This is a genomic window from Prosthecobacter fusiformis (genome assembly GCF_004364345.1).
GTDB lineage: Bacteria > Verrucomicrobiota > Verrucomicrobiia > Verrucomicrobiales > Verrucomicrobiaceae > Prosthecobacter > Prosthecobacter fusiformis.
The window spans coordinates 115,344-172,272 of sequence record NZ_SOCA01000008.1; the positions used below are offsets into that span (position 1 = coordinate 115,344).

Annotated in this window: 52 protein-coding genes (2 of these 52 only partly in view); 24 read left to right on the top strand and 28 right to left on the bottom strand. The window is 58.2% G+C overall.

The features are described from left to right. The 3 genes from EI77_RS17760 to hisG all read right to left on the bottom strand — a co-directional run. Positions 1-1,543, bottom strand: the 5' portion of a protein-coding gene (locus EI77_RS17760; protein ID WP_166647340.1) for a tetratricopeptide repeat protein. Its footprint begins 194 nt before the window's first position; 1,543 of the gene's 1,737 nt are visible here — the first part of the coding sequence; its start codon is at positions 1,541-1,543; its stop codon lies off the left edge, out of view. A gap of 70 nt (positions 1,544-1,613) precedes the next feature. After that, a complete protein-coding gene (locus tag EI77_RS24120) occupies positions 1,614-1,718 on the bottom strand; it encodes an AURKAIP1/COX24 domain-containing protein (RefSeq protein WP_133796641.1) in 105 nt (34 codons plus the stop codon). A 30-nt stretch (positions 1,719-1,748) separates the two neighbouring features. Continuing rightward, positions 1,749-2,633: an ATP phosphoribosyltransferase gene (gene hisG, locus EI77_RS17770; RefSeq protein ID WP_133796642.1), complete on the bottom strand. Its 885-nt coding sequence runs from the start codon at positions 2,631-2,633 to the stop codon at positions 1,749-1,751. A gap of 320 nt (positions 2,634-2,953) precedes the next feature. Here hisG and EI77_RS17775 point away from each other — a divergent pair, with 320 nt between their 5' ends. The 5 genes from EI77_RS17775 to EI77_RS17795 all read left to right on the top strand — a co-directional run bounded on the left by EI77_RS17775 (position 2,954) and on the right by EI77_RS17795 (position 9,763). Further along, positions 2,954-6,643 (top strand): beta strand repeat-containing protein, encoded by a 3,690-nt coding sequence (locus EI77_RS17775; protein WP_133796643.1) that lies wholly within the window; start codon positions 2,954-2,956, stop codon positions 6,641-6,643. Positions 6,644-6,939: 296 nt separating this feature from the next. Continuing rightward, positions 6,940-7,473 (top strand): hypothetical protein, encoded by a 534-nt coding sequence (locus EI77_RS17780; protein WP_133796644.1) that lies wholly within the window; start codon positions 6,940-6,942, stop codon positions 7,471-7,473. A 19-nt stretch (positions 7,474-7,492) separates the two neighbouring features. Next, complete coding sequence (locus EI77_RS17785; RefSeq protein ID WP_133796645.1) at positions 7,493-8,425, top strand: LysM peptidoglycan-binding domain-containing protein; 933 nt, start codon at positions 7,493-7,495, stop codon at positions 8,423-8,425. Positions 8,426-8,440: 15 nt separating this feature from the next. After that, complete coding sequence (locus EI77_RS17790; RefSeq protein WP_133796646.1) at positions 8,441-9,400, top strand: acetyl-CoA carboxylase carboxyltransferase subunit alpha; 960 nt, start codon at positions 8,441-8,443, stop codon at positions 9,398-9,400. Between the two features lie 144 nt (positions 9,401-9,544). After that, a complete protein-coding gene (locus tag EI77_RS17795) occupies positions 9,545-9,763 on the top strand; it encodes a hypothetical protein (RefSeq protein WP_208300401.1) in 219 nt (72 codons plus the stop codon). A gap of 500 nt (positions 9,764-10,263) precedes the next feature. Here the strand turns inward: EI77_RS17795 and rho are convergent, their stop codons facing one another. Together rho and EI77_RS17810 are read right to left on the bottom strand one after the other, a co-directional pair. Next, positions 10,264-12,267, bottom strand: a complete 2,004-nt coding sequence (gene rho, locus EI77_RS23850) for a transcription termination factor Rho (protein ID WP_133796647.1) — start codon at positions 12,265-12,267, stop codon at positions 10,264-10,266. Positions 12,268-12,285: 18 nt separating this feature from the next. Then, complete coding sequence (locus EI77_RS17810) at positions 12,286-13,035, bottom strand: YebC/PmpR family DNA-binding transcriptional regulator (RefSeq protein ID WP_133796648.1); 750 nt, start codon at positions 13,033-13,035, stop codon at positions 12,286-12,288. Positions 13,036-13,358: 323 nt separating this feature from the next. Here EI77_RS17810 and EI77_RS17815 point away from each other — a divergent pair, with 323 nt between their 5' ends. The 6 genes from EI77_RS17815 to EI77_RS17840 all read left to right on the top strand — a co-directional run bounded on the left by EI77_RS17815 (position 13,359) and on the right by EI77_RS17840 (position 20,806). Then, positions 13,359-15,302, top strand: coding sequence for an NAD(+) synthase (locus EI77_RS17815; RefSeq protein WP_133796649.1), 1,944 nt, complete (start codon positions 13,359-13,361; stop codon positions 15,300-15,302). Positions 15,303-15,354: 52 nt separating this feature from the next. Next, a complete protein-coding gene (locus EI77_RS17820) occupies positions 15,355-16,788 on the top strand; it encodes a glycoside hydrolase family protein (RefSeq protein ID WP_133796650.1) in 1,434 nt (477 codons plus the stop codon). A 105-nt stretch (positions 16,789-16,893) separates the two neighbouring features. Further along, a complete protein-coding gene (locus EI77_RS17825) occupies positions 16,894-18,396 on the top strand; it encodes a peptidylprolyl isomerase (RefSeq protein WP_133796651.1) in 1,503 nt (500 codons plus the stop codon). 31 nt (positions 18,397-18,427) lie between these two features. After that, positions 18,428-18,769 (top strand): tetratricopeptide repeat protein, encoded by a 342-nt coding sequence (locus EI77_RS17830; RefSeq protein WP_133796652.1) that lies wholly within the window; start codon positions 18,428-18,430, stop codon positions 18,767-18,769. A gap of 386 nt (positions 18,770-19,155) precedes the next feature. Next, entirely contained in the window at positions 19,156-19,635 is a 480-nt protein-coding gene (locus EI77_RS17835; protein ID WP_133796653.1) for a TPR end-of-group domain-containing protein, read from the top strand. A 1-nt stretch (position 19,636) separates the two neighbouring features. Continuing rightward, entirely contained in the window at positions 19,637-20,806 is a 1,170-nt protein-coding gene (locus EI77_RS17840) for a serine hydrolase domain-containing protein (protein ID WP_133796654.1), read from the top strand. A gap of 47 nt (positions 20,807-20,853) precedes the next feature. Here the strand turns inward: EI77_RS17840 and EI77_RS17845 are convergent, their stop codons facing one another. The 11 genes from EI77_RS17845 to EI77_RS17895 all read right to left on the bottom strand — a co-directional run bounded on the left by EI77_RS17845 (position 20,854) and on the right by EI77_RS17895 (position 30,411). Next, positions 20,854-22,203, bottom strand: coding sequence for a sigma-54-dependent transcriptional regulator (locus EI77_RS17845; RefSeq protein ID WP_133796655.1), 1,350 nt, complete (start codon positions 22,201-22,203; stop codon positions 20,854-20,856). Positions 22,204-22,239: 36 nt separating this feature from the next. Next, entirely contained in the window at positions 22,240-23,373 is a 1,134-nt protein-coding gene (locus EI77_RS17850) for a hybrid sensor histidine kinase/response regulator (RefSeq protein WP_133796656.1), read from the bottom strand. Beyond that, complete coding sequence (locus EI77_RS17855) at positions 23,370-25,523, bottom strand: ATP-binding protein (protein ID WP_133796657.1); 2,154 nt, start codon at positions 25,521-25,523, stop codon at positions 23,370-23,372. Before EI77_RS17855 ends, EI77_RS17850 begins: the two co-directional genes overlap by 4 nt. Positions 25,524-25,630: 107 nt before the next feature. Continuing rightward, positions 25,631-25,891, bottom strand: a complete 261-nt coding sequence (locus EI77_RS17860; protein ID WP_133796658.1) for a hypothetical protein — start codon at positions 25,889-25,891, stop codon at positions 25,631-25,633. Positions 25,892-25,915: 24 nt separating this feature from the next. Continuing rightward, positions 25,916-26,044: a DUF3096 domain-containing protein gene (locus tag EI77_RS17865; protein WP_133796659.1), complete on the bottom strand. Its 129-nt coding sequence runs from the start codon at positions 26,042-26,044 to the stop codon at positions 25,916-25,918. A 41-nt stretch (positions 26,045-26,085) separates the two neighbouring features. Next, positions 26,086-26,301, bottom strand: coding sequence for an entericidin A/B family lipoprotein (locus EI77_RS23625; RefSeq protein ID WP_208300402.1), 216 nt, complete (start codon positions 26,299-26,301; stop codon positions 26,086-26,088). A 287-nt stretch (positions 26,302-26,588) separates the two neighbouring features. Further along, on the bottom strand, positions 26,589-27,695 hold the full coding sequence (locus EI77_RS17875) for a zinc-binding metallopeptidase family protein (protein ID WP_166647341.1): 1,107 nt from the start codon (positions 27,693-27,695) through the stop codon (positions 26,589-26,591). Positions 27,696-27,783: 88 nt separating this feature from the next. Continuing rightward, entirely contained in the window at positions 27,784-29,541 is a 1,758-nt protein-coding gene (locus EI77_RS17880; protein WP_133796661.1) for an AI-2E family transporter, read from the bottom strand. Positions 29,542-29,593: 52 nt separating this feature from the next. Continuing rightward, the gene (locus EI77_RS17885) at positions 29,594-29,911 is read right to left on the bottom strand and encodes an ElaB/YgaM/YqjD family protein (protein WP_133796662.1); all 318 of its coding nucleotides are present in this window, start codon (positions 29,909-29,911) and stop codon (positions 29,594-29,596) included. A 43-nt stretch (positions 29,912-29,954) separates the two neighbouring features. Then, positions 29,955-30,104, bottom strand: coding sequence for a lmo0937 family membrane protein (locus EI77_RS17890; RefSeq protein ID WP_133796663.1), 150 nt, complete (start codon positions 30,102-30,104; stop codon positions 29,955-29,957). Positions 30,105-30,150: 46 nt separating this feature from the next. After that, entirely contained in the window at positions 30,151-30,411 is a 261-nt protein-coding gene (locus EI77_RS17895) for a hypothetical protein (protein ID WP_133796664.1), read from the bottom strand. Positions 30,412-30,882: 471 nt separating this feature from the next. Between EI77_RS17895 and EI77_RS17900 the strand changes: the two genes are divergently transcribed. Next, positions 30,883-32,232: an MFS transporter gene (locus EI77_RS17900; protein ID WP_133796665.1), complete on the top strand. Its 1,350-nt coding sequence runs from the start codon at positions 30,883-30,885 to the stop codon at positions 32,230-32,232. 94 nt (positions 32,233-32,326) lie between these two features. Here EI77_RS17900 and EI77_RS17905 read toward each other — a convergent pair whose 3' ends face one another. Together EI77_RS17905 and EI77_RS17910 are read right to left on the bottom strand one after the other, a co-directional pair. Next, positions 32,327-33,064 (bottom strand): platelet-activating factor acetylhydrolase IB subunit, encoded by a 738-nt coding sequence (locus EI77_RS17905; RefSeq protein ID WP_133796666.1) that lies wholly within the window; start codon positions 33,062-33,064, stop codon positions 32,327-32,329. 44 nt (positions 33,065-33,108) lie between these two features. Beyond that, positions 33,109-33,900: a glycerophosphodiester phosphodiesterase family protein gene (locus EI77_RS17910; protein WP_133796667.1), complete on the bottom strand. Its 792-nt coding sequence runs from the start codon at positions 33,898-33,900 to the stop codon at positions 33,109-33,111. A 74-nt stretch (positions 33,901-33,974) separates the two neighbouring features. On the opposite strand from EI77_RS17910, the gene EI77_RS17915 reads away from it, so the two are divergent. Continuing rightward, the gene (locus EI77_RS17915) at positions 33,975-34,418 is read left to right on the top strand and encodes a DUF2721 domain-containing protein (protein ID WP_133796668.1); all 444 of its coding nucleotides are present in this window, start codon (positions 33,975-33,977) and stop codon (positions 34,416-34,418) included. On the opposite strand, the gene rarD is transcribed toward EI77_RS17915, so the two are convergent. Next, on the bottom strand, positions 34,409-35,296 hold the full coding sequence (gene rarD, locus EI77_RS17920) for an EamA family transporter RarD (protein ID WP_166647342.1): 888 nt from the start codon (positions 35,294-35,296) through the stop codon (positions 34,409-34,411). The genes EI77_RS17915 and rarD overlap by 10 nt on opposite strands. A 113-nt stretch (positions 35,297-35,409) precedes the next feature. Between rarD and EI77_RS17925 the strand changes: the two genes are divergently transcribed. Further along, the gene (locus tag EI77_RS17925) at positions 35,410-36,570 is read left to right on the top strand and encodes a pyridoxal phosphate-dependent aminotransferase (protein WP_133796670.1); all 1,161 of its coding nucleotides are present in this window, start codon (positions 35,410-35,412) and stop codon (positions 36,568-36,570) included. Between the two features lie 19 nt (positions 36,571-36,589). Here the strand turns inward: EI77_RS17925 and EI77_RS17930 are convergent, their stop codons facing one another. The 3 genes from EI77_RS17930 to nadA all read right to left on the bottom strand — a co-directional run bounded on the left by EI77_RS17930 (position 36,590) and on the right by nadA (position 39,417). Further along, entirely contained in the window at positions 36,590-37,423 is an 834-nt protein-coding gene (locus tag EI77_RS17930) for a metallophosphoesterase family protein (RefSeq protein ID WP_166647343.1), read from the bottom strand. Positions 37,424-37,425: 2 nt separating this feature from the next. Then, positions 37,426-38,364 (bottom strand): diacylglycerol/lipid kinase family protein, encoded by a 939-nt coding sequence (locus EI77_RS17935; protein WP_133796672.1) that lies wholly within the window; start codon positions 38,362-38,364, stop codon positions 37,426-37,428. Positions 38,365-38,475: 111 nt separating this feature from the next. Beyond that, positions 38,476-39,417, bottom strand: coding sequence for a quinolinate synthase NadA (nadA, locus tag EI77_RS17940; RefSeq protein ID WP_133796755.1), 942 nt, complete (start codon positions 39,415-39,417; stop codon positions 38,476-38,478). Between the two features lie 112 nt (positions 39,418-39,529). Between nadA and EI77_RS17945 the strand changes: the two genes are divergently transcribed. From EI77_RS17945 to EI77_RS17955, 3 genes are all read left to right on the top strand, one after another. After that, positions 39,530-40,015 (top strand): hypothetical protein, encoded by a 486-nt coding sequence (locus EI77_RS17945; protein WP_133796673.1) that lies wholly within the window; start codon positions 39,530-39,532, stop codon positions 40,013-40,015. Positions 40,016-40,110: 95 nt separating this feature from the next. Beyond that, positions 40,111-40,425 carry a hypothetical protein gene (locus EI77_RS17950; RefSeq protein ID WP_133796674.1) on the top strand — a complete coding sequence of 105 codons (315 nt, stop codon included), beginning with the start codon at positions 40,111-40,113 and terminating at the stop codon, positions 40,423-40,425. 3 nt (positions 40,426-40,428) lie between these two features. Next, the gene (locus tag EI77_RS17955) at positions 40,429-40,890 is read left to right on the top strand and encodes a hypothetical protein (protein ID WP_133796675.1); all 462 of its coding nucleotides are present in this window, start codon (positions 40,429-40,431) and stop codon (positions 40,888-40,890) included. Positions 40,891-40,911: 21 nt separating this feature from the next. On the opposite strand, the gene EI77_RS17960 is transcribed toward EI77_RS17955, so the two are convergent. Both EI77_RS17960 and EI77_RS17965 read right to left on the bottom strand, forming a co-directional pair. Continuing rightward, positions 40,912-43,473: an MFS transporter gene (locus EI77_RS17960; RefSeq protein WP_133796676.1), complete on the bottom strand. Its 2,562-nt coding sequence runs from the start codon at positions 43,471-43,473 to the stop codon at positions 40,912-40,914. A 107-nt stretch (positions 43,474-43,580) separates the two neighbouring features. After that, complete coding sequence (locus EI77_RS17965; protein ID WP_166647344.1) at positions 43,581-46,178, bottom strand: right-handed parallel beta-helix repeat-containing protein; 2,598 nt, start codon at positions 46,176-46,178, stop codon at positions 43,581-43,583. A 180-nt stretch (positions 46,179-46,358) separates the two neighbouring features. Here EI77_RS17965 and EI77_RS17970 point away from each other — a divergent pair, with 180 nt between their 5' ends. From EI77_RS17970 to EI77_RS17985, 4 genes are all read left to right on the top strand, one after another. Beyond that, positions 46,359-47,075, top strand: a complete 717-nt coding sequence (locus EI77_RS17970; RefSeq protein ID WP_133796678.1) for an ATP-binding cassette domain-containing protein — start codon at positions 46,359-46,361, stop codon at positions 47,073-47,075. Then, on the top strand, positions 47,072-48,958 hold the full coding sequence (locus EI77_RS17975) for a hypothetical protein (protein ID WP_133796679.1): 1,887 nt from the start codon (positions 47,072-47,074) through the stop codon (positions 48,956-48,958). The genes EI77_RS17970 and EI77_RS17975 overlap by 4 nt, the downstream gene beginning before the upstream one ends. Positions 48,959-49,021: 63 nt before the next feature. After that, the gene (locus EI77_RS17980; RefSeq protein WP_133796680.1) at positions 49,022-50,470 is read left to right on the top strand and encodes a DUF1501 domain-containing protein; all 1,449 of its coding nucleotides are present in this window, start codon (positions 49,022-49,024) and stop codon (positions 50,468-50,470) included. Between the two features lie 193 nt (positions 50,471-50,663). Next, entirely contained in the window at positions 50,664-51,950 is a 1,287-nt protein-coding gene (locus EI77_RS17985) for an aminopeptidase P N-terminal domain-containing protein (protein WP_133796681.1), read from the top strand. 116 nt (positions 51,951-52,066) lie between these two features. Here EI77_RS17985 and rpsF read toward each other — a convergent pair whose 3' ends face one another. From rpsF to EI77_RS18005, 4 genes are all read right to left on the bottom strand, one after another. Then, positions 52,067-52,351: a 30S ribosomal protein S6 gene (gene rpsF / locus EI77_RS17990; RefSeq protein ID WP_133796682.1), complete on the bottom strand. Its 285-nt coding sequence runs from the start codon at positions 52,349-52,351 to the stop codon at positions 52,067-52,069. Between the two features lie 22 nt (positions 52,352-52,373). Beyond that, positions 52,374-52,994: an aminoacyl-tRNA hydrolase gene (gene pth, locus EI77_RS17995; protein ID WP_243838925.1), complete on the bottom strand. Its 621-nt coding sequence runs from the start codon at positions 52,992-52,994 to the stop codon at positions 52,374-52,376. 33 nt (positions 52,995-53,027) lie between these two features. Beyond that, positions 53,028-53,669, bottom strand: a complete 642-nt coding sequence (locus EI77_RS18000; protein WP_133796683.1) for a 50S ribosomal protein L25 — start codon at positions 53,667-53,669, stop codon at positions 53,028-53,030. A 65-nt stretch (positions 53,670-53,734) separates the two neighbouring features. After that, a complete protein-coding gene (locus EI77_RS18005; protein ID WP_133796684.1) occupies positions 53,735-54,667 on the bottom strand; it encodes a ribose-phosphate diphosphokinase in 933 nt (310 codons plus the stop codon). Positions 54,668-54,802: 135 nt separating this feature from the next. On the opposite strand from EI77_RS18005, the gene EI77_RS18010 reads away from it, so the two are divergent. From EI77_RS18010 to EI77_RS18020, 3 genes are all read left to right on the top strand, one after another. Then, positions 54,803-56,131 (top strand): hemolysin family protein, encoded by a 1,329-nt coding sequence (locus EI77_RS18010; RefSeq protein ID WP_133796685.1) that lies wholly within the window; start codon positions 54,803-54,805, stop codon positions 56,129-56,131. Positions 56,132-56,267: 136 nt separating this feature from the next. Then, entirely contained in the window at positions 56,268-56,897 is a 630-nt protein-coding gene (locus tag EI77_RS18015) for a DUF47 domain-containing protein (RefSeq protein ID WP_133796686.1), read from the top strand. An 11-nt stretch (positions 56,898-56,908) separates the two neighbouring features. Further along, positions 56,909-56,929, top strand: partial view of an inorganic phosphate transporter gene (locus EI77_RS18020; RefSeq protein WP_133796687.1) — the beginning only. It continues 1,059 nt past the right edge of the window; the window shows 21 of its 1,080 coding nt (coding positions 1-21); its start codon is at positions 56,909-56,911; its stop codon lies beyond the right edge, outside the window.

The window sequence follows — 56,929 nt, forward strand, 5'->3', positions numbered from 1 at the left end:
GCAGTTCCTTCAGCGCATTCGGGTAGTCGCCTTTTTTGAAGTGCCACCAGCCCAGGCTGTCCACAAAGGCCGCATTGTCCGGCTGCAGCTCATTGGCCTTGTTGATCAGCTCCCCTGCCTTGTCCAGGTGCCGCTCCAGTTCCAGCCACATGTAGCCCAGGTAGTTCATCGTATTGGCCGCAGCCTCCACATCATCCTTCGGCGTCAGCGTGATGGACTTTTCAAAAATACGCCCCGCATCCTCCGGGCGGCCGCCGCGCTCCAGAGTCACCGCGTATTGGAAATAAAACCGGTGGTTGATCAGCTCCCCCTGGCCCGTTTCAGCCAGCTTATCCGCCTTTTCAAAAGCCTGGATGGCCTTGTCCCAGTGTTGCAGAGACCGCTCTGCCAGCGCCGCCTGCACATAAAACATCGCCTGCTCAGGAAAGAGCAGGATGGACCGATGGCTGAGCTGCACCAGTTTTTCATAAAGCTGGGCCCGCAGCAGCAGCTCGCCCAGGTATAAATAATCGTCCCCCTCCCCGCCGCCGATCTGGATGGCCGCCTCCAGGTGCTTCACCGCATTGGCGAAGTCCTCCCGGGATTCATACACACTGGCCAGCATTCGCTGCTGCTCCACATCCCGCGGGTCCGCCTCCACCACAGCCACCAGTTGCTCCAGCGCCTTATCCTTCTCACCAAAGGCATCCAGAAGACGGTACAACAGCTTCCTCGCGTGCAGGTTGCCACTTTGGGCCACCATCTTGGCGCACAGATCCCGCGCCTCCTCCAGTTGATTGGTCAGCAGGTAATACTGCGCCACCTCCAGTTGCACCGGCTCGTTTTTCACCCCGGGTGCATGCTTCAGCGCCTTGGCATAAAAAGCATTCACCCGCTTCACGTGCTCATCCCGCATCTCCGCCTGGGCCAGCGGCCACACCTGCTGCGCAGCACGCCCCAGCGTCAGCCAGAAATCCGGCACCGCCACTTCCAGGCGCAGCGCCTTGTCCATCACGGCCATCGCCGCATCCCGGTCTCCCTGCGTCAGGTAGGTCACAGCGGCAAAGCCATACACCTCCGCCTTTTTGGGGAATTTCTTCAGCGCTGTATCCAGCGTCTGCCGTGCACGGTCATTTTCAAACGGATCATCCGGCGCATACGTGGCACAAAAACGTGCCAGATTTAGATACGGCGCCGGGTCCTCCGGGCTCGCTTTCACCGTCTTCAGCAGGATCTCGATCGCCAGCTCACGCCCACGAAAGCTGTAGGCCAGCTCCGCCGTGTGCATGGCCAGGTCAGGATTGGCAGGATCCGCCTCCAGAGCCGCCAGATAATGATCCAGCGCCTCGCGGAGTTTTCCGGAGTTTTCAAACTGGAGCGCACTGGTGTAATGCGCCAGCGCCGCAGCCACAGCTTCCCCATCACGCTGCAAATGCAGGGCGCTGGGGCTTGTGAGGGCGGGCAGAGACAAATCTGCCTGCTCAGGGGGCTGGCTCCCCGCTCCAAAGAGCGGGGCGACCAGTCCGAGCAGGCAGAGTCGAAGTCGGCGGCAGCTTCCAGACATGGCACCTCCGTGAGCGAATCGAACTTTTCTCTTCGCGGAGCGGAGGCACATCATGTGACCTAGTTAGCGCTTAGGACTTATAGCGCAAACGCTTCTTGTGACGGTTCGCGCGCATGCGCTTCTTGCGCTTGTGCTTGTTGATCTTCGTCTTTCTGCGCTTTTTCAGCGATCCCATGTCTGTGTTCTCCTGTGTTCTTGCGTCATCCTAGGGGATGACTTTGTTTAGCGGATATTCCACGATGCCCTCGGCACCGAGAGCTTTGAGCCGCGGGATAATCTCCCGGACGACGGATTCCGCAATGACCGTCTCAACGGCAACCCAGTCCGCATTGGCGAGCTGGGAAATGGTGGGTGAGCGCTCAGAAGGCAGGCTGGCGACAACCTCCTCTAGAGCGGACGATGGCACGTTCATCTTCAGGCCGACCTTGTCACGAGCCTCAAGAGCGCCCCGCAGCAGCAGGACCAGTGTTTCCATCTTCTGGCGCTTCCAGGCATCCTGGAAGGCCCCTTTGCTGGACACAAGCTGAGGAAAGCTTTCCATCAGCGTGTCCACGATGCGAAGTTTGTTGGCGCGCAGGGAACTGCCGGTCTCCGTGATGTCCACGATGGCATCCACGAGCTCAGGCACCTTCACTTCCGTGGCACCCCAGCTAAATTCGACCTCGGCTTTCACCCCGTTTTTTTCCAGGTAGGCCTCCGTCAGGCCCACGGCCTCGGTGGCGATGCGCTTGCCCTGCAAATCTTTCACGGACTTGATCGGGGAATCCTCCGGCACCACCAGCACCCAGCGGGTGGCATTGGAGGTGGCCCGGCTGTAATTGAACTCCGCCAGGACCTCGACGTCCGCCTTGTTTTCGGCGATCCAGTCCTTGCCCGTGATGCCGCAGTCCAAAAAGCCATGGTCCACATAACGCCCGATTTCCTGGGCGCGAAGGAGGCGCAGCTCCAGGTCCGGATCATTCACCGTGGGCCGATAAGACCGGGAAGAAACCACCACATGAAAGCCCGCACGCTTTAAGAGTTCAAGCGTCGGCTCCTGAAGACTGCCGTTCGGCAGACCCAGTCGGAGGATGTTCTTCGGTGATTCCATTTGGTCGGGGAAAAGGGCGCGCAAAGTAGCGGGGTTTGGCAGGGTGCAAAGGATTATTTAACCGGGATGCCGCGATTCACCGCCAGACAGCCCTAAAAACCGCCCTCCATCCCCGCAGTTTAGCGGCTTCGCCACCCACCCCCCGAAAAAAAGCAGCCGCATTTTTTCTTCAATTCCTACTAGACAAGGATGAATAAGAGATCAATATCCTACACGTTCAGTATGATTACTGTGAGGTTACAAGGCCAGCAGTTGAACCAAGCCCGCCGCGTCCTGCGGAGGTGCCTGCTCATCTCTCACCCCCCGCCTTACCCCGCATCATGTCTGCTGCTCCCAAGCGCCTATCCGCGTATTCAAGCCAGGTCCTTAGCCTGCTTGCCCTTCCATTCATCGGCACAGCTCCCCTCCTTTCCCAGACCCTTTACTGGGATACTAACGGCAGCACCCCTGGAGCCGACGGCCCCTCACCTTCCGGCCTTTGGAATACGACGGCCACCACCTTCAGCACGGAAAGCACAGGCACAACGGCCCCCGTCTCTTGGGCCAACAGTGGGGCCGCCACCGCGATCTTTGCCGCAGGCAGTGATGCCACCGGCCCCTACACTGTCACCCTGGGTGCCGGGATTCCTTTGAACCTGGCCGGTCTCACCGTCCAGAGCGGCCAGCTCACCCTGGCCTCACAAACCGCGGACGACACGCTGAATTTTGGCACCCTGCCCGCCACCATCAGCATTGCCGGTGGTGCCTCCCTCCTCCTTCAGGCCGCCAGCACCGGCACAGGCGGCCTCGTCAAAACCGGCACCGGCATTCTGGAGCTTGATGCCGCATCTGCCCCTGGCGGCAATTACACCGTCAACGCTGGTGAACTGCGCATCGCCAGCGGCACCACCATCTCCGCAGGAACACTGAGCCTGGGCGGTAGCGCAGGAAACACCAGCACCCTCACCCTCGCCGCCGGTTCCACCCTCAATCTGGATGGCAACATCTCCTTCCTGAATGCCAACACCCCGCTGGCAGCCACCATCCAGGGTCCAGGCAGCATCAACCTGAACGGCTCCCGCACCATCACCGTCCAGAACATCGGTTCACTCACAGACCTCACCATCGCCGCCGTGTTAGCCGATGGCAGTGAATCCTCCGGCATCACCAAAAACGGCCCCGGCACCCTGGTCCTTCAGGGTGCCAACACCTACTCCGGAGCCACCCTGCTGAATATCGGCAGTTTGATCATTCAGGGAAATTCCGGCAGCATCGCCAGCAGCAGCGAACTCAACATCGCCGCCGCCCTCACCGCCACCATCGGCAGCCTGGCGGATACAGCCAGCGTCAACCGCCTGGGCGATACCGCCGACATCACCCTGAACAGCAGCGCCGCAGGCGGCTCCACGCTCATTTACAACGGCCCAGACCTGGCCGTGGCAGGCATCCATCAGGAAACCGCCGGCACCCTCACCTGGGCAGGCAATCACCGCAACTCCCTCACCCTGCAACCTGGGGATGGAGACCAGGTCGAACTCCGTTTTTCATCCCTCATCCGCACCGAAAACCCCACAGGCTATGTCCGTGGCAACCAGCTTGGCTCAGCCGCAGGAACCGCCAATTCCTCCCGCCTCTTTTTTGACACCGCCCCCACCCTCACGGGCGGCATCGTCCCATGGCTCATCGTACACGGCCTGGAGGAAAATGCCATCCCCGCCTTCGCCACCTACGATGCCACCACAGGCCTCAAAGCACAGACTGGCACCGTCGCCCCCGGCAGCGCCACTACAGGATCAAACGTCCTCAAATCAGCCGCTGGGACCGTCAGCATCAACACCAGCGTCAATGTCAATTCATGGACCAACAGCGCCACTGGCAATACCAACCTGGGAGCCAACGTCACCCTCGGCATCCAAAGCGGTGCCCTGCTCTTCACCAGCAACGGCAACATTAATTCAGGCACGCTGGACCTGGGCAGCGCCCATCCAGGTTTCTTTCACCTCGTCAGCACAGGGAACGTCACGGCTGCCATCAGCAGCACCATCACCGGCACCCAGGGCCTCACCCTCAGCGGCTCAGGCACCGGCACCAGAACACTTACCCTCAGCGGTAACAATACCTTCACCGGAGGCGTCAATGTTTATACAGGCATCCTCAACATCACCAACGCCGGAGCCCTAAATGCCAACGGAACGAACTCACTCACAGTTCAAATGGGCGGCAGCGTACGCCTCAACGGAAACTCCATCACCGTCAGCGGACTGGAAGGAAACGGAAACATCAACAGCTTCACCGGCAGCACCACCGCCATCCTGCGGGTGAACGGCGGCGGGCAGTTCGACGGCACTTTGACCAACGGCACCAATGGCACCCTGGGCCTAACCAAATCTGGCACCACGGCTCTCGTTCTGGCGGGTGCCAATACCTACACCGGCCCGACAGTCGTGCAAAACGGTGTCCTCCACATCAATGCCACCGGCGGCAACGCAGGCACAAACGGCAGCCTCATCGGAACCAGCAGCATTCACGTCCAGCAGGGGGCCGTCCTCCGCATCAACAACGGCAATGCCAACAACAACAATACCAACCGGCTGGATGACACCGCCCCCATCACCCTTTCCGGCGGCACTCTAAACTTTACCATCAACGGCAACAACATCGCTTACTCAGAGACCGTCGGCGTCATCACACTGACCGCCGGAGCCAGCCAGATCTCCTCCGGCCAGGCAGGTGATGCAGGCGGCACCTCCACTCTCACCATCTCCGGCCTCGCCACACGCCCCGTCGGTGCCACCCTAAACTTCAGCGGCACCGGCCTGGGCACCAACCTCCGCAACCGGGTGGAAATCGGCGGCCTCACCCCCGGTTTCCTCGGCGGCTGGGCCACTGTGGGTAACGACTTCGCCAAATACGTCGCCGACCTGGACTCCAACACCGTCGGCAACCAGGGCAGCGTCACCGCCCTGACCGCCGCAGAATACACCACCACTCATGCCAATGATGCCACCACCCCCTGGAGTGCCACCATTCATGCCAAACCCGCCGCTGATCAGGCCGCTGCCCAGGGCATCAACACCTCACGGGAAGTCCTCTCCCTCGTCCTCGCCAATGGCATCGACCTCACCCAGGGCGGCGGCACCCTCGCCATCATCAGCGGCGGCCTCATCAAACTGGGCGGCACGGTGAATACCACGGCCGCAGGAAACCGCAGCCAGATCAATGGTGGCACCCTCACTGCTGGAAACTCCTCCTCCGCAGCGGAACTTTTTGTTCGCGTTACAGGTGCCAATCTAAACATCGGCTCCGTCATCGCCAACAACGCCCAAGGCGGCAGCGTCACTTTCGTCAAATCCGGCGCAGGCACGGTCAATCTCAGTGCCGCCAATACCTTCACCGGCGGCGTCTTCCTCAATGAAGGCAGCCTGCGTGCCAACAACACCACTGGCTCCGCCACTGGCACAGGCAGCATCGTCACCGCGCTCGGCACCACCTTCGGCGGCAGCGGCCTCATCACCCCCGCAGCCAATGCCAGCATCACCGTCAATGGCAGCCTCTCCATCGGCAATCTCAATGACACCGCTGCGGCAGACTTGGGCATCGCCATCTCAGGCACCGGCACCCTCGCCTTGAACAGCATCGTCCAGTTTGATCTCTTCACCAATGCAGGCACCGGCACACTCAATCCCCTCACCGCCGCAGACCTTCTCGACATCGACGCCCCTTCCTGGGCCAATATCAGCCTCGGCAGCGCCTCCACCCTCCAGGTCGCCACTTCCCTCACCTCCACCTCATTCGTCGCGGGGGATTCCTGGAAACTCTTCGACTGGGCCGGCATCGCCGATGGCACCCCTCTCGTCCAGGGCAGCAACGGCTTCGCCCTCCTGGACCTCCCTACCCTGGCCAATGGCCTCTACTGGGACACGTCAGAGCTTTTCACCACGGGATACCTCATCGTCGCCATCCCGGAGCCAGGACGCGCCTCCCTGATCCTCGCCGGGATCGCTCTCGGCTTTCTCCGCCGCCGTCGTTAATCCTCTTCGCCAAAAAAAAACTTCCGCTTTCGTGAAGTCGGTTTCCCCGCCCTTGCCACCTCCTGCCGGATAACCGATATTTGGGCATCGGAGAATTTCCGCCCGCCACCACTCCACCCTTTTCCCCGCCTGGGGAAAAAATCCCCATTCAATCCCCATCGCAAGTTACTGAGCCTCAAGCCATTACCCGGAATCTTCCCCAAATGGGGAAAAAGTGTGCGAGCTTCCCCATTTCCCCATTCCCCTACAGAAATGATTCGCCCTGAACACTTTGTGCCTTATGCTGACTAACCCTAATGCACACGGATTATGACATCCAATACGCCCTGGAAAACACCCAGGTTCTTCATGAACCTGACCGGCGCATTGACACCTTTGGTTCCACCCAGTTTGAATTTCAGCTCGTCTCCGAGCTGATGGACAGCGTGAACACCACGCGCATCCGCACGGGCAAACTCACGGCGGAAAAACCCCTCATCCTACGCCCCGACCCGGCTGCGGTTGCCGATTTTGACTTCGATGGTTTCGGCCCCCAGGGAGATGCCTTCGGCACTTTCCTCAAGGAAAACCTGCACCGTCTTGCCATCCTCAAATATGGCTTCAAATTCAAAATGGATGACATGACCGAGGACCTCATCCACGAGCCGATGGAAGCCGTCTGCGGCAAGCTCCTGGAAGAAATCCGCTACACGGGCAATCCAATGCGCGCCATCATCGCCGGCGTGGATGACACCTGGGAGATCTGCCTCCTCAAATTCACCGTGGAAATGATCGAAAAGTCCCAAAAGATCAACCTCTTCGACTTTAAGCGGCGCGGCCTCCTCGGCTGATTCCCGCTGTCCCCTCGCCATGGCCAAGGCCCAGCTCAAGCTTCTCCTCTTTCTCATCGTACTTGGGATCACCCTCGGCTGCATGGCTGCAGCCTTTTACATCTACGACAAAATCCTCAGCCCGGACCGCCGAGTGCAGGAGGAGATAGCCGGCATTAAAAAGGGTGACATGCCGCGCATGGACCCAGGGGCGAAGCGTTTCGATGCCGCCATTGACCTCATCAAAGAAGGCCGCATCGAAGAAGGCCGCGACGGCCTCTTCAAGCTCATCAACCAGTTTCCAGACTCCCCGACCTGCGTCGAAGCCAAGCGCATCGTGGGCGAGATCAACATGGACCAGCTTTTTGCCGCCGAATCCAAGGCCGGAAAGAAGGACTACATCGTCCAGCCTGGGGATTCACTGGCACTCATTGCAGGCAAGCAAGGCACCACTATCGACCTGCTCATCCGTCTCAATGGCCTCATGAGCACCATGCTCCAGCCGGGGGATCACCTCACCATCCTGCCCCTGGATTTCAGCCTGCGGGTCAGTGCCCGCTCCAAGACCGTCTCCCTGTGGCGCAAGGCGGGGGAAAAAGAATACTTCTTCAAAGAATACCAGGCCCTGGATGTCCGCTTGCCTCCCTCCGTCCGTGCTCCCACGGATATGGAAATCAAAGGCAAATCCGCCGTTATCGACGGCAAGGTCATCCTTTCGACCGACCCTCTCTATGCCGAGGCAGACAAATGGCTGCCGGGCAGTCGCGGCAGCGTCATCCTCCGCACGCCCCCCTCCTCGAAACCTGCCGCTGCCCCTGCACCTGAGGCATCACCCAAGGCAGGCCAGCCTGCCGCAGCCATCCCCGGTCTTGACGAGGCCCCCACGACCGGTGTCTTTCTCGCCCGTGAAGACCTGGAAGAAATGTTTGCCCTCGTCCGCAACGGCTCCAAGCTCTATTTTGTCACTCGTTAACTGCTCCCCTTTCCCATGAAACACGTCCTGGAATTCGAAAAACCTGTCGTCAAACTCCGCGAAGAGATTGAAGAGGCCAAGAAAAAGCTCGCCTCCAAACCGAGCGACAAACTCGCTGCCCAAATCGTGGACATGGAGAAAAAAGCAGAAACCCTGCTGCGTGACATCCACACCAACCTCAACCCCTGGCAGCGAGTACAGATCTCACGCCATATCAACCGCCCCTTCATGCTGGACTACGTGAAGCATTGCTGCGACGATTTCACCGAACTCCATGGCGACCGCCACATCGGGGATGACCACGCCATGCCAGCCGGCTTCGCCACCTGGGGCGGCAAAAAGGTCGTCGTCATCGGTCATCAAAAAGGCCGCGACACCAAGGAAAACCTCCTGCGCAACTTCGGCAGCGCCCATCCTGAAGGCTACCGCAAAGCCCTCCGCCTCATGCGCATGGCGGAAAAATTCAGCCTTCCCATCGTCACCCTCATTGATACACCCGGAGCCTTCCCAGGCATCGGTGCTGAAGAGCGCAACATCGCTGAAGCCATCGCCTTCAACCTTCGTGAAATGATGCTCCTGCGCACCCCCATCGTCGCCGTCGTTATCGGTGAAGGTGGCTCCGGCGGTGCCCTCGGCATCGGCATCGCCGACCGCGTCCTCATGATGGAAAACGCTTATTACAGTGTCATCAGCCCCGAAGGCTGCGCCGCCATCCTCTGGAAACACCGCGAGCACGCCCCCGAAGCCGCCTCTGCCCTCAAGCTCAGCGCCCAGGACCTTTCCAAGCTCGGCATCATCGACGGCATCGTCCCCGAGCCAGCCGGTGGAGCCCACAACGATCACTTCGTCGCCGCCGAGGCCCTCAAAGGTGCCGTCTTGAACGCCATCAACGATCTCGAGAAGCTCCCCACCGCCGAACTCCTCGAAGGCCGCTACCAGAAGTTCCGCGCCCTCGGCAAGTTCACCGAGAACTGAGATTGATAACTGCTAAGTTTCAAGAAGCCCCGAGGTACGCTTGTACTCCGGGGCTTTCTTTTCCCCCCTTCGTAAAGGACTCTTGAGGTAGCCAAGCGGTGGTATTCCTTGCCAAAATCCAGGTTTAGAACTATACATCACTGGATGAGCCAGACTGTGCAACTCACTGTGCCGATGCCAGCCAACCTGGCCAGGCTGCGCTTTCCAAAAGCGTTGGATGACAGGTTGCATTACCTTCTCGATCTGCAAAGCAGTCAAGGCAAACTGACTCCCACAGAACGCAAAGAAGCTGAGGGGTTGGAAAGAATGGCGAGCATGCTCACAATTCTGAAGCTCGGTGCTCAGGTGAAGTCTTTGAAATAGCAAACAATGGCCAATCTACGCCGACAAGTAACGGCAAGGGCTAAGAACCGATGCGAGTATTGCGGCTTGTCGCAATCAGGGCAGGCCGCGACCTTTCACCTGGATCACATTACTCCATTGCAGCTGGTGGTGCAACCACACTGGACAACCTCGCTTTGGCTTGTGTCCACTGTTCGCTCAGAAAAGGAGCAAAAGTGTTCGTCAAGGATCCTAAAACGAGCCGCAAAGTCCGCCTGTTCCATCCAAGAGATCAGCAGTGGAACCATCATTTCCGATGGTCCGGCAACAAGCTTTCAGGCATTACTTCCGTTGGCCGGGCTACGATCTCCACCATGGATCTAAACAGCACTGAACATCAAATCATTCGGTCCTTCGAGAGCATCCTCAAAAGGCATCCTCCGCCAGGACATGTCTAACCCCTGATTCAAGAAGACCAGTTCAAGATATCCTTTCAGACATCTCAAACCGGCCAAAGGGGACTTGATGGAGATTAATAAAACCTAACTCTTGTTAGGCAGGTCCACGAGCATCTGGGCGTTGCTTGGGTAACGCTCCATGAGCTGGAGGACGCGCTGAATGGCATCGATGGGTTTGTGACCGGCGAGGCCGCGGCGGAGCATGTGGATCTTATCGAGCTGGAAGGGCTGCAGGAGCAGCTCTTCACGGCGGGTGCCGGACTTGAAGATGTTCACGGCGGGGTAGTAGAACTGCTCGGCGATCTTGCGATCCAGGACAAGTTCCATGTTACCGGTGCCTTTGAATTCCTGGAAGATCATGTCATCCATGCGGCTGCCGGTTTCCACCAGGGCCGTGGCCAGGACGGTGAGGCTGCCTGCCTGACGGGTGTTACGCGCGGCGGCGAACAGACGGCGGGGAATCTCCATGGCTCCCACGCCCATACCACCGCTCATCGTCGCACCGCCTGACTTGGCGTTGTTGAAGGCGCGGGCCAGACGGGTGATGGAATCCATGAGCATGAAGACATGCTCACCGCATTCCACCAGGCGCTTGGCACGCTCCACAGCAAAGGCGGCGATGCGGGTGTGGCTCTTGATGTCCTGGTCGTTGGAGCTGGCGTAGATTTCCGCCTTCGGCAGGATGCGCTTGAATTCGGTGACTTCTTCCGGGCGCTCATCCACCAGCAGGATCATGAGGTGCATGTTCGGGTGGTTGGCGACGACGGCTTCAGCGATGTGCTGGAGGAGGGTCGTCTTACCTGCACGCGGCGGGGCCACGATGAGTCCGCGCTGGCCGCGGCCCACGGGGGTGAACATGTCGATCACGCGGGTAGTCACGCGATCCTTCACTGTCTCAAGCTGGATCTTCTTGTTCGGATTGATGGCCTTCAGTTCTTCGAACAAAGGCAGGTCGCGCATGGCTTCTGGAGCACGTCCATTGACCTCACTGACACTGGTGACTTGCAGACCGCGCTGCCCCTTTTGGGCCACGCCGACGATCTGCATGCCTTCACGAAGGGTGTACTGGCGGATGAAGTCGGCAGAGATGAAGGCATCATTGGGATGCTGGATGTACATGCGGTCCCGCTGGCGCAGGAAGCCGTATCCTTTGGGCGTCATTTCCAGGATGCCATCGGCCACTTCAGGCGGACCCATGGGGATCTCGGCGCGTGCACGCTCCTCATCACCGCCACCGGCCTGGGCATCGTTATGATGCTGATGACGCGGATGCCGCTGGCCACGGCCCTGGCCCTGGCCTTCACTATCCCTGTTGTTAGAGTATCCTTCACCTTCACGGTTGGGCTGACGCTCATTATCGCCCCGTTGGTTAGGCTGGCGATCACCCTCCCTATTGTTAGGCTGGCCACCACCACCCTGCTGGCGGGCGATTTTTTCCTGGCGGAAACGTTCACGGCGTTCCTTCCAGCGTTCAAACTTGGACTTGCGGCGCTCCTGAGGACCTTCCCCTGCAGGTGCTGGGGCTGAATATCCGGGCTGGGGAGCTGCGGCGGGTGCATGCACTGCAGGCTCCGCCATGGCGGGGGTGGAAACAGGCGCTGGAGCCGCAGCCTGGGCTGGAGGAGGCACAATGGCGGCCTCTTCAACGATGGGCGGTGCAGCCACCACAGCAGGGGCAGGAGGAGCAGCCGGTGCAGGTGTGGTGACGGGGGCTACCTCATTCACCACTGGCTTTGCAGATTCTGCCACGCTGGCATCTGCCTGCATCTGAGCCAGCATTTCAGCCGCTTTTTTCAAGACGGCTGATTTACGGACCGGCTTGGCTTTTTTAGCAACAGCCGTTTCTGGAGGCAGAGCTTCCTCAACGATCGGCGCGGGGGGGGGTGCGGCCTGCACAATGACCTCCGCAACCGGGGCGGGAGACTCTTTGACTGCGGCCGTTTTTTTGGCAGCGGTTTTCTTCGCAGCGACCTTGGTGGCCGCCACTTTCTTGGTCACTGCTTTTTTAGCCACCGCTTTCTTGGCGGTAGCCTTTTTGGCAGTCTTGGTGGAGGTCTCGGACAGGTCGAGCAGGAGTTCTTCGCTCATGGTTTTTTTCAAAATAGGTTAGGAAAGTTCATCGGCGATCTCGTCGGCGATTTCGAAGTTCGCGTGCACGGCCTGGGTGTCGTCGTAATCGTCCAGGACGTCGTAGAGCTTGATGATGGCACGGCCCACCTCCACATCGGTGATGGTCACCATGGTGCTAGGCTGGTAGATGAGGTTTTGTGACTTCGTGGTCACGCCTTTCTCACGCAGCGTGCTGGCCACATGGAAGGTCTGTTCAAAGGTGGTGTAAAGGATCCAGTCATCACCGGCATCCTGCACATCATCAGCTCCGGCTTCGAGAGCCAGCTCGGTGATAGCGTCTTCGGTGCGGTTGCCTTTTTCGATGCGGATTTCACCCATGCGGTTAAACATGTAGGCCACGCTGCCAGCATCGGCGAAGCTGCCCTGGTTCTTGTCAAACATCACACGCAGGTCATTGGCGGCGCGGTTGCGGTTGTCCGTGACGATTTCCACCATCAGGGCCACACCGCCGGGGCCGTAGCCTTCATAAGTGATCTCTTCAATGGCCGCGCCGCCCAGTTCACCAGCGCCTTTTTTGATGGCGCGGTCAATGTTGTCATTGGGCACGTTGGCAGCACGGGCCGCCAGGATGGCGGAGCGCAGGCGTGCGTTCAGATCTGGATTGGAGCCGCCGTTCTTGGCGGCGATGGTGAGCTCCTTGGAAAGCTTGCTAAAGACCTTGCCACGCTTCACGTCCACCACGGCCTTGATGTGCTTGACCTTGGACCACTTGTTATGTCCTGCCATGTTGCGATGTCTGGGGTTGGGGGAGAATAGAAGGGTGCTCCGGCGCTTCGCGGGCGGCGGATCCCGTTCGGGATGAATGGTATGGAATTGGGGAAAGAGCGGCCTTGCCGCGGTGTCTGCTCTGAAAACAAGCCGGGGCTTGTCGCAGGAAAGGATTTCGTGAGCCTTGGCCTTTTGAAATCACAGCTCCAATCGCCGGAGCAGTCACCAGTGTTCACCTGGTTGAGAGAACCAGGAACAGGCGGAGTGTGCGGGATACCCTGCATGGATGCAAGGTGTTTTTTTCTTCGATGCCGGATGGAAGAGGCGTGTTATCATCCTTCATGCCTGATCCAACCCAGCCTTCATGCCTTCGTGAACACCATGGTTTTGTCCGCGTCGCTGCTGTCTCCCCTGAATTAAAACTGGGAGATGTCGCCGCGAATGTGGCCATCATCCGCAGTGAGATGCAGCGTCTGGCTGGTGAAGGATGCCGCCTCATCGTCTTTCCTGAGCTATGTCTCACAGGCTATTCCTGTGCAGATCTTTTTTATCAGCGCAGCCTACAGCAGCAGGCTCTGAACGGTGTGAAACAACTGGCGGAGGCGAATGCGGAGCTGGGCTGTTGCATCGTCGTCGGCCTGCCTCTGGCCATTCAGGGCAGGCTTTATAACGTGGCTGCCATCATCGGCGATGGGGAGATCCTTGGTTATGTGCCCAAGACTTTCCTGCCTAATTCAGGGGAATTTTATGAGCGCCGCTGGTTCTCCCCGGCGCAGACACTGACGGATACCCATACCGATGGCGATGGCACACCGGTGGGCACGGACTTGCTTTTTGAGGCGACGGATCTGCCGGGCTTCGTCCTGGGCATCGAGATCTGTGAAGACCTGTGGACCGTGATCCCACCCTCCAGCCATGCGGCCTTGGCCGGTGCGACGCTGCTGGCGAATCCATCCGCCAGCAATGAGGTGCTGGGCAAATTCAACTACCGCCGCCAGCTCATCACCCAGCAGAGCGCCCGCTGCTTGGCCTCGTATATTTATGCCAGCGCCGGTGCGGGGGAATCCAGCACAGATACGGTTTACTCAGGCCATAGCCTCATTGCTGAAAATGGAGTACTGATGGGCGAGACGGAACGCTTTTCTTTTGAAACCCGCGCCGTCATTGCAGATGTGGATCTGCAAAGGCTGGAGCATGAGCGGATGCGCAGCACGGTGTTTCGCGATGCAGCGGCCACGCAGTCTTATTCACGCATCACGTTTAATCTCGGTGAGCAGGAGACCGTGGCCAACAAGGCTTTGCAAAGGACGGTCTCTCCCCTGCCCTTTGTGCCACCAGCCGGTGCAGACCGCCAGGCGGTGTGCGAAGAGATCTTTGCCATCCAGGCCACCGCGCTCGCCCGCAGGCTGCGGCAGACGCATAGCAAGACGGCGGTGCTGGGCCTTTCCGGTGGGCTGGATTCCACCCTGGCGCTGCTGGTGATGATCGAAGCACTAAAGCGTGCTGGCATGCCACGCGATGCGGCACTGACCATCACCATGCCCGGTTTTGGCACCACCAGCCGGACAAAAGGTAATGCTGAAAAACTGGCGGAAGCACTGCACATCCCGCTGCGTACCATTCCCATCGGTGCCGCCGTGGAGCAGCATTTTAAAGACATCTCCCACCCGCCAGGGCTGCATGATGTAACGTATGAAAACTCCCAGGCACGCGAACGCACACAGGTGCTCATGGATGTGGCCAACCAGACGAATGGCATCGTCGTGGGCACGGGCGACTTGTCAGAATCTGCCCTGGGCTGGTGCACCTTCAATGGCGACCACATGTCCATGTATCATGTGAATGCGGGCGTGCCGAAGACCCTGGTGAAATACCTCATCGAATGGTGCGCCACGGAGCTGTATGCGGAGGAGGCCGGTGCTATCCTGCATGACATCATTGATACACCCATTTCACCCGAACTGCTGCCCCTGGCGGCGGACGGCAGCATGGAGCAGAAAACGGAGGATACCGTGGGGCCGTATGAGCTGCATGATTTCTTCCTTTTCCACTTCGTCCGTCATGGCTGCGGGAAGGATAAGATCCTCTTCCTGGCTGAGCAGGCTCTGGGTGAAAAGTATGGCCGTGAGGTGATCGAGAAATGGCTGACCGTATTCCTGCGTCGCTTTGTGCAGAGCCAGTTTAAACGGTCCTCCATGCCCGATGGCCCGAAGGTGGGATCAGTCGCCCTTTCTCCACGTGGTGACTGGCGGATGCCGAGCGATTACAGCGGCAGTGCTTTTTGATCAGCGGTTCCGCCGTCGCAAAGGCGGCATGACTGGGACCGTATGATTCGTGATGATGAAATCCTTTCCCTTACTTTTGCCAGCACTGCTGCTGAGTTGCGTGCCTTTGCTCCATGCGACAGACGGGGCGGTGGACATCGGCTCCCGGCTGGAGCTTTTTGTGGACCGGCTCTTGATTGAAAAGATGACGGGGACTTCCCTGAAACTTCATGAGCCGGTGAAAGCTCCCAGGGCGAAGTCGCCCCTGCCAGTGAATCACATGGTCACCGTCATCAAAGATGGGGAACTCTTTCGCGCCTGGTATCGCAACAGTGATCCCGCCTTTAAAGGCCCCTTTCACAGCGGCCATGCCGGAGAGACCGTGGCCTATGCTGAAAGCAAAGACGGGCACGAATGGACCTTCCCCAAACTGGGCCTGCATGAAATCGCCGGGACGCGGGAGAACAACATCATCCTGGCGAAGATGCCGCCTTTTTTGACGAACTTCATGCCCTTCCTGGATACCCGGCCCGGAGTGGCAGCCGGTGAGCGGTATAAGGCGCTGGCAGGCTATCCGGGAGGCGGGGATAAACGCGGCACGACAGAGCCTGGGCGTGGCCTTTTCGCCTTTGTTTCTCCCGATGGCATCACCTGGACTAAAAAAGCGGAGGCCATCCCGTATAACCCGAAGTGGCGACACGCGTTTGATTCCCCCAACGTCTCCTTTTGGTCCGAGGCGGAGAAACAATACGTCTGTTACTTTCGCACCTGGACCGACCCGGAGCGGCTGCGCAGCATCAGCCGGGCGACTTCGCCAGACTTTATCACCTGGACGGAATCCGTGGAGATGAGGCCTAACCAGCCGGATGAGCATCTCTATACGAGCATGACGCATCCCTACTTCCGTGCACCGCACATCTACATCGCCCTGCCGACGAGATATGTGCCCGGCGTGGGTGAGGCAAAGGACAGTGAGACGACGGCGAATACCACAGACATCCTTTTTATGACCAGCCGCGCAGGCTCGGTGCAATACGACCGTACTTTTAAGGAGGCCTATATCCGCCCAGGTCTAAATCCCGCCCAGTGGATCAACCGGGCGAATTATGTGGCCTGCAATGTCCTCCCCACAGGGCCGCAGGAAATGTCCATCTACCACCGCAGCGGGGACCGGTATGTGCTGCGCACGGATGGCTTAGCCTCCATCCACGCCGGAGCCGAAGAGGGGGAATTCCTGACCCGCCTGCTGATCTTTTCTGGCAAAGAACTGGTCTTAAACAGCAGCGGCAGCGCGGTGGGGCGCATCCAGGTGGAAATTCAGAAGGCCGATGGAGAGCCCTTCCCTGGATTCGCGCTGAAGGATTGCACCCCGGTCGTGGGGGATAAGATCGAGGCGGTGGTCCAGTGGAAGAGCCGGGCGGATGTAAGCTCCCTGGCTGGACAGCCGGTGCGGCTGCGTTTCCGCATGAAAGAAACAGACCTCTATTCCCTGCAATTCCGCCCCTGAAGCCATCGTTAGGTAAAAATCGGGCCACCCCAGGTTATTGAATTTCCGGTTGCCCTATGGAGGGCAGCGGCTTACTTGCGCGCCCGTTTCACATTTCCGCCAGCCATGCTTGAATTTTTCCGCCGCCACCGTGGTGCTTTCCTCATCACCGTCACCGTCGTCATCATCATCAGTTTCTCCGTTTGGGGTGGCTGGAAGGGACGTGAGTCGCCTGAGGGCCAACCGACTGATACCGCCTTCACGGTCTATGGTCGCAATTATACCATCGCCGAAGCCCAGCGCCTGGGCCGCCGGATGCAGATGATCTACAACCTGCAAATGTTTGAGCTGCTGGGCCTTTCCCGTCTGGGTTCCCAGGATGACAAGAACAACAACATCGTCATCAACCAGATCGTCCTGCAAAAAGAAATGGACCGTCTGGGCATCCACCCCAGCGATGCCGAGGCCAAAGAGGCCATGAAGAAAATCCCGACCTTCCAGGAAAACGGCGCTTTCAGCGCTGAGCGTGCCTACAATGTGGAGCAGATGCTGGGAGCCAACGGCTTCAGCAGTGATGACCTGCTGGGAATCGTCAAGCTGAGCATCGGCTACAACAAGCTGCGTGACCTCGTCAGCAAGAGCTATACGGCCAGCCCGCTGGAAGCTGAAAAAGCCTACGCCAGCGAGCACCAGACGCTGAAGGTAAACACCATCGCCTTCAATCTGGAAGACTACAAGAAGACCGCCGAAGTGAAGGACGAAGAAATCCAGAAGTACTACGACGAGCAGAAGGAAACCTACAAGACCGCTGAGAAGCGCTCCATCAGCTACGTTTACTTTGAGCTGCCAAAGGCAGATGAAACGAAGCCTCTGGAAGAGCGCCAGAATGCCGAGAAGGCCGTGGTGGATCGCGTGAACAAATTCAATGACGCCAGCATCCTGCCAGCCGCCAAATTTGATGCCGTCGTCACGGAACTGAAGGAGAAGGCCGTGACAACGGAACTCTTCACCAAAGAAGCCGCGCCTGAAGCCATCAAGGCCGAAACGGACCTTCTGGATTCTATCTTTACCCTCAACCCTGAAGTGCGCCCGATCAGTGATCCTGTGAAGGGTGCCAATGGCTACTATATTTTCACCGTCACCAAGGTGGAAGAGCCGAAGCAGCAGGAACTGGCTGAAGTGAAGGACAAGGTGAAGGAAGTCCTGGTAGGCCAGAAAGCCCAGGAAGCCCTGACCAAGGCCACCAATGAAGCCCGCACGGCCCTGGCCGATGGCCTGAAGGCTGGCAAGAAGATCGCCGACATCGCCAAGGAAAAGAACCTGACTCTTTCCCCTGTGACCGACATCACCGTCGCCGAGCCTGCTCTGGACGTGCCTAACGGCAACCTCATCGCCCGCCAGGCCCAGGACACGCCAGCCGGTGAGCTGACCAAGGCCATCGATACGGAAACCGGCTCCCTGCTGGTGTACGTGAGCAGCAAGGAACTGCGCAAGCGTGACGACAGCGCTGCCCAGCGTGAAAACATGAGCAGCAGCCGCGCCGACCAGGAGCGCACCCGCATTTTCGAGGCGTGGTTCTCCCGCCGTCGTGACGAGTCCAAGCCAAAAATGGAGATCACCCAGGCCTAACCAGCCCAGGCAGGAAGGAACGTGGAACCTCATGAGCGAAACGATCCCCCTGGAAGACCTGTTTGATGAAGCCAACGGTCACCTGGCCGTTGGTGAACTGGAAGAAGCCATTGTCATCTACCGCCAGTGCGTGGCACGTGACCCGCAGTTTTTTGATGGCTGGCAGGCGCTGGGCATGGCGCTGCTGAAAACGGGGGAGGTGAAGGAAGCCATCGGCGCGGGACTGATGGCCACCACCTTGAAGCCAAATGACCTGCTGGCCTGGACCGGCCTGTCCCAGATGTATGTGCGCCACGGCCAAATCGCCGAAGCGGAGGATGCCAAAGGCAAAGCACGCATCCTATCCCTGGGCGGCAAAGTCGTGCGGGAGTAGATGCTTTGGGGTTGCTACCCAGAGGCTATACCAGTTCCCAAAATGTTGGCCAGAAACTCTTCTCGGTAGACGCCTGCCAAAATCCGTAGGGCGGGTGTGTCCGGCGCATTCCACGTGGTTTCGCTCACCATCCACCTCGCCGGATTACCCGCCATTCTTTGAAGCGGCGAGTCTCCCGAACCCTCATCATTTAGACAAAAGCGCACTGGAAGGAAAAGGGTTCCCCCAAAGAAGGCGGGTAATTCCGCGAGTACACGCTTGGTGATGGCAAGCCCCTCCAGCGCGGAACACACCCGCCCTACAGTATGCTCTCGCATTAGCTATGCCCATTTCCCTTTCCCGGCCAGTTGACTCTGGCGGGTCTTTGACTGATAACGACCGGACGCATGAACGAGTTGGAAAGACGCATCCTCGCCGCACAGGGATATGTGGAGCTAGGGCTCCATGAGGAGGCACGTGAGGAACTGGCCCGCCTGCCTGCTGCTGCGGCGGAGCGTGTGGACGTGATCGAGCTGGCGGTCCTGTGCCACATGGGGGACCAACGCTGGGCCGAAGCGCTGGTGCTGACGCAAAAGCTCTGTCTCCTGGAGCCGGACGAGCCAGGCGGCTTCATCCACGCGGCCTACTGCCTGCATGAACTGGGGCATACGACGGAGGCGCTGGACCTGCTGGCTCGCGGCCCGGCCTCCCTGCGGACCAAGCCGGTGTATTATTACAATCTGGGCTGCTACCTGGCCTGCCTGGGTCAGGATGAAAAAGCCCTGCGCCTGCTAAAACAATCCTTTGAAATGGATGGCAGCCTGCGCAGCCATGCCCGCAAAGATCCGGACCTGAACAGGCTGCGATCATCCTTGGAAAAGCCCTGAAATGCATCTCATCACCCCCACGGCCAAAGCTGCCATCACGGAATGGTTCGAAGAAAACTTCCGCACCCGGGGGGAGTTGGGGGCATCCGTCTCCGTCTGGCAGCATGGGGTGGAAGTGCTGTCTCTTTCCCAGGGTTCTTGCGACCGGCAATGCACCCGGCCCTGGGATGCGGAGACCCTGGTGCCCGTCTTTTCATCCACCAAAGCCCCGGCGGCTGTGTGCTGCCTGATGGCGCTGGAGGAGGCTGAACTGCCCCTGGACTGCGCAGTCTCTGAGGTGTGGCCGGAGTTTGTGGGTGGTGGTAAAGGGGCGATGCAATTTGCGCACCTGTTTTCCCATACAGCGGGGCTTTGTGCGCTGGATGAGCGAGTGCCCATCTTTAACTACGAGGCGGTGATCGAGGCGCTGGAGAATCAAACACCGCTGTGGGAACCGGGGACACGCCAGGGCTACCACGCACGCACGTTTGGCTTTTTGATGGATGAAATCGTCCGCCGCATCACCGGGGTGGATTCGCTGGGGGAATACTTCCGCGAATGTTTCGGCAGCCCGATGGGGCTGGATTTTTGGATCGGCCTGCCCAGTGCGCAGTGGGATCGTGTGTCCCCGGTGTATCCCGGAAAGATCAGCATCGCCAACAGTGACCAACCTTTCCTGAAGGCGTACAATACGGCGGGCAGCCTGACGCAGCGCACCTTTAGCAGCCCGTTTGGCCTGACTGCCGTGAGTGAATACAATAACTCGGGCCTGTGGGCACCGGGCTTTGCCAGCATGGGCGGTGTGGGCAGCGCACGCGGGCTGGGCAAATTTTACGCCATGCTGGCCAATGGCGGCCAGTGGAACGGCAACAGTCTGGTTTCGGAATCCATCATCCGGCAGTTGAGCCACACGCTGTCCCAGGAGGATGACAGCGTGCTGCTTTCCCCCATCGCCTTTGCCGCCGGGGTGATGCAGGACCCTTTGAATCCAGATCCAGAATCTGACGGTGGCAAACTACGCCAGCATTATGGCCGCAGCCTGACGGCCTTCGGTCATCCGGGTGCCGGGGGCAGCCTGTCCATGGCGGACCCGGAAAACGGCATCGCCCTTTCTTATGCGATGAACCAGATGGAAGTGGGTGCCCTGCCCGGAGCAAAGGCCCTGGGCATGGTGGAAAGACTCTACTGGTGATGAGATCGGGAGCTGGGAAAAGATCCGCAGCCCCCGATTACACACTTTTAGTTATCCAACTGGTAGCGCTTGCGCTTGCGGTAAAGCGTGGCGGCATCAATGCCGAGGACTTCAGCCGCTTCCTGGAGGGAATCCGTGGCAGTCATGATGCGGCGGATGTGCTCACACTCGAGTTTTTCGATGCTGACGCGCTGGCCCACTTCTGCCCCATGGTCATGACCATTGAGGGAACTGCTGGCGCTGGCTTCCGGCAGATCACGCGGGGTGATTTCCTCCCCTTCCGCCAGGATGACAGCACGCTCGATGGCGTTGCGCAGCTCGCGAATGTTCCCCGGCCAGGAGTGGGCGCGCACAGCGGCCATGGCGGCCGGGCTGAAGCGGCGCACCTTGCGGCGGAACTGGTCCGCGAAGAACTTGAGGAAGTTTTCCGCGCAAGCCACGAGATCCTCCGGCCGGTCGCGCAGGGGCGGCATGGTGGCGGAGATGACGTTAAGGCGATAAAATAAATCTTCACGGAAGCGGCCTTCGCTCGCCCACTGCTTGAGGTCGCGGTTGGTGGCGGCGATGACGCGCACGTTCGCCTTGCGCGGGGTGGTTTCCCCCAGTCGCTCATATTCGCGCTCCTGCAGCAGACGCAGCAGCTTGGGCTGGATCTCGATGGGCAGTTCGCCGATTTCATCCAGGAAAAGGGTGCCACCTTCTGCCGCTTTTACCTTCCCCCAAGTATCCCGCATGGCACCGGTGAAGGAGCCTTTGACATGACCGAAGAGATCGCTTTCCAGCAGCTCGCGAGAGAGGCTGGGGCAACTCACGGTGACGAATGGCTTATCCCGGAAGGGGCTCTGCTCATGGATCGCGCGGGCGATCATGCTCTTGCCTGTACCGCTTTCCCCCAGGATGAGGATGGAGGCCTGGGTATCCGCTGCGCGGAAGAGCTGGTCCATCTGGCGTTGGAGAACAGGGTTTTTGGAGGCGACCTGTGCCGGGGGTGCCTGGGTGCGGACCTCGGTGGTGAGTTCCTCCACTTTACGCTCCAAGGTGCGCAGGGTGGCGATGCGCTTCAGGGCCTGCCGAAGCTGGTCTGGACTGAAGGGTTTTTCCAAAAAGTCCACCGCACCGAGGCGGGTGGCCTCCACGGCGTTTGGGATAGTGGCATTGGCGGTGAAAATCACCACGTGCACACTCGGATGCTCCTTGCGAATGGTCTCCAGGATCTGGAGGCCGCTTTCCTCGCCCAGGTAAAGGTCGAGCAAAACGAGGTCGAAAGAGGATTCTTTGAGACTTTTCAGAGCGACAGTGCCGTTCTCTGCAGTCTCGACATAATGACCAGCAGCATCCAGGGCCAGGCTGGTAGCCCGGCGGATGCTGGCTTCATCATCAACAATGAGAATGTCCATAATAGGTTGGGGGGTTAAAGTTGGGTTGATTTAAAATTAGGGGTCAGTTCCGGTACCAAGAGGCAGCCTGAGGCTGGCAATGGCACCTTGGCGGTTAGGCCGGTTTTCGATGGTGAGTTCAGCCCCCATACGGGCTGCCCCACGCTTGGCGATGGCCAGCCCGAGACCGGTGGAGGATTCTCCCCCGGTGGGCCGGGCACTGAGCCGGGTATAGTCTTGAAAGATGCGGGCGAGGTCGCTTTCCGTAAAGCCAGGGCCTTCATCTTCGATATCAATGCACAGGTGCTTGTCCTGAAGATGGATGCGGGAAATGATCTGGCTGCCTAATGGCGAAAATTTCACAGCATTGCTCATCAAGTTGTCCACGATCTGTCGTACAGTGAATAAATCCCCACTGGCGAGCAAAGGTGTCTCAGGAAGTCTGACGGAAAGGGTGGTATTTTTACGCTTCGCCGTGGGATACCAGGCGCTGAGCATTTCCTTGATGTGAACGGTGGTGATATGTACCGTGTTCATGCGCTCCCGTTCCGTCTCCTGGGCCCGGTTATTGAGGAAGCGGTCGATGAACTTCAGCATCTGGTCACAGGTGGTGACGATGTGGCTGGTGAGGTCACTGGCGGTGCTGTATTTTTCAGGAGGCAGCTCCATCAATGTCTGGGCGCTGAAGCGGATGGCTCCGAGGGGATTCTTCAAATCATGAGCCACCATGCTGACGATGTTTTCCCTTTCACGGAGGATGCGGGCGGTGGTTTCACGGGCACGTTGCAGATCCACCTGAGTGCGCACACGCGCTAGCAGTTCCGCTTTGTTAAAAGGCTTGGTGATGTAGTCCACGCCACCCGCTTCCAGACCGCGCACAATGGTTTCGGAATCATTGGCGGCGGATACAAAAATCACTGGCAGGCCGGCGGTATCCGGATGCTCCCGCAGCCGTTTGCAAACCGCGAAGCCATCGAGATCCGGCATGACGACATCCAGCAGCACTAGGTCTGGCAGGCGTGCAGCGATGCGCTGCAGAGCCTGGGCACCACTGGTGGCTGGGATGACCTCATACCCCTCACGGGTGAGCACGGTGCCGACGACCTGGATGTTTTGCATCTGGTCATCTACCACCAGAACGACGCCTCGTGCGGTGCTGGGACAAAGGGGTGGCTGGGGTTCTTCAGTCATGAGGGTTGTTTGTGGGTTCCGGTGATGCGGCGGGAAAATGCGGGGAAGTCGCGGAGCAAGCGCTCCACCTGGTCCACTTCGAAGGCCTCCGCCGCGCTATAAAGAGCGGCTGCGTAGCGGGCCAGCGGAGGGCAATCATGGCGCGCGGCCTCCTGGTGCAGATGGTGGCCAAAACTGGCGATTTCCAGCATGGGAAAGGTATCCAGAAAGCGGGAGACATCCCCGTCTTCCAGCACTTGCAGACGAGCAGCCAGTCCGGGCCAGGAAGCGGTGGTGGTGGAGTCAAAAGATTCCATGACACTTAGCGGGAGATCAGAGGGGATTTGGTTCTCCGGATGGGGAGTGGTAAAGCGCATGGTCACGTGACCGAGGACAGACTCCAGTTCACGGAAAAGCTGGTTCTGGTGGAATGGCTTGCGCAGATAACCATCGAACATTTCCCGCAAGCGCGCGGATTCCTCCGGCATGGAGGAGGCGGTTTGCGCAATGACCGGGATGCTGGAGGTGCGGTCATCCTCACGGAGTATCTGCCGCGCCCATTTTCCATCCATGCGCGGCATGCGGATATCCATCAGGATCACATCCGGCTTGGCCGTGCGCGCCAGGTCCAGCGCCTCCATACCATCCTGGGCAAAGAGCACCTCATGATGTGTATCATGCAGGTAACCACCGATGAGTTCACGATTCGTCGCATTATCATCCACGACCAGGATAGTGGCCGGACGCAGGCGATTGAAATCTGCGGAATGGTCACTCGGCGGGTCATTGGTCTCAATGCTGAGCGGTAGCCCAGGCAGGAGCAGTAAGAAGGTGCTGCCAACGCCGGGCTCACTCGTCACCGTGATGTCTCCATCCATGAGATCCACCAACCGGCGGGTAATGCTAAGACCCAGGCCAGTGCCCTGAGCACCGCTGCGGCTTTGACTGCTGATTTGCTCAAAGGCTGAAAAGATGCGCTCACGATCTTCCGCAGCGATGCCCACCCCGGTATCGCTGACCTGAATCTGAAGATCGCAGTGACCTCCAGGCTTCGGTTCATTCAGACTGCTGACATGGATTTTGACCTTGCCCTTATGAGTGAATTTGACGGCATTACTGGTTAGGTTAAGCAGGATCTGGCGCAGCCGCAGGGAGTCCACCTCCAGCATTTTGGGCACGCGTTTGTCGATCTTGGTCTCCAGCATTAGCCCCTTATCCTCAGCCAGCTTTTTGACCACGATGGCCACGCCTTCGACGATCTCATGCACATTGGCCGGTTCAGGCCGGAGTGACAGCTTGCCAGCCTCAATGCGGGAAATGTCCAGGATGTCATTGATGAGATCCAGCAAGGAGCGGCCACTGCTCTGGATGGCGCGAAGGTATCCTCGGGCGCGTTCCTCATGCACCATGCCGGTAAGCAAGTCGGCAAAACCGATGATGGCATTCATCGGTGTGCGGATTTCATGGCTCATGTTAGCCAGGAAGCGGGATTTTTGGACGTCCGCCTCAATGGCGCGTTCCTTTTCAGATTCCAGTTCAGCCGTGCGTAAAGCGGTCTGATAGCTGCGCTGCAGCATGACAAAACTAACCACTCCGGTGATGACCGCCAAAATACTGCCGCCAATGCCCGTGACTGTCATGGTCTGAAGTACGTCGTGAAGTTTTTTCTCGCGGCCCGTGTGCAGCTTGCGCTCGATTTCGATGCCCAAGTCCAATTTCTGGAGCAACTGCCCGGTAATCACATAATCCTGGGCTATGATCTGCCGCAGAGGCAGATCCGCATCGCTGGCAGCAGCAGTATCCGCCAGCTTTTGCAGGGACTCCACCCGCTGGGTGATCAGGGTTTGAAGTTCCGGCAAGAGCTTTTGCTGACTGGGATTGTCCACCGTCAACGCATCCAGGCTTTTCATCAGCGCCTCGATTTGTACAGGCACTTTTTTAAGCGGCTCCAAAAGGGCGGCTTCACGGGTCATCGCATAACCGCGCGTAGAGGATTCAGCCTCAGTCAGCACGGAGCGCAGTTTGAGGAATTCACCAATCACCTGATCCGTATGCGTCACCAGCTCACTGCCTTCCTCTGCTAGCCTGCCACTGCGGACCACTGTGGCCATCACCAAGAGCAGTAGCAGTGTGGTAAAGATCAGAAAAAGTCCATGCCAGGTGCGTAACATAAAGTGGGGGGATTCTGAAAAGCGCCTTATTGATACTCGGCGGCCCCCGTCAGAGTGGATCAATAGAATCCACCTGACAGAGGGCTCACAAGAGGAGGGTTACCCTCCTAGTTTTCCAGAGCGTCTTTCACGTCTTCCTTAGCATCCTTGGCCGCATCTTCGATTTCCTCGACGGCATCACGAGCCTTTTCGTTAGGCCGACGGTCCAGGCCATCGTTGATTTTATCCTCGACCTTTTCACCGACGGTGTCGGGCTTGTCGATGATCACAGTCCGCTCCTTGCAGCTCACAAGGGTGAGGCTAAGACCGGCAAGCAGAGTAAGCATGGCGGCGAAGGCCGTCTGGATTTGTTTTTGGGTAGTGTTCATGGTGGTTAGCGGTTGGTTTAAAAGTTAGTTCATCAGAGCCAGGACTCCCGTCAGCACGAGGTAGATGCCCACCACGTAGTTAAGCAGGGCTGGAAAAACGAGAACGCAGACACCTGCGATGATGGACATGATGGGAGTCAGATGTGGGCTCATAAAAAAGGAAGGAATGTTGGGAGGAGAGGACTGAGGATGAATTAATTACCCGACTGCACTTTCGCAGCCTGGGTCTCAATGGTGTTGCCGACCTTCTGCACATCGCGGCCTAAACCGCGGGTGGTATTGCAACTGCTGAGGAACGAGAGCGTGAGAACGAACATGCCAAATGCAAAGATGAAGTACCCCAGTTTCCTGGCCGTGGTTTCTTCACGGGTTGCCTCATTCAGGGAATCAGATGTGTCATTGATGTTCATGGGTGTGGATGTTTGGTTTTTGCAAACGACACTAGTCCCTAGTGCACAGGGCTTGCCAATTGCCCTAACCACTGCACAAAACACTGATGATCAACAGTTTACGAAACAGTGAATTTTGACCGAGCGATCTTTTTCGAGCTTTTTGCACACTGCAAATGACATTCGTTCATGCTAAATGCAATATGCATTCACTCATCAAAATTGGCCTCAAAACTCTTGTCTGTACACAAAAACACTCTCCACCCTGGTAAGGGGGAGAGTGGATCTGGATGGCATCTCTTGACGCGCTATACCCCACGCACGACTCGCTCAATGAAGAACAGTTTTTTGAGGACTGCGCCACCACTGGCAAAGGGGTAGGCATCAGGCTGGCCCATGCTGCGGGTCAGTTCATTGACGAGTGTGGTCAAAGCCACCCAATGACTGATCCGCTCGCAAAAAGCCTGGTGTTCCGCCTCCGGCTTTTGCCCAGGTTCACAGAGCAGGGCAGGATCGATCTTTGGGCGGACAATGTTCGTGCGGCACTGGGCCGCCTCCGCCGTCTCTAAAGTATCATGCATATGCAGCCAGTGAGCCCATGTTTCAGCCCAGTCCTCCCACGGATGGGAGGAGGCATACGCACTGATGTGATTTTGATCCCAGCCCAGAGGCGGGCCTTCTGTATAATTGCGTTGCAGGGCTGTGGCATAGTCAGCCGTTTCATCGCCAAACAAAGCCCGGTATTCATCCAGGTGATGTGTCCCTTTGATCAAGACTTCCCAATAGAAATGGCCGGACTCATGGCGAAAATGCCCCAGCAGGGAACGATAAGGCTCACGTAACTCCAGGCGTGTTTTTTCGCGATGGTCATCATCCGCCTCCTGCACATTGAGGGTGACAACGCCGTTCTCATGCCCCGTCAGCACCTGCTGCCCAGGCAGATTTTGCAGGAAGTCAAAGACCAGCGGCAGGGTCGTCTGGAGCTTCGCTCCAGGTCCCCACAGTCCAAGATCCAGAAGAGTAAAAAGCAGCCTTCGTTTCGCTGTCTCCAGCCTGTTCCAGCGTTCCGGATTTCCTGGCAGTGACAGGTCAGGAATGACCCGCGTGGTCATGCAGCCAGGGCACAGTGTTTCGGGTGCAGCGTCGGCAGGGATCAGCCAGTTGCAGCCGCAGACGTGCAAATTTGCACAGAAGCGGTAGCGCGGTGGTTCGGGCACTTTAGGCGTGCGACGGAAGAGGCCACGCTTCTTGGGAGTTTCCGCCTGAGCCAATTGCAAGACACCGTCTTCACCCGTCATATCCAGCTCCCGCATTTCTTTGGAGAAAGGATCGAAACCGACGGCTCTGCCGCAAGAGATGCAGACGCTGTTATTGAAAAAGACGGGCTGACCGCAGATGCAAAGATAAGTCCTCATGGAACAGTGGGTGGGGGTAAAGAATAGATCGTTTTTTGTTTCGCTGAATAGCTTAGTGAGCAATTGAAAAATCGGCCAGCAGTCCGGTTCAGGATGCCTTTGGGGAAGATTCCTGCACATGCAGGGCATCCTCCAGCCGCTCGCGTGCAGCCTCCGCCGTAGTTACCACCCAGGTGGCACCGGTATCCACACTGCGCTCAGCCTGGGCTGCGCCCCAGCGGGCCAGCAGGATTTTGAGTTCTGGAAAGCGATGACGAAGCCGCTTGCACAGGAGCTGTGCCGTGCTGCTGACACCGGGTGGCATGGCGCTGATGCAGACAACTTCTGGCTTCAGCTCATTCACCTGCGCGATGACTTCAGAGACCAAGGCCGACTGGGGTATTGACTCCCACTGCACCTGCCCCGGGGCGACGTTGCGGGCCAACCAACGGAGCGCGATGGCATCGGCCGAGGCATCCAGGCTGCGGCACAGCACCAAGTGCCCACCGGCAGCCGGCGGCGGAGGGGATTCCTCCAAAGCATCCCCAGAAAGGCTGCTCAGAGTCTCCAAAATCTCACTGACCTCTTCTTTACTGAGCTTCCCTGCCAGCATTTCCCGGCGGGCATGCACGGCCGCAGGCAGCAGCAACAGGTCGATGGTTTTCTCCTGGCCGATGTCCCTCACCATTTCACGATGAAGCTGTTCCGCCTCTTCGATATCTCCCACCAGCAGCCGCTGATAAACCAGCAGCGCAGGTTGGACTTCAGATTTCTCTCCCATGAGGATCTCGATGTGGCGCAATTCCGGTATGTATTTGGAAAACACCACCAGACAAACGGTGAGGGGTGTCGCCAGCAGCAGACCCACCGGCCCCCAGATCCAGGTCCAAAAGACGATGGCTACCAGCAGCGATAGGTCCGAAACCCCTGCGCTCTGTCCATACAGCAGCGGCTCCAAGATCATGTTCGTCAGCAGTTCCAGACTGGTAATGAGAGTGAGCACCATCAATGGCTGAGTCCATCCATCAAAAACGGCCAAGCTCAAAGCCAGCGGCAGGATGGCTGCGATCCAGGGACCAATGTAGGGCACAAAACGAAACAATGCAGCCAAGGCCCCCCACAGAATCATATAAGGCAGGCCAATGGCCCAAAAACCCAATGCCAGCAGCAATCCATAAACACTGTTGATCAGAGTCTGCATCAGCAGATACCGGCTCACGCGGGATGCGGCTTCATCCAGTGCCCGCGTTGTCGTGGTCAGACGGCTATAACCGACGAGTTGGATCACCCGGTTGCGCACATCATTCTGCCGTAAAAGCATGAAGATGACGAAGACAATCACAATGGCCGCCATGCCCAGACTGTCAGCCAGGTAGCTCACTACCGTCATGGCGCTTTCCTGGAGCTGGTTGGTGGATTTTTCGATGAATACAGGCGCCTCATCTTTGGGCGCACCGAAGAGCTCCTCTTCAGGGGTCTTCGGGGCATTGGAGATCTCCTGCACGAGGCTTTGTAGCTTCTCCAGCACACCTCCTTCCCCGACCTGCCGCAGGCTCACCATCCGCTGGTGCATGGTCGTCCGGTAGCCAGGCAGATCCTTGGCCAGTTCATGCAACTGCACCCCGAGACCCCAGACCAGGGAACCCAGTACAGAAAAGGACAGTAGCGTCACCAGAATGACAGCCACCGTCCTCGGAAAGTGCAGCTTATGATTGAAAAAAGAGACGACCGGTTTCAGCAAAAAGGCAAACAGAGCTGCCAGTGCCAAAGGGATAAAAAACTCCCTGCCCGACCACAACATCGCCACGGTGAGCATCACCGTGGCGAGCCGGATGAGCGGAGCCAACTGAAGTTGGAGGGCTTCCATGAATGGGTTCCGCTATTCCTTTGGTTGGTTGGGGGGAATGGGTTAGTCGCAATTAACGGCGGCTGGTGCTAGCCAGCAGACCGAACAACAGACCGATACCGATGGCAACGCCCAGGAATTCATATGGGCGCTTATGCACCATGGTATCCAGGTTCGAAGCCTTCTGACGAAGCTGACGCTCGATCTCGTGACTGGCTTCACCAGCGTAGTCGGCGATGCCTGCCAGGCGTTCTTTGACGTGACCGGTATAACCGTTTGTTTCTTTTCCGATGCTCTCAAGGATGCCCTTGGCTTCTTCGGAGATATTGCGCAGGCTGTGATGGATGCGCTCGGAATTGCTCAGCGGTTTGCGTTTGAAAAGTAAGCTCATGACGTGAACAGTTTAGAGTTTGATTGAGGGATGAAAATAAGCCTTACAGAGGCTTGCGGCCCTGGATAACGCGAAGGAGGATCACCACGATGGCCACAACGAGCAGGATGTGGATGAATCCGCTAAGCGTGTAGCTAGTCACAAGACCAAGCAGCCAGAGGATAAGAAGGACGACAGCGACAGTGTAAAGCATATGGGTAGTAGTTTAAGGGTGGGATTGAGTGTGAAAGGAAAGCGAATTAGCGGCGCAGGAAGAGACCGAAGAACATCCCGCCCAAGGCAGCATAGCCCAGAGCGCGCATCGGATTTTGAACCGTGTATTCACGCAACTGGCCCAGGTTCTGATTGGCATCTTCCTTCACCTTCTGGGTGTAGGTGTCGATGCGGACGCGGGCTTCTTGACGAAGGTCATTGAGATCATGCTTCACGGCATCGCCGAGGGCGCGGAAGTCATTGGCAGTCTCGTGGAGGACCTCATTGGTGCGGGGTGCAGTAGTCATAATGGTAATAGGAGCGTGTTTAGTTTTTGAGGTAGAAGCTCGCCGCGAACGTGGTCAGGGCGATAGCAGCCACCGCCCAAGTCAGGACCGTCGCGCTACCCGCTGACCCGCTCACCGCTGCGAATAACGCAACAAGAGCAATGGCCACCGATGCAACGCGAAGTTGCGAGTAGCCGGAGTTGGGGTTTGTGTTGATCATAACAGAGCCGGGGTTATGAGCCTTCTTATCGCACAGGGGGTGCCAAGCCGAAGTCGCCTGATTTAATTCGCTCATCATCAACGGATTACAATTTTTGTTAGGTCTCACCCCAAATGCAATCTGGGTTAGTTTCGTGCAAACGACCCGAGGATTTATTGCGATTTGCAATTGTGCTTGTTGGATTTTTGTTCCCTCTCAGGATGGAGCCAAAAACCGCGTTCAAAGCATTTATCTAGCCTTTTGCAATGTGAGGGCTAGCATCGGCGCCCAGTATGGCTACCGCCCAAAAATCCCCACTCGACCGCGCCCGCAGCAAGGCTTTCATGCGTCTGCTGCCCGTACTTTTCATCAGCTACATGATCGCCTACGTGGACCGGGTGAACGTGGCCGTGGCCAAGCTGACGATGATGAAGGACATGCCGGACTTTACGGATGCGGTCATCGGCTTTGGCAGCAGTCTGTTTTTCATTGGCTACTTCCTTCTGGAAATTCCGGGGTCATTGATGGTGGAAAAGTGGAGCGCGCGGAAATGGATCTGCCGCATCATGGTGAGCTGGGGTTTCATGGCTGGCCTTACCGCCTTTGTCCGCACCCCGGTGGAATTTTACACCGTGCGCTTTCTCCTGGGCCTGGCCGAAGCCGGGTTCTTCCCCGGCGTCATCATTTATCTCACCCATTGGTTTACCTCCCGGGACAGAGCCAAGGCTCTCTCTTACTTTCTAGTGGCGACCCCCTTCGCCCAGATGCTGAGCCCGATTTCCAACTGGCTTCTGAAAATCGGCACGACAGAGGTGTTGAAAACAGGTGAAACCATTGTCCATCCTAAGTTCATGGGCCTGGTGGGCTGGCAGTGGGTTTACATTGCCTGGGCCATTCCTGCCATTGTGCTGGGCATCGGTGTGCTATGGCTGCTGACCGATAAACCCCGGCAGGCCACCTGGCTGACCCAGGAAGAAAAGGATGCCCTGGAAGCTGAACTGGAGCGCGAACGCCAGATCAAGACACGGGGCAAGCGGATGACCCTGCTGGAGGCCTTCCGCCACCCAAAGGTGCTGCTGCTCTGTGCAGCTTATTTTTGCATCACGACCTGCAGCCATAGCATGGAACTCTTCATGCCCAGCGTGATCCATGACTGGTATGCCGTCAGCCGTGACCAGTTCATCTGGTTGATCGTCCTACCGCCAATGCTGGCGCTGTGTGGGCAGCTTTTCGGAGGCTGGAGCTCGGATCATTTCCAGGAACGCAGGCTGCATGCCTGCATACCGCTGGTCATTGGTGGCATCGCCATGCTTTGTGCCCCGGCCACCTTCGGCAATCTGTTTCTGACCATGGTCTGCCTCATGGTGACCTTCGCCGGATTTAAGACATACATGCCTGCCTTCTGGTCCCTGCCTAGCCTATTCCTGGCAGAGGCAGCGGCCGCTGGCAGTATCGGCCTGATCAACTCCGTAGGCAATCTGGGCGGAGCTTTCGGACCCTTTATCATGGGCAAGATCCGCACGGTCACGGGCTCCTATCAGAGCGGCTTTATCTTCCTGGGCTCGTCCATGCTCCTAGCCTCCATCATCGTGTATTTCCTGGGCTTGGGTGCCCGGACCCCCAAGGAATCTAGAAAGGTCTGATCCCAAGGCTCAAGTTCTGGCCAGCAAAAAGGGGCCACCCATGTGCTGGGGGCCCCCGTTCTAAAATCAGGCGGCATCTTGGCCACCCGTATCATCATTCACCCAGGAGTTCTTTGATCTTCGGCTCGATGGCCTCAGCCCACATGTCATAACCTTTTTCGGAGAGGTGCAGGAGGTCAGGCATGATCTCGCGGGTGAGGGTGCCATCGGGCTGGAGAAACGTTTTGCCGATGTCCTGGTAGAACACTGTTTTTCCATCAGCCAGGGTGGCGATGATGGCATTGGTCTTCTCATTCTGCTGGCGCATCGCATCAGCCGGGGTTTCACCGCGCGGGAAGATGCCCAGCACCAGGATCTTGGCTGCGGGAGCTTTGGCCTTCAGCTTTTCAAGGATCAATTTCACGCCTTCCGCAGTCTGCTCAGCGGAGCTTTCGTAAATGGCACCATTGAGTTCCTTTTGCGGACGGCCGACATGGCCGGTGTTATTGGTGCCGATCATGAGCACGATGAGCTTGGGCTTCAGGCCGTCAAAGTTGCCATTGTCCAGACGCCACAGCACGTGCTCTGTGCGGTCCCCACCGATGCCGAAATTGGCAGCGTTGCGCTTGGCATAAAATTTCTCCCAGGTGGCTTTGCCCTTCCCTTCCCAGCCTTGGGTGATGGAGTCCCCCAGGAAGACCAGAGTCGCCTCTCCCTTCTTGGAAATCTCATTGAAACTTTCATGACGCTTCACCCAGCCGCCTTCACGCGGGACAGGGTTGGTAGCGAGGTTAGTGTCTGCGGCGAAGACGCCGGAAACAAGGAGGGCAGAGGCAAGCAGGATGTTTTTCATGGTTGGAAAGGGAGATTAAAAACGTGAGTGCAGGGGCATTACAATCATTTCTTCTCCAATGCATTGCGAGCCATCACCGGATCATCCGTGGTGATGCCATCCACGCCCAGCTCTGCCAGGCGCTTCACATCCCCGGGCCGGTTCACGGTCCACACGTGCAGTTCCAGCCCCGCATCCTTGATCTGCTTCACCATGGCTTCACTCCACTTCCATTTCAGACCCAGGTCCAGGCCATCTAGACCATCCGCTTTGGTGTCAGCGATCAGTTTTGTGAGGTCCACTGGCTTCTTGTTTTCCTTCTCGGAAGAAAGGCGGTAAACCTTGATCCAGGGCAGCGCCTTTTTGCACTCCTGCGCCACCGTACGGTTAAAGGCGATGATGCAGAGCTGGTGCCCGCGCAGCCTCCATTTGGACAGTTTTTTTGCCAGCACAGGCACCACTTCCGGCCCGCTTTTCACCTCCAGCAAAAAGCGTTTTGTGCCCAGGGGCATGCTGGCCAGGCTCTCCTCCAAACTGGGGATTTTTTCGCCTTTGAAGATCGCCTTTTTCCATGAGCCAGCATCCAGGGCCTGCAGCTCCGCCAGGCTACTGTTTGCCACCAGCATGGGCACCTTGGTGGTGCGTTTGGCATCTTCATCATGCAGCACGGCGATCTCCCCATCCTTCGTCAAAAGCAGGTCCAGCTCACACGCATCCGCGCCCTGCTCCCAGGCCAGTTTGAAAGCGGCCACCGTATTCTCCGGCGCACGCGATGAAAACCCACGATGGGCCACAATTTCAACAGCAGAGAGACTGGCGGACAAGGATAGCACAACGAGAAGGGGCAAAAATTTCATGTGAAGCTTAGACAACGCCGATGATGAGCCGTTGCTTTCCCAGGAATGGGACTCAACTTTCACTCCCTATCCCCATGACTCTCGCCGATCTCATCCCCACCCTGCAATTCTCCATCGGCCCGGTCATCCTCATTTCAGGCATCGGCCTGCTGCTGCTGAGCATGACCAACCGCTATGGCCGGGTGATCGACCGCACGCGTCATCTGGCCAATGATCTGCGCACCGCCGGAGATGACCGGCCCAAGCTGCTGCAGGAGCTGACCATCCTGGCACGCCGCGCCCGCATCATCCGCGCAGCCATTGCCCTTTCCGCCGTCAGCGTTCTGCTGGTGGCCCTCCTCATCATCGGTTTATTCCTGGGGTCACTGCTGTCACTGAATGTCGCAGCCATCATCGTCATCCTATTTGTACTGTGCCTGCTCAGCCTCATCGGCTCCCTGCTGCTCTTCATCTTTGACATCAATCTATCCCTCAAAGCCCTGTGGCTGGAGATGCCTGCGGAGGTGGCTCATCGCTGATCCGGTGGACGCTTGCGCATGAGGTCAGCACAGAAGATCCCAATTGCACTCCAGATGAAAGCGAAGGCTACCAGAGACATCGGGCTCAGAGCCTCCCCATACGCCAGCACCCCCAGCAGAAATTGCCCGGTGGGAGCCAGGAACTGAAGCAGGCCTAACAAACTGAATGGCAGCTTCCGTGCCGCATGGGCAAAGCCCAGCAAGGGCACCGTGGTCACCACGCCCAGCCCCAGGACCAGGGCCAGATCTTTGGGGCTGCCATCGCCAAAGACAGGTCCGCCTTGCAGCCCCTGCCAGATCAAAAATCCACCCGCCAGCGGCAGCGCCACCAAGGACTCTGTGGCCAGCCCGGACAGCGGCCCCTGTACTGACTTCCGCCGCACCAGCCCATAAAACCCAAAGGTCAGCGCCAGCACCAGCGCGATCCAGGGCGGACGCCCGACGGCCAGCATTTGCAAGAGCACGCCACACGTGGCCAGTGCGATGCTCACCTTCTGCCAGCGCGTCAGTTTTTCCCCCAGCAGCACATAGCCGATCAGGACATTCAGCAGCGGATTCAAAAAGTAACCCAGACTGCATTCCACCAAGTGCCCATGCAGAGCCGACCACACAAAAGTGCCCCAATTGACCCCCAGCAGCACCGCCGCCAGGGCATGCGTGCGCAGCACATCACCCCGCCGCAGATCCCGCACCCAAGTGGCCAGCTCACCCCGCAGCAGCAGCAGCGGAAGGGTCAATGCAATCGTCCAGACCACCCGCTGCGCCACCGCAATATCCGCCCCCACATGGCCGATCCATTTCCAATACACCGGCAGAACACCCCACAGACCAAAAGCCATGACCGCGCTCAAGATGGCGGAGGCAGGGGGTCGGGTCATAAGGGGCTCTATAAAGCACATGATTTCCGGCGCTCCAACTGACGAATGATACCGCCTGCATTTGCCTTTCATCCTACTTGATCTTGTATGATGGGAACTCGTATTTCTTTCCCATGCCTCAGCCAGCACGCCGCCTTGAAGTCTTCACAGAATCCGTCATCCGGGAGATGACACGGCAATCGAACCGCCATGGTTCCATCAATCTGGCGCAGGGGTTTCCGGACTTTGATCCGCCGCAGGAACTGATTGAAGCGCTGGCGGTGGCCATCCGTGGACCTCATCATCAATACGCAGTCACTTGGGGTGCGCCGCGTTTTCGCCAGGCACTCGCCCGCAAGCATTCCCGCACCACCGGACTGGACCTGGATCCTGACCGGCATCTGGTGGTGACCTGCGGCAGCACGGAGGCAATGATGGTGGCCATGATGACCGCCTGTGATCCGGGGGACAAGGTCATCGTCTTCTCCCCCTTTTACGAAAACTATGCGGCCGATGCCATCCTTTCCGGAGCCATCCCGGTGCACATCACCCTGCACGCGCCTAACTTTGAGTTTGATCGCGATGAGCTGCGCAAGGCGTTTGAGGATGGAGCCAAGGCCATCGTCATTTGCAATCCCTCCAACCCCTGCGGCAAGGTCTTCACCCGTGGCGAGCTGCTTTTCATCGCCGAGCTGGCCGATGAATTCGATGCCTTCGTGCTGATGGATGAGGTGTATGAGCACATCGTCTATGCACCGCATGAGCACACTTACTTCGCCACCCTGCCGAAGATGTGGGAACGCACCCTGAGCTGTGGATCGCTTTCCAAAACTTACTCCATCACCGGCTGGCGTCTGGGCCATGTCATCGCTCCGGAAAATCTCATCTCACGGGCGAAAAAGGTGCATGATTTCCTCACCGTCGGGGCGGCTGCGCCGTTGCAAGAGGCAGCCGTCACCGCACTGGATTTCCCAGACAGCTACTACACTGAATTACAACAGGACTACGATGCCAAGCGTGATGTTTTCCTCCCTTACCTGCACCAGACCGGCCTGCCGTTCACAGAGCCGCAGGGAGCCTATTACACGCTGTTGGACATCAGTTCGTTAGGCTTCGCCACAGATACGGAAGCTGCCGCTTGGATGACGCAGGAGGTGGGTGTCACAGGCGTGCCGGGCTCCAGCTTTTATCGGGAGCCAGAGCACCGTTTCATCCGTTTCCACTTCGCCAAAAAAGAGGCCACCCTGCATGCGGCTGGAGAAAAACTGGTGGCAGGCCTGAAGCGCGGCAGATAGCCCCCAGCTTCATCCACACTCAGACGAGCGAGCCGACTTCGCTCCAATCTCGTTTTTCGTCGGTCCGCTGAAACAGCCATTTCCTGCCAGGGCTGTAGCCCACACCATTCCAGCCCCAGGCCTGCACCAGGATCTCATGGGCATCTCCCTCAATGACATGGAATCCGTTAGGCTCCCCCTTCAGCCGATGAGAGATGGCCGTGGAAACAGCGGAGAGCACACAGCTACGCGCTGCGCTGCCACCACTCAGGCGCAAAGTCTGCGCATAACTGATGTGAAAATGGCCGGCCAATATCAGGTCCACCCCGGCGATGTTGACCGACTGGGAAAACTCGCGCTGCCTGCCGATGAGGTGCCTCCGCGTCCCCTGGGGCGGGGCCGCAGGGGGATGATGCACCACCAGTACCCGCAGTGCATTCGCATCGGCATCTTGAGCTGTCTTCACCATGCGTACCATTTGATGATGCGAAAGCCGCCCGCGTGACCAGTCCAGGTGCCATCCGGCGATCCGCGCCGAGTTCGTGCCAATGACAAACAAGCCTTCGCTGCTCCAGACGGGCTCCAAATCCTCCTGCACCAGCTTGCGGAAATGACGCCAGGGACGGCGGAACCGCTCCCACACCATCCACCAGCGTGGCACATCATGATTCCCCGGCACCACCACCTGCGGCAGTGGGATGGAATCCAGAAATGCCCGCGCCTCCTCAAACTCCCGTGCCCGCCCATGCTGGGTCAGGTCTCCGCTGACGATGACCACCTCCGGATTCACCTTCAGCACAGCATCCCGCAGAAAGGCCGGCATATCCGGCGTCACGGCTCCAAAATGTAGATCCGAAAGATGAACCAGACGCATAATCAGGCGGCGGCTTCCGTTTCCTCGGCCAGTCGTGGGGCGATGACGTGCAGCGCCTTGGGCACCAGTTTCACACGGAAAGGCACGCTCAGCTTTTCCACCTCCCCATCCATCATCACCGGGATGCGTCGGCTGCGTCTCACATCGATCTCCATATCCGTGGCCTGGATGGCGATGATCTCGCGATCCTGCTTCCAGCGTCCAAGCACCCATGCCACCATGGAGCGCACTAGGCCAAACCGGGTCTGATGTTTTGAAATATACACGGTGAAGTATCCCGCATCCAGGCTGCGCCGCCGGGGGATGATGCCAAAGATGTCCTCGTAATCATTGTTAGCCAGCAGCGCGATGCGGGTGCGGTGCCGCTGCAATTGCCCATCGGAATGCAGGTTCAGATTCAGAGGCGGATAGGTAGCCGCACTGCTCAACGCATCCCAAAGCGTGCGCCCGGATTTCACGATCCAGCTCCCATGGTACTCAGGCCTGCCCATGACCAGCGCAGGATAAAAACCCAGCACCACCACACACATGAAAAGCCGCCCAGCCACATCCAGCAGATCCATAGCCCCGACTGGAGCCGTCACCAGTGCCCGAGCCGCCTCTTTCCAGTCCAGCGGCATGCCCACATCCCGCGCAGCCAGATTGAAGGTGCCCAGCGGCAGGATACCCAGGGGCTTATCATGTCTGGCGAAGACGGTCGCAGCCGTGGCCACCGTGCCATCTCCACCACCGACGATTACCGCGTCCGCCGTCCCATCGCGTGCCTTTTCCAGTGCGGCCTGCACTTCTTTTCCTGTGACTTGTGAAATCTCCACCTCACAGCCCAGTTCCACAAATATTTCCCGCAACCCCTCCTCCACCACATCCGGCCCCAGGGTGGACAGGGTCCCTGATTCCCGGTTCAAGATGATGCACAGGCTTCGGCGCGGTTCAGGATTCATGGGAGAGGATACTCAGTTGCCCATAGTGAGCACGGACAATATTCGTTTCTCAACCTCCTGATGGCTGTCCCGAATGCTCAGTGCAGCCACCTTTCACGTCACCAGTGACCGTTACTTGCTCAGCTCCAGCATGCGCAAAATCGGCTTTTCAGCCCGCGCGCGGATATCCTCCGGCATGGTCACTTGCGGCGTTAGATCCCGCAGGGAATCATGGAGCTTTTGCAGCGTATTCAGTTTCATGTACCGGCAGTCGGCACAGGCGCAGTGCCCCGTCGGCCCAGGGATGAAACGCTTGCCCGGCACCTCCCGCTCCAGGCGGTGCAGCATGCCACTTTCCGTCACGATGATGAACGTACTGGCCTGACTGGCTTGGCAGTAGTGCACCATTTTTTCCGTGGAGCACACCACATCCGCCAGCATGCGCACCGCATACGTGCACTCAGGATGCGCCACCACTTCCGCATCCGGGTATTCGTCCTTGATGCCCTGGATGCTGTCACGGGTAAATTCCACGTGCACATAGCAGGCCCCTTTCCACAGGTCCATCTTGCGCCCCGTCTGCTCCATCACCCAGCTTCCCAGATTCTGGTCTGGCACAAACAAGATCGGACGATCCAGCGGCGCTGCATTGACGATTTTGACCGCGTTACCGCTGGTGCAGATGCAGTCGCTCAGCGCCTTCACATGGCCACTGCAATTGATGTAAGCGATGACGTAATAATTCTTCGCCTCATTCGCTTTCAAAAAAGCCTCCAATTGCGGCCCTGGGCAGCTCTGCTCCAGCGAGCAGCCTGCATTGGCATCCGGCAGGATCACCGTCTTCGTCGGGTTCACGATTTTCGCCGTCTCCGCCATGAAATGCACGCCACAAAAGGCGATCACATCCGCATCCGTTTCCTTGGCATGATAAGCCAGCCCAAGGGAATCTCCCACAAAATCAGCGATCTCCTGAATCTCTTTGGACTGATAGTTATGCGCAAGGATGACAGCATTCCGCTCATTTTTCAGGCGGAGGATTTCAGAAACAAGGGTGGGTGTGGCGACTGCGACCATGCTCATGATATAGCGTGGACTCCCCCCTGCTCAAGGGAGAAACAGTCTCATCAAGGCAAGGATGAAAAAGACATTTGTCTGCGCTTCAAGTCCACGTCAAACTCGGCTGCCTATGCCTCAGCTTCCTTCTGGCCTGCATTTTGCGCTCGACCCGACACCGGTGGCGGAACTGATCCGCCTCGTTTCCCAGGCCAAGGCTGTACATGAGCTGATGGCGATCGAAACGATTGAGCATCTCTATCCTCATATTGAAGTGATGTTCTTCAGGTCCCGCCAGGCATCTGGCCAGGAGCGGCAGTATTCAGAGTTCTCCGCAGCTCCGCCCGAGGACCTGGAGCCTTATGCATCTGGTTTCACCCTCCACAGCATCCAGACAGAGTTTCAAAACTGGTCACCGGAGGACCAAGTGGCTTTTGCTGAAATTCTGCATAGCCCCCGCACCCAGAGCTTTCTCCAAAGGGAACTGGATGAAATCATGGCGATGAAAGAAGAGCTGCGTGCCAATCCCACGACATTGGCAGGCATGCTGGCCAGCTACTGGAGAATGGGCTGCCATCCGCTCCAAGAACCTTTAGATTCCAACGCCGACCATGAATGACCAAATCGTGCACGATGCGATGACCCGAATGAAAAAGTCACCGGTCTGAGCGTCCAGGCTTGCTTTGACAACCGAATTTTGAGAGGAAATTCATTATGAGCGAAGCCCAACCCCCTCCTCTTAAATTGTTCACCCTCAAAGAGGGTCACGTCGAAAGCTCCGCCGGACAGGAACTCGTGGACGCTTTTGCCGCCGATTTCCAAGGCCTGCGCCACTTCGGCTCCAAAATTGGAGATGCCTTAAACCTCGGTGATGCCTGGACGGGCACCCTGCAGGAGGAGGACCTGACGGTGAACTACGCCTACTTTGGCGAAGGGACGGGCCCCAAGGATCCCGGCGCGGGATCTTTGATCGGCAAAAAGACCCTGCTTTACGAACTGCTCACCAAAGTCGCTACCCAGGAGGCATAACCCATGGCTGCAAAAATCACCCCTTCCCTACGTGCAGCGCTGGAACGCCTGAAACACGGTGGTGCCGTCAATGGTGCCCTCCTCGGCTGGCGCCGCCAGGTGCTGATCAATCTCCTGCCGTATGAGGAGTTTCGTACAGAGAGGCTTCTGCATACCCTGCATGACGCACGCGACCACTTTGCCAGTGGCGACGAACGGCACGTACAGACATTCTGGTTCGGCTACGATACCTGTCACGTGCTCGTTTGCTTCCGCCAGGAATGCACCCTCGTGCTCATTCATACCCGCGCTGAAGAAGGGGACTTCCTCAAGCGCGCGGCTGAGACCTTTCTGGAGGACAGCCAGCTCCTGCTGGATTCCCTTTTACATCCTTCGCCTGATGATGGCGGTGAAACCCAGCCGCTGAACCCAAGTGCAGACCCCACTTACAGCGACGAGCACACCAACTTCATCGGCCGTCCGTAAGCTCTCCAGGTCCACCCAAGGTTAGAGCGGCACCACCGTGATTTCCTTGTCATCCACGCGCTCGGCTTCGGTACCCCGGGCCATTGCGTGGGTGCCGACGGGCATCAAAAATCCGCGATCATCCATCTCGATCCCTGGCAGTATCACCGGCCCTGGATTCTGCGGGGTAAGGATGGAGATCTCCAGCCCTTCAGCCACGGTCTTCACTGCATAGCCTGGGAGCAGACGCCCATAGGTATTTGGAATGATGCCCATTTGCAGGCCACGTTCATCATCCGGCATTTGCGGATTCGGTACACAGGTGGCGATAAGCGCCCCCGTTTGCGAATGAAGCAGGCCACGGTAGATCGTGATGTCCTCAGAGACGGGATACTGGGCATCCGCCCAAAGCATCGCGTATTTACCCAGGCGGGTCCATTCGGATACACCGGCCAGCTTTTCATGCAGGCTGGCATCCCCCACGGCCACCACGCTTTGCTCCGCACAGCCGATGACCGAAGCCGCCTCCGTGACCACGCGCACCCGGCCCTTCATTTCTGCAAAGGCCACCAGCGTCTGGTGGATCACACTACTCACCGGGGCCAGACAGAGTAAAGTCTCCCCCTGGCGCACCCACTCCGTTTCCATCAGGCGCAGCGCATTGCCGATGATCTGCTGCTTATCGCCGTTGTCGGTGGATTCGAACTCCTTGCGCGTCATCAGCGCCTCCGCGCTCAGTGCCAGCATCTGCGCACGCACCGCCTCAGGAGTCGCCTGCTTAGCAGGGATCGGATGGCCGAAATACACCTTGATGGGGTAGCGAAGGCTCTTCGGCCACTTCTTGAAAAACAGACCTCCTTCAAAGGAAAAGATGCTCCCATAAAGACCATCCATGTACACCGGCACCACCTGGGCATCCCCCTGGCGGGCCATCAGTTCATAGCCTTTCCGCAGGTCATTCACCAGACCATGACGGGTGATCTGCCCCTCCGGGAAAAGGCACACGATGCGCCCTTCCTTCAGCGCCGCCGCCACCGTACGGATGGCATCCTTCGCCCGTGTGGGGGAGATCGGCACGGTGCCGCACAGTTTCACAAACCACGTCATCGCCGGGATGTTATAAAGCGCATCCCACATCACAAAACGCACCTGCCGGGTGCACGAAGCCCCCATGATGAAGGCATCCACATAACTCACATGGTTAGGCAGCAGCATCGTGCCGCCATCCTTCGGCACCCGCTCATGATGCACCGACTTCACTTTATAAATGCTGCGCACGATGGCCAGCGCGATGAAGCGCAGCAGGTAATGCGGCAGCAGTTGTACGATATAAACCGTGGCCACCAGCATCAGCACACCCAGCAGCCAAAACTGCCACTGGAAACTGAATCCCATGGCCTTCAGCGCCACCAAAGTCGCCACGCCTAGCACGCCAGCCACACTATCCAGCAGGTTCATGGAGGCGAGAACACGGCCACGTTTTTCCGCATCCGCCGTGTCCTGGATAAAGGTCTGAATAGGCACCATGTAACAGCCACCCATGAAACCCACCAGCGCCAGCGCCCAGTCAAACCGCACCGTCCCGACCGGTGTCAGACCCGCATAAAACAGTGCCCCCGCCAGCCCCAAAGCCCCAAGAGGGATCATGCCCAGTTGCAGGGAGCGACGGTTCACCCAGGAGATAAAAAGGCTCCCCACCACCGTGCCCACGCCCACCATCAAAGTCATCTTCGAAGAAGCCGTGGCCGCCCCGCCCACCATCTGGTCTGGATATAAAGCCAGCCCGATGTCCACAAACATGGCCGCGGCCATGCTGGCCACGAACCAGTAAGTGGAGTTGCCCAAAAAAGCGCGCCGCATCGGCGGATACGAGAGGCTTTCCTTGAGATGGGTAAAATGCTCCCACCACAGCGCATGGCGATATTTCACCGCCGGGTGGGCCGGAGTGCGCTGGATGTAAAAACCCGCCACCATCGCCACCACTGCCACACCAAACAGCCACCAGATGGGCTCTGCTGCCGCCATCCAGGGATTTCCATGCTCGTTATACAGCTTATCAAACCACGCACCGCCCACGCCAAGACCGGCCAGGATACCGATCATGGTCACCATTTGCAGCCAACCCACGGTGAAACCCAGGCGACGGGAACCCACCACTTCCTTGAGGATGCCCATCTTCCCCGGACTGTAAAAAGTGGACTGGACCGCCAGCAGGAAAAACGCGCCCAGTGCGAGGATGATGCTCAGCTCACCCAGGGCCAGATGGAAACACAGCCCCGCCAGCAGCAGGATGTGCGACTGAGCAACAAGCATCGCCAAAATGACTGCCCTCTTCGAATACCGGTCCGCGAAATAGCCCGACAGAGGCCCAAAGAGAATAAACGGCAGCAGGATCATCGCCCCCAGCCACACGCCGATGTTTTCCCCCAGCGCCCCGCTCACCACCTTCGGGGCCAGCCCCACCAGCATCATCTTCAGTAGATTGTCATTGAAGGCATTCAGCAGTGTCGCCCCCAGCACCAGGGCAATTGAAACCCAGGCCCGGCCGGGCAGAGACTTCATCTTGTCTAGAGTATCAGGATCTGGGGCAGTGGGGGCAGGCATGTGTAAGGAGGGCAAATTGACAGCCCATGCGTAAAAGTCGCCATAAAAAGATCATCCTCAGGGGAAAGATCTGGCACAAACCGCCGGAATGCACCACCCACGCCTGCCTACTCCACCTTGACTTTCAGATCATCCAGCCAAAAGGCCACCTTCTCCTTGGCTGAGCTGACGAAACCAAGCCAGGCCAGCTCATTCCACTCGGCATCGCAGGGCAGGTTGGCAAATTCCTGCACAGGCTGGCCGGGCAGGGTCACTTTGAGCGTCCATTGACCCTTGTTTTCCGCACCCAGAGTGGCGGTCATTTCGATCTTCGCCCAGGTATCCGGCGGCAGGGCCAGCTTGGTTTTGCTGCGTTTTTCGAGGATGTATCCGCTGTCAAATGCCACGCTGGGCCCGGTTTGATAAGCGCTGCCCGGTCCACGGCATTCGACAAAGAATTTGCTGCCCTTTTCCGTTCGCACTTGGAAGGCGACGGTGACCTTGCCACTTTGATAACCCGGCTTCAGCACCAGATGCGGATCCCAGGAGGGGTCCAGCCCCGGTGCATCTGTGATTTTTAGGCTGCGCTTCCCACTCGCCGCCTGATCATCCACCACATAGACGCTGTCCCCTTTATTCTGCCAATGGATCTCCTGACGCGGCAGGATGGGGAAACTGAGGCCCATGTGCTCAAAGGTTTCATCCACCTCATAAGCTGGCATCGGCCAGGGTTTCGACTTTTCCCAAAAATCAGGAAAGGACAGCGCCGTCGCCAGCTTGCGCCAGTCGCCATCCCCCAGCACACCTGCCTTATTCGCATCCCCAGGAATGAATCCCATCTTCAAAGCCGGACTTTCTTTCTTGAGGCGGAAATTCCGCTTCGCCGCATCCACGAACAAAGGATCGGCCACGATGCTGCCCTCGTCGTGTCCCTTTGCCTGCCAACCGGCCAGGTCTGTGTCGTGAAACATCACCGGTAGGCCAGCGCTGTTCCAATAGACATTGTTGCGCATCTCATAGGTGCCCGGCCCCCAGTTGTAGTTGCTGCCATCCAGCAGCTTCTCCCCCTCATAGATCACCACATTGTTTTCATAAGCAAAGGAGGCATGTGTCTCCGGGCGGGAGCGTTGGATCTGCGCCTTGCGTCCATAGGCGAAGACATTGTGGCTCACCTGGTTCCATTTCCCGTAGTGCTGGTGAAAGGTGGATTCACTCGTGTCATGCACTACATTGTGCATCATCGTCACGCCCGTGCTGCCCTCATCCGTATAGAGGCCCCAGCCGCCATAACGATAGCTACCCACATCATGCACATGATTGTGGCTCACCGTCGTCCCCTCACTGCGGCCCAGGCCGTAAAATCCGCCCATGTCACTCAGCACACCCCAACCCAGGTGATGGATATGATTGAAATCCAGCCGGTTCCTTTTAGCCGGGCTGTGTTTGTATCCCCACACCCAGCCCGCACTGATGCCAGTATAATAAAGGTCGCCAATGTCACAGTGTGTGACCTCGCAGTCCGCCGCATGAGCCAGGAAAATCCCGCAGGCACTCGGGAATAGCCTTCCCCCGCCATGAATGATGCAATCATCCACCACAATGTGATGCGTCAGGGTTGCATCGTCCGGCATCTTCGTATCCCCGATCCGCACGCCACCGCTGCCCAGGTCATGCAGGTAGCTGTGTGTCACGCTGCTAAGGGCGCAGGCGGTGCGGAACCACAGAGCATAATTGCTGATGTGTTTGAATTCACAATCGTGAAACCGGATGTGCTGGCTGCGATCCACCTCAATGGCCGCCCCCGTGCCTGCCGCCGCCTGCCGGTCGTGGTGCCCCGCCGGACCATACTGGAACTGGGTATGAGCAAAGGTGATGCCCTCAAAACTCACATGCTGCACACCGTCCATCAGCAGCAGTTTCTCCGTCACTGGCACCACCACTTCCACCTTCGTCATGTCCTCGCCCGGGAGCGGCTTATACAGCAGATCACCGTCTCGAGTTAAAAACCACTCGCCTGGAGCATCCAGGGCTGCCCGGAAATTTTCCACATACCAGCGCTGATCCGGCTCAAACTGCACAAACGGATAAAGCGCCGTACCGACGATGCGGATGCCATTCGCCGCATCGTTCATTTCCTGGATCCGGCACTGGCCCACCGTCCATGTCTGCATGACTGTCAGCAGCACATCTGCACGTTCATCCGCCGTCAGCGCTTTCAAAAGGGCATAGTCCGCAGGTCGCGCCACGAAGGCCTCATGACTCGGCTTTTTCAGGTCTTTAAACATGTCGGTGGAAGCCTGTGACTTCGCATTGAAATAACCGCCCACCGCCCCCGGCCGGTTGTCCATCGCGTTCGGTGTCCGGGCACGGACTGCACGCCGGCCATTGATCCACATCTGCTCAAACTTACCTTCCACCTTCGCCTGCCACAGCCCATCTTTCGCCTCTTTCCAACCCGCGACTTTCTTACCGCCCGTGAAGGTCACCTTCGCGTCCTTGGCCGCCTGATAGATCGTCGGCCCCATCTCCAAACCGCTGTCCGCAGCCTCCAGTTTCAGAGGCTCAGCCAGGAAAAACTCACCGCTGGAAAACTCCACCCGCACTGTTCCTTTCTCCCCGCCCGCGCGCAATTCGCGCACCTTTTGCACAGCCTCAAGCGGAGTCTTTACCGCTTCCGAGGACCCGACAGAAATCACCACCTCCGCCAGGGCCGGAGAAACAGACAAAAGAAAAGCGAGAGCAGAAACAAAGCGCATCCTGGCGTGTAGCGCGGAGCAGCGAATGGCGCAAGAGCACGCCGCCATAAACACGCAGCCCCCGTTGCCTCCCCCGGCATCAGCACATGATTAATCACTGGACGAGCTTCGTTTCAGGTCCTTTCTCTGGGCACAATCAACTCGCTCCACATGGATCTTTGGCTTAACTGCATCAGCAAACGCTTTCCCCGAATCAAGGTCCTGGAGGATGTCACTGCCGAGATCAGCGCCGGAACAACCGTCGCCCTGCTCGGCTCCAATGGCGCGGGTAAAACCACCCTGCTGCGCTGCCTGGCCACCCTCTCCAGCCCGGACTCTGGCGATATCCGCATGGATGGTGAAATCCTCAAACGAGGCCGCATTGACCTGCGCCAGCGACTCATGTTTCTGCCCGATTTCCCGGACCTCTTCAGCCATACGGATCCGCTGGAAGTCATCGCCATGCATTTGAAACTTTGGAAAGCCGACCGCCCCGGCATTGAGCAGCGTGTTGCCGACCTGATGGACCAGTTGCAAATCGCCTCCCTCTGCGGGGTTCCCGTGCATACCTTCTCACGCGGGCAGCGCTATAAAACGGCCCTGGCCGCACTGGCCACCGTAGATCCTGAGTTGTGGCTGCTGGATGAGCCCTTCGCCTCCGGCATGGATCCCCAGGGCATCGCCACGTTCCGCCAGGAAGGGGATGACGCTGTCAAAAAACGCGCACGCATCCTCATCTACAGCACCCAGATGGTGGATCTGGCCTGTGGTTTTTCGGATAAAATCGCCGTCATCAGCCGGGGCCGCCTAACTATGTATGATACCGAGAATGACCTCCAGCGTGATCCGCGCAGGCTCGATGCGCTTCTGATCGCCCCACGCTCATGAATCCGCTCTGGGACAAAGCCACCGTCAGGAGCCTGGCCCGTGCCGTGCGTCAGACCAGCCCGGATGACTGGAAGGCCAGCCGGACACGCTCCACCAGGGGCTGGTTCAGCCGGAAAGCCTGGGGCGAGCGGTTCTGGGCCGTCACGTCATTGATCCTCATCGGTGTTTTCATGTGTGTGGACACGCTCCTGGACAAACCGCAGATGATGGCCCTGCCCGCCGCCTGCGGCTTGATCGCGCTAAATTTCCTGGGACTGGGCCTCATCGCCGCCCAGCGGATTTTCAGTCACGACGTACCCGATGTACAACCTTTGGTGAATACCCCCGCCCAGGGCAGGCAGGTGTATGTCTATGTGCTTTTCCTCATTCAAAAACGGGCCTGGATCAAATGCCTGTCTCTCATCATCATCGGCAGTACGCCCATGCTGCTCATGCGTGTGATTGTCACAGACACGCTCACCTGGGAAACTGCAGCCCAGGCCATCGCCGGTGGTACTCTCATCGTCGGCTCTTCGCTTGCTTTCGGGGTGCTTCTCCTGATGCTGCCATCCCCGCTGGACCGCATTTTCCGGGTATTCTTCGGCGCATTCATGCTCCTCTTGTCCTGGCAGTTCTTGAGGCTCTTTATTCGCCCGCTTTCATCACCCGTATTCATCGGGGAAAACGCTCAGTTTTTGCCCCAGGCACAGATCGTCCAGTGGGTCCTGGGAGGGGCCTTTCCCACAGGGCCTGTGCTAGGCTGTGCCGGTGCCCTGCTTTTGGCCGTCTTTTTCATCACTCATCATCTGCGGGACCGCGGTCACGCCTTTGCCGATGAGGCCCCCGCGGATGGTCTAGAGTGGCGGGCGGAAACCTACGCTGCCCAGGCCATCAGACAATGGCACCACGGCATCCATGATTCCGCTTACAAGGATGAAGAATCGACCGAGATAGGTGACGAGACCGGCCACTTTCCAGAGGACGAGTCCGTCCCACTGCTGGTCCATCCGGACGCACCTCGGGAACACGCCACCCCCGTCTCAGAAGAATTCCGCACAGCCATCGCCACCCGCTGCCGCGAAATCCTGCAAACAAACGGACCCGGCTGCCCCCTGGAAAAAAGCCTCTGGCCCCTCGCTCCCGAGTCCACGCAGATGAAAACCGCCTGGAAGATGGCTTTATATACGGGCATCTCAGTCCCCTTGCTAGCTGAGGCCACCGCCTGGCTGCCCGACATGTGGCGGGAACAACATGGCATATGGTTCATCCTCGCCGCATTCCTCCTTCTTGTCATCAATCTGGGCTTCACACGGATGGCTCTCCCGTACAGCGTTCCGCTGACGCTCAGCCAGTGGGTGCGTCTGCCGGTGGACCCGGCAATCCATGCCCGGCATTTCTTTGCATGCCAGCGACGCCATTTGCTCCAGCGCTTCCTCCTTCTCCTGATGATTGTCGCCGTCATCGCCACGACCAGCCTGCTGTGGATCGGCCTCCGTTCCATCGTGGGCATCACCACCCAGGGGCCGCTCACTCTCGCCAGCTTCATCCATGGAGAGCTTTCGCTCGTCACCCTCACGTTCATGCTCTTCGTGGGGGCTCTCGCCATCCGCTACGTGGAGACCATGAAGTTTTTCAGAGTCTTCTTCACCTTCATCGAATGGCGCGGCTTTTGGAAAAGAATCTCCCTTTTCTATGGTTTCATGCTGCTCATTTCCGCTGCCGCGCTTTTGAGTGCGACGGGCATCGCCATCTTCCTCTCCGCCACCGAGATCAGTCAAGGCCGCCATTGGATCACCCTCCCCGCCTGCCTCCTCATGAGTGAGGCCGTTCATCAGCTCAATGTCTGGCTCGCCCTCCAAGCCGCCCGCCGGGGCCGGGGCGACTGGAACGGTGACGCCCCCTGACGGCAAAAAGCGTCGCATCCCCAGGAAACAAAACAGGTCTCCCTCCCGTATTAAACAGGCCCCATGCCTCCTCCGCACGATCCCCTTCTCCAGGCCACCCGCCGCCATTTCTTCAGCCAGTGTGGCATGGGGATAGGCAGCGTCGCGCTCGCCTCCATGATGGCGGAACGTGGCCTGCAAGCAGCCAGTGCCGCTGCCCAGCCAGGGCCGGGCGTGCCCGCGCGTGGCAATCATCCAGCCAAGGCCAAAAACGTCATCTTCCTTTTCATGGCGGGTGGTCCTTCGCAGTTGGAGCTGTTCGATTACAAACCGGTCCTGCAAAAGCTCAATGGCCAGCCCATTCCACAGAGCTACATCGAGGGAAAACGTTTCGCCTTCATGGGCAGCAGCCATGGAGTGAAACTTCTCGGCACGCGCAAGGAATTCAAGCAGCGCGGCCAGTGCGGCACCTGGGTCAGCGAAATGCTACCCTATACCGCAGGCATCGTGGATGACATCAGCGTCGTCACCACCTGCCAGACCACCCTATTTAACCACGCCCCGGCCAAGCTTTTCATGAATACCGGCAGCGGCCAGTTTGGTCGCCCCAGCATGGGCTCCTGGCTTACCTACGGCATCGGCAGCGAGTCCAGCGACCTGCCTGGATTCGTCGTTCTCCAAAGCGGCCCGCGTGGCCCCCGGGGTGGCGCGGTGAACTGGAGCAGCGGCTTTCTCCCCACCACCTATCAGGGCGTGCCCCTCCGCAGCCAGGGGGAGCCTATCCTCAACCTCACCACGCCTGCCAGCGTGGATGCACGCAGTCAGCGTCGCGTCATTGACGCCGTGCGTGACATGAACATGAAGCGCCTCGTCACCACGGGTGATGACGAAATCCAGACCCGCATCAATGCCTACGAAATGGCTTATCGCATGCAGTCCAGCGCCCCAGAACTCATCGACATCCAGGGCGAATCCAAAGCCACCCTGGATCTATACGGAGTGGACCCCACCCAGCCATCCTTCGCTCGCAACTGTTTGTTAGCCCGTCGCCTCGTCGAGCGCGGCGTCCGCTTTGTGCAGCTTTATCACACCAATTGGGACAGCCACGGCGGCAAAGGGGAAACCTTGGAGGATGACTTTCCAAAAGTCGTCCATGATGTGGATCAAGGCTGCGCCGCCCTCATTCGCGATCTCAAATCACGCGGTCTGCTGGAGGAAACTCTCGTCATCTGGGGTGGCGAATTTGGCCGCACGCCCATGGGTGAAAATCGTGAAAAAACCGGGCGCAACCATCACATTGATGCCTTCACCATGTGGTTTGCCGGTGGCGGCATCAAACCCGGCCAGACCTACGGACGCACCGACGAACTCGGCTTCGATGGCGTGGAGCAGAAAGCCCACGTCCACGATATCCATGCCACTCTCCTGCATCTCATGGGCCTGGATCATGAAAAGCTGACCTTCAAATTTCAGGGTCGTGACTTCCGCCTCACCGACGTGCATGGCGAGATCCTCCAAGGTCTGCTGGCTTAGTATCGTATTCATCACTTCCCTGTCCCGCGACTCCGGCGATCGAGTGATGGGTTTCCGGAATGGCGAAAACGGAGCATCACACATCATTACAATGACGTGAGCATGACGGACCTTTAGGGAAGCATCACTCGGAGAGTGATGAGTACTGTACTCTTGGCGTGGTTGGTAAGCCGTGCCACAATGAAACAACTTCATGCGCTACACTCCCCTTCCTGCCGAGCTCTTTGCCACCAACCGTCAGCGCCTCAGCGCCCTCCTCCCGCCCGGTTCACTGGCCATCCTGCACGCGAATGATGTGCTGCCCACCAATGCAGACGGCAGCATGGGCTTCGTCCAAAACAGTGATCTCTATTATCTCAGCGGTGTCGATCAGGAAGAAACCATCCTCGTCCTTTTCCCTCACGCCCCCGACCCCAAAATGCGTGAAATGCTTTTTGTTCGGGAAACCAATGAGTATATCGCCCTCTGGGAAGGTGAAAAGCTGACCAAAGACGCCGCCACCGCCCGCTCCGGCATCACCCGCGTGCACTGGCTGCAGGAGTTTGAGACCCTTTTCCGCCAGATCATGTGCCAGGCGCAGCAGGTCTTCCTGAATTCCAATGAACACGCCCGCGCCAGCATCACGGTGGAGACTCGGGAAAACCGTTTCACCCACCGCTGCCAGCGCGAATATCCCCTGCATGAATACCGCCGCCTGGCCCCGCTCATGCACGGCCTGCGCTGCATCAAGCAGACGGCTGAGGTAACGGCCATCAAAGAGGCCATCCGCATCACCGAGGCAGGCTTCCGTCGAATCCTAAAGTTTGTTAAACCCGGCGTGCAGGAATTTGAAATCGAGGCCGAGTTCGCCCACGAATTTATCCGCCAACGTGCCCGTGGCTTCGCCTACACGCCCATTATCGCCAGCGGTGCCAGCGCCTGCGTGCTCCATTACATCACCAACCACGGCCAATGCAAACCTGGGGATCTGTTGCTGCTGGACGTCGCCGCCAACTATGCCAATTACAACGCTGACCTCACCCGCACCATCCCCGTCAGCGGTCATTACTCCGCCCGCCAGTGCCAAGTCTATTCTGCCGTCCTCCGCATTTTTCGTGAGGCCTGCCAGATGCTCCGCCCCGGCATTTTCATCCGGGATTATCAGGAGGAAATTGGCAGGCTCATGACCTCCGAGCTCATCGGCCTCGGCCTGCTGGACCGGGATGCCGTGGAAAAACAGGACCCTGACCGCCCCCTCTATAAAAAATACTTCCCCCACGGCACCAGTCATCTCCTCGGCATTGACGTCCACGACGTCGGCCACACCTGGCAGCCCATCCAGGCTGGCATGGTCTTCACCGTCGAGCCAGGCATCTACATCCGTGAAGAAGGCATCGGCATCCGCCTGGAAAACAACCTCCTCATTGGCGAATACCAAAACACCGACCTCATGGCCACCATCCCCATCGAAGCCGAAGAGATCGAAGACCTCATGGCCTGAGAGTGTGCTGTGGGAGCGGCACGCTCCCACTCCTTGCTCCTCCGAAACAAAAATCCCGGCCAGCGTAGCACGCCGAGCCGGGATAAAAGGGTGTCTAAACGACCCTCAACGCTCAATTAGCGGCGCTGATAGTACTGCTGATACACGTTGTCGTTCAGCTTCAGCTTGGCGCGAAGGGAGTCCAGAGCAGGACCGTCAGCTTCGATCTGGAAGTTCACGAAGTAACCGCTCTCCACGTGGCGTGGGTTGTAGGGGAACTTGCGTTTGCCGATCTGGTCGATCTGCTCGAGCTTTGCACCGGACTTCTCCATGTCACGGCCGATGCCGCTGACGAGTTGTTCGACGGTCTCTTCTTTGCCCTTCATGTCGAGGACGATCATGGCTTCGTATTTGCGCTTCATCTGTGTGTATTCTTGTTGAGGTTTAAGCTTGTTCTTCTTTGCGGTTGAAATGGTTCATCGCGGTCTCCAGCCCCGACTGGCAGGCCAGGCGGACGGCATCTGTAGCACGCTGGATCATGATGGCGAGTTCTGTACGCTCGTCTTCACGAAATTTTCCCAGCACATGCCCCACCAGCCGTTCACCTGCGGGACGGCCCGAAGGGGTTGAAATGCCTAACTTTAAACGCGGAAATGCATCCGTGCCCAGGGAGCGGATCATTGACTTCAGCCCGTTATGGCCGCCGGCGGATCCAGCCAGGCGCATTCTCATGCGGCCCAGCGGCAGGTCCACGTCATCATAGATCACCAAAAATTCCTGCACGGGCGTTTTGTAAAACTGGCTGACTGCCTGCACGCTGCGCCCGCTGTCATTCATGAATGTCGTTGGCTTCAGCAGAATGGCTCCAGGGATCTTCGCCACCCAGCCGTGCCAGCGTTTCTCCTCCGTGAAGGAAACTCCTGAAAGCCGCGCCAGCTCGTCTGCCACCATAAATCCGATGTTGTGACGGGTGTCGCGGTATTCGAGTCCAGGATTGCCGAGTCCGATGATGAGCCTGGGTTTCAGGCCGCCAACGGCTCGGGGAGTTGTTTCATCACCGGGCACCGGAGGCGGCTGGAGTCAGACTCCGGAAAAGGGTTACTTCTTGGCGGCTGGCTTGGCAGCAGCAGCGCCCTTGGCACCTTTAGCAGCAGGAGCTGCAGCGGCTGGCACTTCTTCCACCACTTTCGGCTCTTCACACATGATCAGCACGACTTCGTCAGCCAGCTTCGCACGCACGCCTTCAGGCAGCTTGAGGTCACCCACGTGGATGCCTTTACCAGTCTGGAGGTCAGAGATGTCCACTTCCAGAGCTTCAGGAAGGTCCTTCGGCAGGCAGCGCACTTCCAGGGTGTGGTGGATGGCTTCGATCAGACCACCGGCCTTGGCGCCCGGGGATTCGCCAACCATCGTCAGAGGCACTTCGGCATGAATTTCTTCGTCCATGGCCACGGCGTGAAAGTCCACGTGGAGGATACCGCCACGAAGGTGGTCGTGCTGCACTTCCTGGACCAGGGCCAACTGCTCACCGGATTCAATCTTCAGGCTGACGAGGATGTTGTCAGAAGCGCTGCTTTCCAGAAGCTTCGTGAAGACTTTGGTATTCACCTGCACGTTCAAAGGAGCGGTCTTGCGGCCATAAACCACAGCAGGGATGGAACCAGCCTTACGCAGGCGGTTGACGGCAGCAGTGCCTTCACTGGTGCGGGGCTGGGTGATGATATCGAGGATTTTGGCCATGTCCGTAAGGTTCTTTTGAACAGTGTGTTAGAGGAGAAAAGGGCCGCGAGGATACACGGCGGTTATCAGATGTCAAAGAGAGATGTCACAGACTCGTTGTCGTGAATGCGGCGGATAGCCTGCGCCAGCAGCGGTGCGATGTCCAGCGTCGTCACTTTATCCCCCTGGGCCTGAGGCGTGGAATTCGTCGAAAACAGCTCCAAAATCGGCGATTTGGAAATCCGGCTGTGGCCCTTTTCCCCCAGCACGGCGTGGGAGACACCCGCGTAAATCGCCTTGGCTCCATGTTTCAAAAGCAGCTCAGCCGCAGCCGTGAGTGTACCAGCCGTCTCGGTGAGGTCATCCACCAAAAGCACGTTTTTACCATTCACATCGCCGATCACATTCAGCGCTTCCACTTCTTCCGCGCTTACGCGATTTTTCGCCACAATCGCCATCGGTGCCTTCAGCGCCTTGGCATAGGCATGGGTCATCTTGATGCCGCCCACGTCTGGAGAGACCACCACCAGATCCTCGATCTGGCGTTCCTTGATGGCCTTCATCAGCACCGGCCCCGCGTAAAGATGATCCACCGGGATATCGAAGAAGCCCTGGATCTGACCTGCGTGCAAATCCACCGTCAGCACCCGGTTTACCCCGCTGGCCACCAGCAAGTTGGCCACCAGCTTCGCCGTAATGGGCACACGCGGGCGGTCTTTGCGGTCCTGCCGCGCATAACCAAAGAAAGGCAGCACCGCCGTGATGCGGTGGGCACTGGCACGGCGCACCGCATCCACCATGATCAACAGTTCCATCAGGTTCTGGTTCGTCGGCGGGCAGGTGGGTTGGACAATGAAGAGATCGCTGCCGCGAATGTTCTCATGGATCTGCACAAACGTCTCCCCGTCAGGAAAGGTCGTCAGCGTGGCTTTGCAAAGCGTCGTGCCCAAATTTTCACAAATCAGCCGCGCCAGTTCTGGATGGGCCGATCCACTTAAAATCTTCAAATTGTCCGTCATCGAGCGGAACTAGACGCGCTGGCCGGGGAAATCAACTGCCGTTGCGCGAGATGACGAATGATCCACTAAAGAGATCCCCTTCCTAGCCCCTTCGCCTTGCATCCCCTTTCCTTCTTCTTAAGATGACCCCACTTCATGGCCTCCATTCTGACTGAACTCCTCATCCTCTTCGGCCTGTTGCTTCTCAACGGCGTTTTTGCCATGGCAGAGACCGCCCTCATCTCCGCCCGCCGTACCCGGTTGGAAATGATGGCTGATCAGGGCCAAAAAAGCGCGCTGAGAGCCATGGAGCTACAGGCAGACCCCGGCATCTTTCTTTCCACCGTCCAGGTGGGCATCACCCTCGTCGGCATTATTGCGGGTGCCGCCAGCGGTGCTGGGCTCGCACGGGAGCTGCAGCCCTGGGTCACCATGATCCCCTGGCTCGGCCAGTGGTCCCCCACCATCAGCATGATCATCGTCGTCTCGGTCATCACCTTCCTCAGCGTCGTGGTGGGTGAGCTGCTGCCGAAGCGCCTCGCCATCCATGCTCCAGAGCGCTGGGCCTCCGCCCTCGCCGGGCCCATGACACGCCTTTCCTCCCTCGCCTCCCCCATCGTACGCCTGCTGGATTTTTCCAGCGATGCCCTCGTGCGCCTCTTTGGAGTCAAGCCAGGCGAGGAACCGGTCATGTCGGAAGAAGAGGTCCGTGCCTCCATCATCCAGGGCCATCGTACCGGTGCCCTTAAAAGCCATGAAAAGGACATGCTGGAAAGCGTCCTGGAACTGGATGAATTGACCGCTGCTGATCTCATGACGCCGAAACCCCAGATCGTCTGGGTCAACCTCGCCGACAGTCCGGAAGATAATCGCAACCGCATGATCGATAGCGGCCACTCTTACTTCCCTGTTTATCAAGGCACCCGCGACGACGTCCAGGGCCTCATCTCCGTTAAAGAACTTTGGAAAAACAGCAGCCCCGATAGTCTGCCGGACATCCAGACCCTGCTGATCAAGCCCCTCTTCGTCCCGGAAAGCATGCCTGCCGCGCGTGTCATCGAGCAGTTTCGCAAAAACAACCGCCATCAGGCCCTCGTGATTGATGAATTCGGTGCCATCCAAGGCCTCATCACCATGAATGACATGATGGAGGCCATCGTCGGCACCGTTCCCAATGATCCCACCGCCGAGGTCCCCTCCGCTCGTCAGCTTGATGATGGCTCCTGGCTGGTGGATGGCCAGGCGGAAATGGAAGATGCCTCCAAAGCCACCGGCCTGCCCCTTCCCGCCTCCTTTGATGATGACGACTACCGTACCCTCGCCGGATTCGTCATGCACATGCTCGGCCACGTCCCGGCTGAGGGGGAGCACTTCGACTGGCAGGGCTATAAAATCGAAGTCGCCGATATGGACCGCCAGCGCATTGATAAAGTCCGCGTCAGTCCTCCCAACAAAAGCGCTCTGCCCACGCCCGCCGCTGAATAAGGTCCTGCGTTTATTAGCCAGGGCTTGACTATTCACCCCGCTTTTTTTGGGAACAGTCCTTTGTTACAGATTTGACACATTCAACGTGCTCTGCTCCATCTCAGGCATCCGCTCAACACAGCGGCCCTGACCACCCATGATCTCTCTGCAGAAGCTTTTTGGAAAAAACGACATCTTCTACGACCTGCTGGAAGCCAGCGCCGCCGAAGCCCTGCACAGCGTCCAGGCCCTGGGCAAGCTCATCACCCAGCCAGCCTCCGCCCAAAGCCTGGATGAACTCATCCTCACCCGCCGGAAAGACAAAAAAATCACCGAGCAGATCAATGAGGAGCTCTGCCGCACCTTCGTCACCGAACTGGAGCGTGAAGACATTGAGGCCCTTTCCAACGTCCTCTACAAGATCCCCAAGACCGTCGAAAAAATCGCCGAGCGCGTCATGATCACCGGCGGTCGCCTGCAGGATGTGGATTTTAGCCGCCACCTTTCCATGATGGAGGAGGCCACCACCACCGTCCTCACCATTGTCAAAGAACTGCGCAAAAGGCTCCACCTGGAGCGTGTCAAGGACCTCAATGCCAAGCTTCAGCACATCGAAGGCGAGGCGGATAAACTCATGATGGAACTCCTCAAGGATCTCTACGCCGGCCAGCGAGACGCCATCCAGACCATCATGCTCAAGGATCTCTATGAGCTCATGGAAAAGGTCTATGACCGCTGCCGCGATGCCGGCAACGTGGTCTCCCTTGTCGTGCTGAAGTATTCCTGATTTTCCCGCGCATGACTTCCGCCCTCATCCTG

What these genes read in the sequence shown, in the direction of transcription:
- EI77_RS24120 (WP_133796641.1), bottom strand. Translation starts at nt 1,718, where the DNA reads ATGGGATCGCTGAAAAAGCGCAGAAAGACGAAGATCAACAAGCACAAG.
- EI77_RS17905 (WP_133796666.1), bottom strand. Translation starts at nt 33,064, where the DNA reads ATGAAAAACATCCTGCTTGCCTCTGCCCTCCTTGTTTCCGGCGTCTTC.
- rpsF (WP_133796682.1), bottom strand. Translation starts at nt 52,351, where the DNA reads ATGAAGCGCAAATACGAAGCCATGATCGTCCTCGACATGAAGGGCAAA.
- EI77_RS17825 (WP_133796651.1), top strand. Translation starts at nt 16,894, where the DNA reads ATGCTTGAATTTTTCCGCCGCCACCGTGGTGCTTTCCTCATCACCGTC.
- EI77_RS17790 (WP_133796646.1), top strand. Translation starts at nt 8,441, where the DNA reads ATGAAACACGTCCTGGAATTCGAAAAACCTGTCGTCAAACTCCGCGAA.
- EI77_RS17860 (WP_133796658.1), bottom strand. Translation starts at nt 25,891, where the DNA reads ATGAACACTACCCAAAAACAAATCCAGACGGCCTTCGCCGCCATGCTT.
- EI77_RS17880 (WP_133796661.1), bottom strand. Translation starts at nt 29,541, where the DNA reads ATGGAAGCCCTCCAACTTCAGTTGGCTCCGCTCATCCGGCTCGCCACG.
- EI77_RS17910 (WP_133796667.1), bottom strand. Translation starts at nt 33,900, where the DNA reads ATGAAATTTTTGCCCCTTCTCGTTGTGCTATCCTTGTCCGCCAGTCTC.
- EI77_RS18000 (WP_133796683.1), bottom strand. Translation starts at nt 53,669, where the DNA reads ATGGCCAAAATCCTCGATATCATCACCCAGCCCCGCACCAGTGAAGGC.
- EI77_RS17975 (WP_133796679.1), top strand. Translation starts at nt 47,072, where the DNA reads ATGAATCCGCTCTGGGACAAAGCCACCGTCAGGAGCCTGGCCCGTGCC.
- EI77_RS17820 (WP_133796650.1), top strand. Translation starts at nt 15,355, where the DNA reads ATGATGAAATCCTTTCCCTTACTTTTGCCAGCACTGCTGCTGAGTTGC.
- EI77_RS17985 (WP_133796681.1), top strand. Translation starts at nt 50,664, where the DNA reads ATGCGCTACACTCCCCTTCCTGCCGAGCTCTTTGCCACCAACCGTCAG.
- EI77_RS18015 (WP_133796686.1), top strand. Translation starts at nt 56,268, where the DNA reads ATGATCTCTCTGCAGAAGCTTTTTGGAAAAAACGACATCTTCTACGAC.
- hisG (WP_133796642.1), bottom strand. Translation starts at nt 2,633, where the DNA reads ATGGAATCACCGAAGAACATCCTCCGACTGGGTCTGCCGAACGGCAGT.
- EI77_RS18005 (WP_133796684.1), bottom strand. Translation starts at nt 54,667, where the DNA reads ATGACGGACAATTTGAAGATTTTAAGTGGATCGGCCCATCCAGAACTG.
- EI77_RS17900 (WP_133796665.1), top strand. Translation starts at nt 30,883, where the DNA reads ATGGCTACCGCCCAAAAATCCCCACTCGACCGCGCCCGCAGCAAGGCT.
- EI77_RS17810 (WP_133796648.1), bottom strand. Translation starts at nt 13,035, where the DNA reads ATGGCAGGACATAACAAGTGGTCCAAGGTCAAGCACATCAAGGCCGTG.
- rarD (WP_166647342.1), bottom strand. Translation starts at nt 35,296, where the DNA reads ATGACCCGACCCCCTGCCTCCGCCATCTTGAGCGCGGTCATGGCTTTT.
- EI77_RS17845 (WP_133796655.1), bottom strand. Translation starts at nt 22,203, where the DNA reads ATGGACATTCTCATTGTTGATGATGAAGCCAGCATCCGCCGGGCTACC.
- EI77_RS17850 (WP_133796656.1), bottom strand. Translation starts at nt 23,373, where the DNA reads ATGACTGAAGAACCCCAGCCACCCCTTTGTCCCAGCACCGCACGAGGC.
- EI77_RS17980 (WP_133796680.1), top strand. Translation starts at nt 49,022, where the DNA reads ATGCCTCCTCCGCACGATCCCCTTCTCCAGGCCACCCGCCGCCATTTC.
- EI77_RS17925 (WP_133796670.1), top strand. Translation starts at nt 35,410, where the DNA reads ATGCCTCAGCCAGCACGCCGCCTTGAAGTCTTCACAGAATCCGTCATC.
- EI77_RS17895 (WP_133796664.1), bottom strand. Translation starts at nt 30,411, where the DNA reads ATGACTACTGCACCCCGCACCAATGAGGTCCTCCACGAGACTGCCAAT.
- EI77_RS17915 (WP_133796668.1), top strand. Translation starts at nt 33,975, where the DNA reads ATGACTCTCGCCGATCTCATCCCCACCCTGCAATTCTCCATCGGCCCG.
- EI77_RS17840 (WP_133796654.1), top strand. Translation starts at nt 19,637, where the DNA reads ATGCATCTCATCACCCCCACGGCCAAAGCTGCCATCACGGAATGGTTC.
- EI77_RS17960 (WP_133796676.1), bottom strand. Translation starts at nt 43,473, where the DNA reads ATGCCTGCCCCCACTGCCCCAGATCCTGATACTCTAGACAAGATGAAG.
- EI77_RS17815 (WP_133796649.1), top strand. Translation starts at nt 13,359, where the DNA reads ATGCCTGATCCAACCCAGCCTTCATGCCTTCGTGAACACCATGGTTTT.
- EI77_RS17970 (WP_133796678.1), top strand. Translation starts at nt 46,359, where the DNA reads ATGGATCTTTGGCTTAACTGCATCAGCAAACGCTTTCCCCGAATCAAG.
- EI77_RS17950 (WP_133796674.1), top strand. Translation starts at nt 40,111, where the DNA reads ATGAGCGAAGCCCAACCCCCTCCTCTTAAATTGTTCACCCTCAAAGAG.
- EI77_RS17830 (WP_133796652.1), top strand. Translation starts at nt 18,428, where the DNA reads ATGAGCGAAACGATCCCCCTGGAAGACCTGTTTGATGAAGCCAACGGT.
- EI77_RS17835 (WP_133796653.1), top strand. Translation starts at nt 19,156, where the DNA reads ATGAACGAGTTGGAAAGACGCATCCTCGCCGCACAGGGATATGTGGAG.
- rho (WP_133796647.1), bottom strand. Translation starts at nt 12,267, where the DNA reads ATGAGCGAAGAACTCCTGCTCGACCTGTCCGAGACCTCCACCAAGACT.
- EI77_RS17855 (WP_133796657.1), bottom strand. Translation starts at nt 25,523, where the DNA reads ATGTTACGCACCTGGCATGGACTTTTTCTGATCTTTACCACACTGCTA.
- EI77_RS17795 (WP_208300401.1), top strand. Translation starts at nt 9,545, where the DNA reads ATGAGCCAGACTGTGCAACTCACTGTGCCGATGCCAGCCAACCTGGCC.
- EI77_RS17955 (WP_133796675.1), top strand. Translation starts at nt 40,429, where the DNA reads ATGGCTGCAAAAATCACCCCTTCCCTACGTGCAGCGCTGGAACGCCTG.
- EI77_RS17780 (WP_133796644.1), top strand. Translation starts at nt 6,940, where the DNA reads ATGCACACGGATTATGACATCCAATACGCCCTGGAAAACACCCAGGTT.
- EI77_RS18010 (WP_133796685.1), top strand. Translation starts at nt 54,803, where the DNA reads ATGGCCTCCATTCTGACTGAACTCCTCATCCTCTTCGGCCTGTTGCTT.
- EI77_RS17885 (WP_133796662.1), bottom strand. Translation starts at nt 29,911, where the DNA reads ATGAGCTTACTTTTCAAACGCAAACCGCTGAGCAATTCCGAGCGCATC.
- EI77_RS17930 (WP_166647343.1), bottom strand. Translation starts at nt 37,423, where the DNA reads ATGCGTCTGGTTCATCTTTCGGATCTACATTTTGGAGCCGTGACGCCG.
- EI77_RS17875 (WP_166647341.1), bottom strand. Translation starts at nt 27,695, where the DNA reads ATGAGGACTTATCTTTGCATCTGCGGTCAGCCCGTCTTTTTCAATAAC.
- EI77_RS23625 (WP_208300402.1), bottom strand. Translation starts at nt 26,301, where the DNA reads ATGAACATCAATGACACATCTGATTCCCTGAATGAGGCAACCCGTGAA.
- EI77_RS17935 (WP_133796672.1), bottom strand. Translation starts at nt 38,364, where the DNA reads ATGAATCCTGAACCGCGCCGAAGCCTGTGCATCATCTTGAACCGGGAA.
- nadA (WP_133796755.1), bottom strand. Translation starts at nt 39,417, where the DNA reads ATGGTCGCAGTCGCCACACCCACCCTTGTTTCTGAAATCCTCCGCCTG.
- EI77_RS17865 (WP_133796659.1), bottom strand. Translation starts at nt 26,044, where the DNA reads ATGAGCCCACATCTGACTCCCATCATGTCCATCATCGCAGGTGTCTGC.
- EI77_RS17945 (WP_133796673.1), top strand. Translation starts at nt 39,530, where the DNA reads ATGCCTCAGCTTCCTTCTGGCCTGCATTTTGCGCTCGACCCGACACCG.
- EI77_RS17890 (WP_133796663.1), bottom strand. Translation starts at nt 30,104, where the DNA reads ATGCTTTACACTGTCGCTGTCGTCCTTCTTATCCTCTGGCTGCTTGGT.
- EI77_RS17775 (WP_133796643.1), top strand. Translation starts at nt 2,954, where the DNA reads ATGTCTGCTGCTCCCAAGCGCCTATCCGCGTATTCAAGCCAGGTCCTT.
- EI77_RS17785 (WP_133796645.1), top strand. Translation starts at nt 7,493, where the DNA reads ATGGCCAAGGCCCAGCTCAAGCTTCTCCTCTTTCTCATCGTACTTGGG.